The organism is Actinomycetota bacterium, assembly GCA_014360655.1.
Classification (GTDB): Bacteria; Actinomycetota; Geothermincolia; order Geothermincolales; family RBG-13-55-18; genus JACIXC01.
Genome location: JACIXC010000019.1, coordinates 1 through 48,539 on the forward strand (window position 1 = coordinate 1; position 48,539 = coordinate 48,539).

Below are 48,539 nucleotides of genomic sequence, written 5' to 3' on the forward strand. Positions count from 1 at the left end.
TGGATGAGGCACCCCGGGAAGGCCTTCCTCATCCAGCCCTCCGAGCGCAGGCGAGCCTTCCTCCTTTTGGCCGCCCGGCTCTTCTTTCTGGAGACCCTCTTATCGTAGAGGCCCTTCCTTTTGAGAACCCTTCCCACGCTGGAGGAAGAAAGGCGGATGCCGTAGTCCCTCTTGAGTATCACCGCTATCTTGTGCTTGGACCAGGCGGGGTGCTCTCTCCTTAAGTCGCAGATGAGCTGGATCGTCTGCCAGGGGATCTCGGAGACCCTTTTCCTTTTCGGGGTGCGGGGGAGGTCCTCCAGTCCCCTGAGCCCCCGTTTCAGGTACCTCTTCAGCCACTTGTAGAAGGTGGTGGGGGAGATGGCGAAGTGGCGGCAGGTCATCCTGGCATTTCCGCAGCTGCGAAAGTGCTCTATCCAGCGCAGCCTCCTTCTGGCCTCCCTGGAGAGACCCTCGCCCATCATTCTCTCCAACTCCCATTGATGGGGAAGCCTGGTGTGGTAGATACTAGTAGTGGTTCCAACTGAACCCTTCATTTGGACACCTCCTTGCTCTGCTTCTTTTACTACAAAGCAAGTATAGGGGGTGTCCACCATGTTTATGAACCTGGGCAGTCCCTGTCCCGGAAGACCGCCGCCCGGACACGTTATGGCCAGCGCAATGAACGATGCGCGCTTCCGGTATCCGTTGCCGGCAATCATGACGCGGCAAGAAGTTAATCTCCGGTAACCATTGATGAGGGAATCCGCTCTTTCTCGCGTTCCCACCGTTTACCGCCTCAGGTTTCCGCTGGCGGACCAGCCTGCAAGCTTTGGCGCAAACTGTCGATATAGATATTGTTATTAGATGGGATCGCGCGGCAGGTAACGCCGTAGGGAAACCAGAATATTCGGATAGAGCGCGGCACTGAACAGGATGGGTCCCGTATCCTGTTGAGAACCGTGCGACGAACAGAAAACGGATGCGCGCGAGAGGATCCGGCGGAAGGAAAAGAGGCGAGTGATCGGTTCAAAGGAAGCCCGTCCTGGTTGGCGATCTCGGCGCGTTGCCGGTGTTCCGGGGAGATCCTTGCGGTATCCCAATGGGCGAGGGAGTGACCAATTGAGAACGAGAAGCTGGTTCGGGGAACCCCGTGCGCGGAAGGCGAGGAACCGGCCTTTCCTCCACCTCGTCACCTGCCTCTCTTTTTCCGCGATGCTGCTGCTTGCGTCCCCGGCCCACGGCGAAGCGGTCATATCGGTGACCCCTACCCGTATCCCGCTCTCCCTCGTCGCCGGTGAGAGGACATCCACCTCGCTTACCCTCACCAACCTGGGAGAGGGCGCAATGCGCCTCCTGCCGCGGGTCCTGGCGGTCACGGAGGGCGAGGGCGGGAAGATAAACCTAGAGGAGGAAGAGGCCTGCGACTGGGTGATCCTTGAGCAAGGCGAGCTCCTGCTGGAGCCGTTGATGCAGCGGCAGGTGGAGGTCACCGTCGCGCCACCGGCGGACGCCGCTCCCGGCCTGCGCCGCCTCGCGCTCACCTTCATCCAGGCCCCGGAGGGAGGCGGCGATATAGGCGTGACCGGGGGGCTGGCGGTGTTGCTGGAGCTGGATGTCCTGGCCGCGGAAGGCGCCGCGGCGTCGTCCTTCCCCTTCTGGCTACCCGCGTTGTCGGTATCACTGCTGCTCCTGGCGATGGGAGCGCTACTGGCGCTGCAGAGGTTCAGGAAGCAGGGCGTGGCCGGCAAGGCCCTTCGGGATGACGGAGGAGGGGAGGGGAGATGAAGGCGAAGCGAACGGGCGGTGTCATGCCCCGTTTCCTCCTCGCGCTCCTCCTCCTCGCGGCCTGGTGGACCTGCCCCGCCGCGCAACAGGATTGCGTCGCGGATTCCGCCTACAAGGTCATCACCGCCAATCCCACGTTCACCGTGGGAACCTTGCAAAGCGGCAACTACACTAACACGCAGACCGCCGACAACACCTACATGCAGGTAAGAGAGGGCTGGACTTTTATAGGCATACAACTTGTCGCCTGCCTGGACATGCAGCTCAACAGGTGGCAGACCTTCAACGAGGCCCCGCGCAACAAGCTGCTGGACATCGCCATCGAGCTGGAAGGTTACCAGAACAACGCCGCCGACAGCTGGTACGTGCAGTTCTACAACTACGACGCGGGAGCCTGGGACACTTCCTGGTATTTCCTGGGAAGCCTTCCCACCACGCCGGACGGGACCCTGCGGGTGGCCGTGGGGAATGCCGTCCTGGCCCGCCGGTTCGTGAGCGCCGCGGGCGAGTTCCAGCTGCGCTTCGTCGACAACAACACCGTGAGCGGGGGCACGGACTCGACGCGCACCCGCCTCTATATCGACCTGTTGCGGGCCCGCTTCGTCTACGACATCACCCCGCCCGCCTCCACCATCTCAGCGCCCGCGGACATGGAGTACACCAACGCCCATTCCTACACGGTACGGGGCGTTTCCGGCGATCCCGGGCAGGATCCCAGCGGCGTTTCCCTGGTGGAGGTCTCCACCGATGGCGGCGGCAGCTGGAACGCGGCGACGCCCGCGGCGCCCGGCGATTACTCCTCCTGGTCCTACAACTGGACGATCCCGGGGGAGGGGACCTACACCGTGCGCAGCCGCGCCACGGACCGAGTGAACAACGTGGAGACGCCGGGGGCGGGGGTCAGGGTGGTGGTGGACTGGACCCCGCCGCAGGTCTACTCGGTCACCCCTCCCGGCGGGAGCATCAACGTGGGCGTCGGCACATTGGTCACCGCGAGGTTCAGCGAGGCCAACGGCATAAAAGCTGGGACCGTCAATGCCTCCACCTTCACCCTCACGGACGAGGAGGGGACCCCTATCGCGGGTTCCGTCACCTACGATCCCGGCACCATGACGGCCACCTTCGATCCCGCGAACGACCTCTTCTACGGTTATGTCTACACAGCCCGCCTCACCACGGGAATAACCGACGTGGCGGGAAACCCGCTGCCCGCCGATTATTCCTGGTCCTTCCGCACCGCGGACATCCTCACCATGAGCCTGGTGGACACCTACAACCGCGACGGCACCCCGGGCGGCGGGGCGGTGGATTTCGGCTCCATGAACCCGGAGGGCTCCCCTTACGTGGTGGGAGGGGGGACCCCACCCTACGCCGTGAAGCTGCGGGTACTCAGCTCCACCGGCTGGAACCTCTTCACCAACGCCATCTCCGACCTCACGGACGCCTCCCAGGCCCCCCCGGCCGTCATCCCCATCTCGCAGCTGCAGTGGATGCTCAGCGGGGGAGGTTCCTGGACCCCCTTCACGCTGCTCGCGTCCCAGGTTTATCCCGCCGCACGGAACAGGACACCGCAACCGGGAGGAAGCGAGCTCCCCTTCCACCTCAGGCTCGACCTTACCTGGGAAGACCTTCCAGGTAACTACTCCACCACCATCGTCTTCCTCGCCATGGTCCAACCCTGACGGGTATCAATCCGCGATTTTCCTTCCTCCTGTCATTGCGAGGAGGCGCGCAAGCGTTCTTTTCCTGTCATTGCGAGGAGGCGCGCAAGCGTTCTTTTCCTGTCATTGCGAGGAGGCGCGCAAGCGCCCTTTTCCTGTCATTGCGAGGAGGCGCGCAAGCGCCGACGAAGCAATCCCGCCGGGAGTACGGAAAGGGCGCGGGTGCCGGGAGGGGCGGCAACGACCGGAGGGGATCGCTTCGTCGCTCCGCTCCTCCCGATGACGTTTCCGGGGGTCCCTCGCGATGACGGAGAATCACGCTTCCGGAGGAGATCGCTTCGTCGCTCCGCTCCTCGCGATGACGTTTTCATGGGCTGCCTGCGATGGCGTTTCCGGGGGTTACTCGCGATGACGTTTCCGGGGGTTACTCGCGATGACGTTTCCGGGGGTTACTCGCGATGACGTTTCCGGGCCCCTGTCATTGCGAGGAGGCGCGTAAGCGTTCTTTTAATGTCATTGCGAGGAGGCGCGCAAGCGCCGACGAAGCAATCCCGCCGGGAGTATGGAAAGGGCGCGGGTGCCGGGAGGGGCGGCAACGACCGGAGGGGATCGCTTCGTCGCTCCGCTCCTCGCGATGACGTTTCCGGGGGACCCTCGCGATGACGGAGAATCACGCTTCCGGAGGAGATCGCTTCGTCGCTCCGCTCCTCGCGATGACGTTTTCATGGGCTGCCTGCGATGGCGTTTCCGGGGGTTCCTGTCATTGCGAGGAGGCGCGCAAGCGTTCTTTTCCTGTCATTGCGAGGAGGCGCGCAAGCGCCGACGAAGCAATCCCGCCGGGAGTACGGAGAGGGCGCGGGTGCCGGGAGGGGCGGCAACGACCGGAGGAGATCGCTTCGTCGCTCCGCTCCTCGCGATGACGTTTCCGGGGGTTCCTCGCGAAGACGTTTTGAGGGATCAGACGGGTATGGTGAAGCGGAAGGCGGAACCGCCCCCCTCGCGGGGCTCGTGCCATATCCTGCCGCCGTGACTGTCCACGATGCTCTTCCCGATGTACAACCCCAGGCCGAGGCCGGGGCCGGCGTGGTGCAGCACGTCCCCCACCTGGTAGAAACGCTCGAAGACACGCTCGCGCTCCTCCTCGGGGACGCCCACGCCGCGGTCCAGCACGGAAAAGACGACCGTCCCTTCGCCCCTCTCCGCCGTCACCTCGATGGGCGAGCCCGGCGGGGAATACCTCACCGCGTTGTCCAGGAGGATGATCAGCAGGCGCACCAGTTTCTCGGCATCCACGAAAGCCGTGCCCGGGTCGCCGGGGGGGCGGAAGGATATCTCCCTGTCCACCCCCTTCGCCCGCATCTCCTCCAGTGCCCTCTCGACCAAGGGAGCCAATGCCGCTTCCTTCTTCTCCAGCACCACGCGGCCGCGCTCAATGCGGGAGACCTCCAGGAGCTCCTCCACAATGCCCACCAGCCGGTCGGACCCCCTCTGGATGGCTCGCAGGGCCTCCTCCCGGTCCGCGGCGTCCATTTCCTCACCGTGCTTCTCCAGGGTCATGGCGTATCCCTTGAGCAGGGTGGCGGGATGCCTTAGCTCGTGGGCCGCGATGTCGAGGAAGTCGCGCATCTGCTCCGCCCGCCTCTCCAGCTCGTTCTCGTATGCCCTCTTGTCCGAGATGTCCAAGAGCGAGATGACGCTTTCGCCTATCCCGGGGAGCATGGACACGGTGATGATGGCGGGGATGGGACGGCCGGACCTGTGCCTGGCCACTATCTCGTACCGGATGGGGCCCTCTATCTCCCCGTGCAGCAGCTTGCGGGAATAGTCCTTGACCCTCTCCACCTCCTCGGGCACGAGCAGTTCCATGTAGCGCATCTTGCCCACCATCTCCTCGCGCGTGTATCCGAAGATCCTCTCCGCCTCAAGGTTCACGTCCGAGATGGTGGCGTCCCGCAACACGTGGAACATGGCGGTGCCGGTGGCCTCGAAGGTGACGCGGTAGCGCTCCGCGCTTTCCCGCAGGGCCTGCTCGACCAGCCTGCGCTCGGTCACGTCGCGGGCTATGTTGGATATCTCCACCAGGCGACCCTGCTCGTCCCGGATGGCGGCGCCGGTCATCTCGGTGACGATGACCGACCCGTCGCGACGCACCAGCCTGATCTCCTCGGTGTACAGATCCTCCCCCGCGAAGAGGGCGCCCATGCCCGCGATGACCTTGTCCAGGTCCTCGGGGTGGATGATACCCAGCTCCAGCACGCTTTTTCCCAGCAGCTCTTCCTTATCGTACCCGACGGCCTCGCAGGCCCTGCGGTTGATGCTCACCAGCCTGAACTCGCGGTCGTATCCGAAGATGGCCTCGCCGGCGAAATCGTGGAGCAGGCGGTACCTGCCCTCCGACTCCCGCAGGGCGTCGAGGAGACGGCGATGTCGGAGGGCCTGCTCGATCTGGGCGCAGGAGAGCTCGAGGAAATCCCTCATCCAGCGGGGGACCTCTTCCATGCGCCGGGAAGAGACGACGAGGCAGCCCGCAGTTTCGCCCCGGAAGCGAATGGGAACGAAGGCCGCGCTTCTGGCGTCCTCCGGCACCGGCAATTCCCCGCTTCGCTCCGTCCCGGGAAAAGCCGCTCCCTCGAAGAAGAGCGATCTACCCTCAAGCATAGACAGGAAAACGGGGTTCTCCGGCTTGAGGTAATCCGTCAGGAGGGCCATCTCCTCGCCGATGCCCCGGTGGAAGCGCATCCTCAGCCCGCCCGTTTCCTCTTCCACCAGATATATGGCAATACTTTCCATGCCGGTGGCGTGAAGTATCCCCTCCGCGGCCCTCTCCAGCACTTCCCGCAGGGAATAGTCACCGGCCACCATCCAGGCAAGGTCGCGCTGCACGCGCGTCATCCTCTCCGCCATCATGCGCTCGGTGAAATCGGTGATGAAACCCTCCAGGTAGGGCAGGTTTCCCTCCTCGTCCGGGATGCCCCTTCCCTGTTCCCATACCCACTTGAGCTCCCCGGAGGCATGGTGGATGCGGTAGATGAGCCGGAAGGGCTCCCCCCTTGCCAGTGCCTCCTGGACCTCCTCCCAGATCCTTTCCCGGTCGTCCGGGTGGACCAGGTCGGCGTAGGAAAGCACGGCGTTTCCCACCAGGTCGGAGGGGTCGTGCCCGGTGAGCTCGCGGCATCCTTCGCTGACGAAGAGCATGGTCCATTGTGGATCGTTGCGGCAGCGGTAGGCCATGCCGGGTAGGTTGCTCAACAGGACGGCCAGCTCGCGGCGGCTCTCCTCCAGCTCCTTTTCCATCCTTTTCCGCGCGGTGACGTCGCGGGCGATGCCCTCCAGGGCCACCAGCTCACCCTTTTCGTCGTAGACGGGGGTGTTCCTCTGCTCCGTCCAGATAACCGAGCCGTCCTTGCGGATCCAGCGCAGCACCACTTCCCTTCTGGGCTCGCCGCCCGCCCCGGCGGCTTCTTCCAGGATCTTCCTATCCTCGGGATGCACGATCTTGTAACCGAGCCAGGGATCCGCGTAATGCTCCTCCGGGGTATACCCGGTGATGGCGGTGGCCGAGGGGCTCACGTACTCGAACCTCTGTTCCGGCTTCAGCCTGATGCGGTAGACGAGATCCTCGGCGTGCTCGGCTAAAAGGCGGAATTTCTCCTCCGATTCTTTCAGGGCGGCGGTGATCTTCGCCTGCGCGATGGCCCTCGCCAGCTGCGAAGCCAGCACCTCCATGACCTCCCTGGCCGGGGCGGGCACGGCGGCATCGCGGTGAGAAGCCGCGTTGAGGCATCCCAGCAGACGGCCCTCGTGGAACAGGGGGATCACCGCCAGGGACTTGAGCCCCTCCGCCTCTTTCGCCTCCGTCTTGGGAACCGGGAAGTCCCTGTATTCCACGTAAACCGGTTTCCCCTCGCGCACGATGCGGTGGTTGGCGGAGCCTTCGGCATAACGGTCCACCTCGGCAAGAAAAGCTTCCGATAGCCCCCGGCTGCACCCCAGCACCAGGTCCCCGCTTTCCTCCTCCACCAGGTAGATCGCCCCCGCGTCAAGGTCGGCGGCATCGAGCACCGCCTCCAGGGCGAGGTCGAGGACTTCCTCGAGTTCCCGCGCCTCCCCCACCTTGAGCGCGAAATCCCTCTGTGCCCTGGTCATCCTCGCCGCCATCTCGCGCTCGGTGACATCCCGGGAATTCACCACCAGTCCCTTCACCACGGGGTGGTCGAGGAGGTTCAGGGCCGTGGCCTCGTGCCAGCGCCAGGTGCCGTCCCTGTGCCTTATCCTCTGCAGGGAATACCGGGCCACGCCGGGGCGCTCGATAGCGATGGCGAGATTGCGCCTGCTCTCCGCGAGGTCCTCGGGGTGGATGTACTCGAAGATGCTCCGCCTCTGAAATTCCTCGGGGGTGTACCCGAGGAGGCGCTGCACGGAGGGGCTCACGAAGGACACCCGGCCTTCTCCGTCAAGGACGACGATGAGGTCCAGCGCGTTCTCCACCAGGAGGCGGAAGTATTCCTCCCCGCCTCCGCTAACCTTCTTCCCCTTCCATCCCATGTCCATCCCCATGCGCGAGAGCGATCCCTCCGACGCCTCTCCTTCCCTTCTTTTAAAAGATTTTACTCCCCCATTTTCATGAAATCACGCTGCCTATCTCACTCATTGCAGAAAATGCCCGGAGGCGCGGGTGCCGGGAGGGGCGGCAACGACCGGAGGGGATCGCTTCGTCGCTCCGCTCCTCGCGATGACGTTTCCGGGAGTCCCTCGCGATGACGGAGAATCACGCTTCCGGAGGGGATCGCTTCGTCGCTACGCTCCTCGCGATGACGTTTCCGGGGGTTCCTCGCGATGACGTTTCCGGGCCCCTGTCATTGCGAGGAGGCGCGTAAGCGCCCTTTTCCTGTCATTGCGAGGAGGCGCGCAAGCGCCGACGAAGCAATCCCGCCGGGAGTACGGAGAGGGCGCGGGTGCCGGGAGGGGCGGCAACGACCGGAGGAGATCGCTTCGTCGCTACGCTCCTCGCGATGACGTTTCCGGGGGTTCCTCGCGATGACGTTAAAAAACTCTCGGGACATTAAAAGGGCCTTTCCCCCGCTTGTGTTTATAATGGGGATGGAGGCCGACGGAGGTGAAGGGAGGTGGCGGGTATGTTTCCATCTTATGCCAGGAAGGCACGGGAAGTGCTGGAGGGGGTCTCCGGACTCGCGGAGGAGGAGGATTTCCGCGAGCTGCTCTGCGGGGACTGCCCCTTCTACCATCACGGGGAGGAGGAAAACGAGGAATGCGGCAGTTACCGCATCCTCAAGACCCTGCTCCTGAAAGGGGCCCTCGACCTGGAGGCCACCCTCGATGCGCTCGACTGAGGCTTACCCCGTCCTCGCCCCCGGCGTCTTCCTCAAGCAACTGGAAACGGACTGCGTCTACAACGCGGGAAACGACGAGCTTTACGAGCTTTCCCCCGAAGCCTTCCATTTCCTCGCGCGCTGCGATGGGACCAGGGCCCTCGGGGATATGGATGTGGAGGTGGAAGAGGAGTTCCTCTCCTACTGCCTGGAGGAGGGCATCCTGGAGCTCGCCCACGAGCCCACCCCCCGCCCGGTGAGATGCGGCGTCAACGAGAGGCCCTCCCTGCGTTACCTCATGGTGGAGGTGACCGACCGCTGCAACCTGCGCTGCCGCCACTGCTACCTGGGGGACGCGGGACGCGACGACCTGGCTTGGGACACCCTGTACGGGCTCCTCGACGATTTCGACGACCTCGGGGGCCTGCGCCTGATGATCACCGGCGGTGAGCCCCTCCTCTATCCTCACTTCGCGGCCCTCAACGATGCGCTGGCCGGCCGCACCTACCGCGCCGTGCTCATAACCAACGGAACCCTGCTCAAGGACACCGACCTGCGTTACCTGCGCTTCCACGAGATCCAGTTCTCGCTGGACGGGCTGCAGGAAGGGCACGAGGTCCTGCGCGGCAAGGGGACCTTCCGCCCCGCCATGGCGGCGCTGGAGGAAGCCCTCGCGCAGGGCATCGACGTCTCGGTGGCCACGGTGATGCACCGGCGCAACCTCCATGAACTGGAAGACCTGGGCGAGTTGCTCTCCGGGCTGGGAGTGTCATCCTGGACCCTGGAGTTCCCCGTCCCCTCCGGGCGCATGGCGGAGCACCGCGACCTGATGCCCGGCGTGGAGGAATCCCTTGCCTACTTCGACCTGGAATGGGGATCCGGTCCCCACGAGGGCGCCGAGGGATACGCCTGCGGTGCGCACCTGGCTGCCGTGGACACCGGCGGCAGGCTCATCAAGTGCGGCTATTACCGGAACCCGAGCGGGGGCGCGGTGAGCGCCGGCCTGCGCCCGGCCTGGCGGAATCTCCCCAGGATGAGGCCGGAGGGCGCCTGCGCCGCCTGCCCCCTGCTAAGTGAATGCGGCGGGGGGTGCCGTTTCCGCGCCGAACTCCTTGAAGGGCCCGGGGGCCGCGACCCCCTCATGTGCGCCCGCATGGGCCTCCTCCCCGGCAAACGCCCCTGAAAGACGGCTGCACGCGACCCCGGGGGCGGCGACACGAAAAAGTTCCGGAACGCGTGCTTTCGTCATTGACACGGGGGTATAATAGAAATGTAACGACACACTACCAAGGAGGTGGTGAGATGAGGATCACGAAGATCCCGAGAAGGAAGGGCGGAACCTGCAAGTGCAATAAGAGCTGCGGCTAGCACGCCCTGCAGGGAGGGGGCCAACACGGCTCCCTCCCTTTACGTCGCCCGCCGACCGGCGTTGTTTTCCATTACTTGCCATACGCTCCCGCTGCTTTCCCGCGAACATCAACCACCCACCCCAGGGGCTGCCATAATATACCATCATTTACCATTCACTCCCGCTGCAGCGAGGACATGAACTCCTCCAGAGTGGGAACGCCGCTCCTCTTCTCCCGCCGCCGCAGGGAGATAGCCCCGCCGGTGCAGTTGGGGACGCACACCCCGCATCCCAGGCACTCCTCGCGGTCCACCCTGGCCAGCTCGTGTTCGTCCAGCCTCACCGCCCCTACCGGGCAGCGCTCCTCGCACTCGCCGCAGCCCACGCACAGCTCGCGGTCCACCCGGGCCACGTAACTCGAGGGGTTCACCGCGTTCTCGAACCCCAGCTCCCTGCGGCTGTGCAGGAAAACGCAACAGCAGGAGCAGCAGCAGCACAGGGTGGATATCTTTCCCTGGTGATTGTCGACGGTGAAGACCAGGCCGGCCTCGTGCGCCTCTTCCAGCTTGCGCACCGCTTCCTCCAGGGTCACGGGCTTCCCCATGCCCTGCTCGACGATGTACCTCCCCATGGACCCGAAGTGAAAGCAGTTCTCCCTCTCGTGCTCGCAGCCCTCCCCCACGTAGGCCTTCATCTGCCTGCAGGGGCAGTATGCGACTGCACGGAAGGAAGCCCCCTCCACAAGCTCCTTGGCCGTCTCGAAGGGGAGCACCTCCGACGTCTCGTTCACGTCCTCCTCCACCGGCACCACCCTGACCAGCGGCAGCTCGCGGTCGGCGATCTCCCTTCCCCAGGCGTTTGCCAGGTACCTGATCCACAGGGGGGCCAGCCTGCGCGCCCTCTCGTCGTCCCTGCCCGGCCAGAAAGGCGTTTCGGAGAAACCCACCAGGGTGGGCAGCAGGCGGTACCTGGCGACGCCGTCCTTGACGCTGCGGAACACCGTGCCCTTGGAGGCCATGGCATCGAGCATGCCGCGCAGCTCATCCTCCCGCATGCCGGTTGCCCTCGCGATCTCCGGAAGCGGGGTGTTGAAGAAGGGCAGCCTCACCGCCAGGCGCGCCTCCTCCGGCGTGAAGAGAACACGCAATATCTCGAGGAGCTCCTCGCTCATGGGCGCCCCGACCGGCATCCTGTCCAGGTGTTCGGCAAGGGCGCGATAGACCTCGTCCTTCATACCCGTCACCCCTGAGAGATGGATTCCCCTCAATTTTATCATTTCCGGGATAACGTCAAGCAGAGCGACACGGGCCCGTTTTTCTTACGCCCGCGCTCATGGCGCGCGACCCCGCCCTTAAGGGCGGACGGCCCGTGCCAAGAAAGGGAAGCGCCCGGCGACAAGCACGCTCGTCATGCCCACGCAACCGCGCCCGATGCCTTTCGCCCGCCTAGCTAAAGCTCTCCGCTGGCGCTGGTGAGGGCATCCTCCGGGGAAAGCAGTGACCCGGCTCGTTCTCCATCGCCGCCATGCGGCAAAGTGCCTCCCGGGACGACCCGCGGTCGGCGGGTCTCGCAGTCCTTGAACAGGGATATCTGGCCTCCGCGGCCGTCGCCTCCCTCCCCCGGATCGAAGCAGGCACGGATGTGTCGGCGGATGTCCTCCTCGCCGAAGCGGGGGCTATAGTACCGCCCGTTGCAGGTCACGAAATATCGGGCGCGCCTGCATGCCACGCCCAGCTTGGAGAGGGCTGCAAGATCGAGCGAATGCACGCGACGCGCGGCTACGATCCTGCGCGCCGACTTCGTGCCGATACCGGGCACCCGCAACAGTTCCTCGTAAGAGGCGCGGTTGACCTCCACTGGAAAATAATGGAGATTGCGCAGCGCCCACGCGGACTTGGGATCCAGGTCCCCATCCAGGTCGGGATGTTCCTCGTCCACCAGCTCCCGGGCCGTGAAGCCGTAGCGGCGCAGCAACCAGTCCGCCTGGTAGAGGCGGTGTTCCCGCAGGAGGGGAGGCTCCAGGAGCGGCGGGAGCCTGGGGTCCTCCGAAACGGGCACGAAGGCCGAATAATATATCCTGCGCAGCCCGTATTCACGGTAGAGCCCCTCGGCCAGGGTGATGATCTCCAGGTCGCTCTCCGGGGTGGCTCCCACTATGAGCTGCGTCGTCTGTCCCGCACGCACCAGGGGTGCCGCACGAGGCGAGGCCCTCCTCTCCTCCCGGTCTGCCTCCACGAGACGGCTTACCTCCCCCATGGGACGCAGGATGTCCTCGCGCTTCTTGTCGGGCGCAAGGAAGCGCAGGCTGCCCTCGGATGGGAGCTCTATGTTCACGCTGAGGCGGTCGGCCAGGAGTCCCGCTTCCCGTATCAGTTCCGGAGACGAGCCCGGGATGACCTTCAGGTGGATATAGCCGCGGAAGCCCTCCTCCCACCGCAGGATCTTCGCGGTGAGGACCAGCCTCTCCATGGTGTGATCGGGACTCACCCACACGCCGGAGCTCAGGAAAAGCCCCCGCACGAGGCGGCGCCGGTAATAGTGCATGGCGAGGGCGGCCACTTCCCGAGGCGTGAAGGAGGCGCGGCGACGGCGGGCGGAAGCGCGGTTCACGCAATACGCGCAGTCGTAGACGCAGCGGTTGCTGAAGAGCACCTTCAGGAGGGGAACGCATCGCCCGTCGTCCGACCTGCTGTAATAGATCCCCGGCAGGGAGGCGCTCGTGTCGTCCCGCTCCCAGCGCATCCTCGCCGAACCCGCGGAGGAACAGGTCACGTCGTAACGCGCCGCGGCTCCCAGTATGCGGAGTTTTTCCTCCAGGTCCACTTGCCACCGCCTTCTCCGGCCAGAACCGCCTCACCGTAAACATTATGAACGCCGGCGATGACATGGGGTCCGGGGAGGGGAAGGGCCTGACCAGTTTATAGATCCTCGTGTTTCCGGGTAACCTGATGAAATGACATGGGGTCCGGGGAGGGGGGAGGGCCCGACCGGGGCTCCCGCCGCTCTTTTACCGACCCCGATCTCAACCCCGGTTATCTCGAGACGGGACCATGCATGCCCGCGGGACGCCCGCCGGAATCCCCGGCGCGGCCGCACTCAGGTGACCACGGCGGAAGCCTCGGGATCCAGGGGGTTCATGCGCACCGCGAGGGAGAAGAGGTACGGGTAGTTCGCCTTGAGATGCTCCAAGTAGGCCAGCCACTCGCGCAGCAGCAGGCTATAGGCGCGCGCGATGTCGCTGCACAGGTGTTCGTGGTCGGATTCCGGCAACCCCTCCAGGAGGTACCGGTACTTCAGCTCCTCGGCAAGATGGAATACCGCCCACAGCAGGTCGGTGAAGGTCTCGTGCTCGAGCAGCGTGGGGTTCTCCAGCAAGGTGAGGAGGAAATCGCGCTTGGAAAGGAGGAATTCACGCATATCCTCGAGGAGCCGGTCGTCCCTGCCGATGGCGCACTCGTAATCCTCGAGCTTCCGCCTCGCCTCCCGGAAGTCGGCCTCGCCCCAGTCCGGCTCCGCGGAAAAACATTCCCTGATCTCCCTGCAGGCGGCGTCGAAGCGGGAGAAGGAGCGCAGGAGCTGCATGCCCATCTCGCTGAAGAAGGCGCCGATGACCATGTTCAGCTTCTCCATCCTGGTCTTCTTCTCGCGCGCGTCGAGCACGCGGTGCACGATGATGGCGACCAGCAGCACCTCTATGGGCATGAAGGCTATGTCGCCGAGCATGTAGATGAAGATATGGTGGGCATCCCGGAAAATGGCGTAGTGTACAAGATAGAGGACGGCCGAGAGGAACAGCAGGCCGGCGCCCAGCACCGCGTACCAGCTCAAGTACCATTTTCTTCCACGTGCGTCGTCGATAAGCCATTCACCTCCTCCGGTCGCTCGCCGCCGACCTCGCCGCTTTCCCGACCCGTGGCGGCTGCGGCTTCTTCCAACTGATTTTACAACACGCAACTCCGCGGCGGGCTAAGCGGCGTCATGATAAAACGAGGAAATGCGTGGGCGTGTCGGTGGGGGAAGGAAAGGCGCGGGCACATGGATCGGGTTGGGGATAGGGCTGCGCAAAGGAGCAGGAACGGCGGTTTGCGATAGAGGAACCGCCCTTCAGGCGAGGACCTTCTGCACGACCTCCATCACCTTGGAGGGTTGGAAGGGCTTGGTGATGAAGTCCTTTACCCCCACCTCGAGGGCCTCCAGCATGAGCTGCCTCTCCCCCAGGGCGCTGCAGATGACGATCCGGGCCTTCGGGTCGAGGGCCAGGATGTTGCGCACCGCGGTCATCCCGTCCATCTCCGGCATGTTGATGTCCATGATCACCAGGTCGGGCTTCCAGCGCTCGTAGGCCCAGATGGCGTCAGCGCCCGTTTCCGCCTCCACCACCGCGCCGTAGCCGTTCTCGTTCAAGATGTTGCGCAGCATCATGCGCGTGAAGAGCGCGTCGTCCACGATCAATATGGTCTTCGTCATGTCTCACCTCGACCTCCGCGGGCCGCGTTCCTTCGCCCGCGCCCACAGCGTTCGCCACAGCATCCTTCCTCCATACATCATTCCGCCATTCATGTATCGGTAAATGCGGTGAGCACTTTAAGGAGCCGGCCAGCGTGGTGACCTCAGGCTGATCGCGTCATGCGGCGGGGCGGCGTCACCCGCGGGGGCGCAGGGTGAATTCGAAACAGGCCCCTCCGTCGTTATAAGCCCGGATGTCGCCCCCGTAGGCCTCCACCAGCAGCTTCACCGTGGCCAGCCCCACGCCCGTCACGCCCTCTTCCCCGCGCGAGAAGGGCTCGAAGGCGTCTTCCAGGCGGCCGGGCTCGATACCGGGGCCGTTATCCCGCACCAGGTAACGCAGGGTTCCGTCCCTCTCCCGGGCCAGCTTCCGTATCTCCACCAAGCCGCTCCCGGTAAGGACGAACCTGATGGCGTTATCCAGCAGGTTGGAGAATATCCTGTACATGTCCACGCGGTGGGCGGGAAGGCGCCCGAGGTCCTCGTCCGTTTCAACCCTTACGCCCTTTTCCCGCAAGACCCCTTCCCTTTCCTTCACCACCTCGGCGACTAAGGCGTTAAGGTCCACTTCCCCCACGACAGGCGAGAGTGCCCGATCGCGGGAGATGCGCAAGGTCTCCTCGATGAGGTAAATGGCCTGCCGCGACGAGGAGATGATGGAGGAGATGACCTCGCCTACCTCCTCCCTGCCGGCCCCGGGGACGGCAAGCAACCTCCGCAGCGTCTCCGCCGCGGCCGTGATATTGGCGATGGGCGCCCTGAGGTCGTGCGACACCGCGTGCGCGTAGGCCTCGAGTTCCTCGTTTATCCTGCGCATCATCTCCTCGCTCCGCACCCTTGCGGTGATATCCACCCCCAGCCCGTAGAAGAAATCCAGCGCGCCGCCGTCGCGAAGGACCGGTTTCCCGTGCCACTCCACGACGATCTCGCGCCCGTCCTTCGCCCTGACACGGTTGATGTTGACCCTCGGAGTGCCGGATTTCACCAGGGCCTCGAATACCTTCGCCAGCCCCGCCCTGTCCCCGGGAGGCACGAACTCGCGCAGGTACTCCTTCCCCACCACCTCCTCCCTGGTGTAGCCCAATTCCCTGAGCATCATCTCGTTCATGTTCAAGGTCTTTCCCCGCGGGTCAATGGCCACGAAAAAGACGGGGAGGGAGTCGATGAGCTCGCTGCTGAAGTGCCTCTCCCACAGCAGGTCCTCCCGCAACCCGCGCTCAACCTCCAGGTTGTTCAGCCAGCGTTCCAGCTTCGCCTCCGCCACGTTCCCGCCCAGGTACTCCTCGGGAGGCAGGTAATAGAAGTTCTCGTACAGGCGGCCGCCCACCACCACCAGGGGGTGGGTGGTGACCACCTCGAGCAGAAGATCGGCGCCGAAAGCCCTGCGGTCGTACTGGCATATGGCGAGGCACATGCTGCCCGGGAAGAAGCGGTTCAGCTTGGCCTCGTATTCCATGAGCCTACGAGAGCCGGGCAATCCCCTGAGCGCCCAGCTCATCTCCCCGCTCACCCGCAGGGCGGCGTAGCCTTCCTCGAGGGCCCTTTCCGTCTCGGCGCGCAGGAGCTCGATCATGCGGTCGGGGTCGAAGGTCCCTCCCCTCGTGTACGCCTCGGAGGAGGTTTGCACGACCAGCTGCCCGCGCTCCAGGAAGGGGGCAGGGTCGACCCCCTCTTCACGCAGGTAAGCCAGGATGGTGGAGGCCGTGTTCTCATCCGTGATGCAGAGGACCTTGTGCCCCTGCTCAAGGCCCCGGCGCAGGAAGGGGGTCAGCAGTGAGCGGTGTTCCTCCTCGCTTTCATAGATGCAGCACAGGTGTTCTCCGGGCTCCAGGTGCTCCGGGCTTCGCAGCTCCCGACGCCGCGTGTCCGCTCTCTTTACGCCTTTCCCCGCCTTCCTGCCTCTCCTTGGCCCGTTCCGCCCGTTCTTGCTTCGCATCATCCGCTTCTCGCCTTGTCCGGTCCTGCCTCGTCCCGTCCCCGTTCCTTCTCTCCCGACTCTTCCTTCCTTTTCTCCCCAGCCCTTTCGCCCTTCCTTTCCTCTTCCCTCGCCTGCCCCGTCTCCAACCCCCTTTTTCTCTCGCCCATCCTTCCGCCCGCGCCTCCCTCGCCCCCTCACGACCTCAGGCTTCATCCTCCGAAGAGACGCCACCTCCCCCCTCGGCCGGCGTCAGGGGGAGGGTGAAGGAGAAGACGGTCCCGCCCCCCTCCCTGGGTTCATTCCATATCCTCCCACCGTGTCTTTCCACGATCTCGCGCGCTATGAAAAGCCCCATGCCCATTCCCGGGGTGGAGTGGTGCAGGGCGTCCTCGACCTGGTAGAAGCGCCGGAAGACCTTTTCCCTCTCCCCTTCCGGGATCCCCACACCGCGGTCGCGGACGGAGAGGAGAAAGGCCGTGCCGTCTTTCCCGGCCTCGATCTCCACCACGGAACGGGGCGGCGAGAAGGAAACCGCGTTCTCCAGGAGGATGAGCAGGACCTCCAGCAGCCTGTCCGTATCCGCCTCCAGTACCGTCTCTTCCCGGGGCAGGCGGAGCTCGAAATCGTTGTCGAAGCCTCGCCGGCGCATCTCCCGCACCGCTTCCGTCACGACGGCCCGCACATCCGTGGGGCGTTTCTTGATCGTGAAGCGGCCTCTCTCGATTCGCGCTATGTCCAGGAGCTCGGAGACCAGGCGCGTTAGGCGGTCCACGCCCCGCCCTATGGCCTGCATGAACTCCTCCCGTTGCTCGTCTCCCAGCTCCTTCCAGCGCTCGCTCAGGCTGGTCACGTAACCCTTGATGACGGTGATGGGGTGGCGCATCTCGTGGGAGGCAACGTCCACGAAATCCTTGAGCTCATCCTCGTGGCGCAGCCTCTCGAGCTCCACGGATATCACCCGGGCCAGCGTCCCCGCCGTCTCGACGTCCCCGGCGCTCCATTCGCGAGGCTCCCGGTCATAGGCGGCGAGGTGCCCCGCCGCCTCCCCTTCCGCCGGCACCGGCACAAGCAGGCAGGAGCGGAAAGCGAAGCGGGATACCAGGGGATCCCGGTGCGAGCCGGGAACCAGGGAGAGATCGGGGAAAGCCGCGTAACCTTTTTCCCGCAACTCGTTCCAGGTGCGAAGCACCCCCTCCGCCTCTCCGTCGGGCAGGGCGAGGAACCTCTCCTCTCCCGCCAGGGTGGTTATGAGCGTGTGCCGTCCTCTCGCGAAAAGGTACAGGGCCGCGAGTTCACAACCCAGTGTCTCCCGCGCTCCCTCGAGCAGGGAAAAGATGTTTTCCATGGCGTCCGTGCCCAGGCCGAGGATCACGCGGCTCACCTTGTCCCGGTGTTCGCGGGACCTCTTCGACTCCGTGATGTCGAGGGCGGTAAACACGGTCCCGGCGGAAAGGTCGCGGGGGTCCAGGAAGGTCGAGCTCAGGATGACGTCTATGATCCGCCCGTCCTTGCGCCTCCACCTGGTCTCCAAGGAACCCACGCCCCTCTCGGCGATATCCCGGTACTTCACCTCTCCCACGCGCCTGTATTCCTCCTCGTCGGGGTAGAGGATCCTGGCGCTCCTTCCCACCAGCTCCTCTTCGCGGTAGCCGAGCATCTCGCAGAACCTTCCGTTCACCTGGAGGATGGTCCTCTCCGGGTAAGAGACCATGCCGATGCCGACCGGGGCGGCTCGGAAGATGCCGGCCAGCTCCGATTCCCTCTCCTGCAACGCCCTCTCCGCCCGCCTGCGCTCGGTGATGTCGATGGCCAGCTCGAAGCGCGCGTCGCGCCCGTCCGGCCAGCGGATGAGGCGGTCAACGATGAGGTAATCCCGGTCCAGCACCGGGTTGTGGTATTCCCAGTGGTGAGCCCGACCTGGGTTTGCCAGGAGGATGGGGTTGGTGCAGAAGGAGCAGGGCTCATCGAAACCCTGGAACTCACGGTAGCAGATGCCTCCCGTGGGGTCCTTCCCGAACCTCTCCTTCAGCGCCCGGTTACAGAAGAGTATCTCGTGGCTCTCGGGATCGGACACGTAGATGATCTCGTCGATGCTGTCGAAGATGGAGAGGAGCTGTTCCCTCTCGAGGTCGGCATCCTCCACCGCCGCGCTCAACCTGGAAAAAGAGTGCTCCAGCTCCTCCACGCGTTTCCGCAGGGCAGCGATCTCGGCGAGGAGCTCCTCCCGGCTCTTTTCTGCCTCCCCGCCCGTCCCGTTCTCCAGCATCGCCATCCACCCCAGACTCTCCCCGAGGGTGAAACCGCCGTTCCCGTATCCCCCTTCTGTTTTCGTCTTCCCCTTGGATATATTTTACCCGCCGACCTGACCGAATGGCCAGGAAGCGGCCATTTCCTCCTTAGCCTCGTCGAGGTTTTCGCTTCCTCGACCGACCCGGGCATTGGGGAGGGTGGGTTGAGCGTCCTTGAACACTTGAGATATCCGCCCTTTCTTCCTCGCTCAGCTGTTCTTGTCGGGATGACATGATGGTCTCTCAACCTTTTCAACCAACAGCGCCTGCCGAAACGTTACAGGATCGCGTCCTTTCCGGCGGCAGGTTGACCGTGGGTCAACGGGACGGCCGCGCAAGGCGGCCGTGCATGCGGCCCTTGCGGGCGTTTACGGGTTTTTGCGCGGGCTTTCCTGCTTCTTACGGGCTCCGTTGCGCTACTTTACATGCTCTGCCGACTTTTGTGCGGGCTTTACGGGCTTTTGCCCGCATTATTCATATTGTCACCGTGATGCGCGATAATCAATGTAGCCGAGTTTGACGCAGCCGGGTTCGCAAGAGCGCGTCCCGGGAAGGAGCCCCCAGGGACATGCGGGGCGCGCGGCCATGGCGGGTCATGGTAGGTAAAGGACGCGCGGGAAAGGGGGTGCCGCTGCCGGGAAGATGGCGGAAGAAGGATCGAGGGTCGCTTCCGGGGACTATTTCCGACGCCTCATAGATTACGCCCTGGACGTCATAACCGTGCTCGACGGGGAGGGCAGGGTTATGTACAATAGTCCCTCCCTCAAGCGGATCCTGGGTTACGAGCAGGATGAGCTGAACGGCAGGTCGTGCTTCGATTTCGTGCACCCCGAGGATGCGCCTGAGGTGCTGAAAGCCTTCTATGAGAGCAGGGAGAAGCCCGGCGTTTCGGAGACGGTGGAATACCGCTTCCGGCACAAGGACGGGAGCTGGCGCTACCTGGAATCGGTGGCCAGCAACCTCATCCAGGACCAGGTGGTGCGGGGACTGGTGGTCAGCTCCCGCGACGTGACCGACCGCAAGCGGATGGAGATGGGGCTTCGCGAGTCCGAGTTGATGCACCGTGGCCTGATCAGCATATCCCCGGACGCCGTGACCGTCTCGGACCTCGAGGGCAACATAACCTACGTATCGCCCCAGACGCTGAAGCTGCACGGCTTCAAGCGCGAGGAGGAGATGCTGGGGATGAACGCCATACGCCTGGCGGCCCCCGAGGACCGCGAGAAGGCCCTGGCCATATACCAGATGACCCTGGAGGAAGGGGCGGTGAAGGGCGCCGAGCTCGCCGCCCTGCGCCGTGACGGCAGCCGCATCATGGTGGAGATGAACATCACCCTCGTCCGCGATGCCCATGGAGAGCCCCGGGCCCTGGTGGCCTTCACGCGCGACATCACCGATAGGAAAAGAATGGAAATGGAGCTCCAGAACCGCAACGAGGAGCTGGAGGCCTTCGCCCACACCATATCCCACGACCTCCTCACCCCGGTGGCCATCGTGGAGGGTTACGCCAAGGCGGCCCTGGAGGCGGACGCAGAAGGCCGCGCGGAAGCGGAGAGGGAGTGCCTGGAGGCCATCGCGCGGGGGGCGAAGCGCATGAGCGAGCTCATCACCTCCCTCCTGCAGTACGCGCAGGCCGGCCACGCGGACCTGGAATCGCTGAGTGTGGATTGCGAGGAAATTCTCCTGGAAGTGCTCATGGACCTCGAGGAGGAGATCAGGAAGGCCGGCGTTTCCATCTCCATCCAGGACCACCTGCCCGCGGTGAAGGCGGAGCCGGTGAAGCTGCGGCAGGTCTTCTCCAACCTCATAGGTAACGCCCTGAAGCACATGGGCGCGGTGAAAAACCCGCGCGTAGAGGTGGGAGCCGCGCGGCGGAAAGGGCTGGTGACCTTCCACGTGCGTGACAACGGCGTGGGTATCCCCCCCTCCATCCAGCGGCAGATCTTCGAGCCCTTCAAGCGTTTTTCCCTGGAGGGGACCCCCGGCCTGGGGATCGGCCTCTCCACCGTGAAACGCGCGGTGAGGACCTGGGGCGGGGACACCTGGGTGGAATCCACGCCCGGGGAGGGGACCACCTTCTACTTCACCGTCCCCGCCGCGGAGGATTGACCCACGGCGCACATCGCGCCGCGCGGGACCGCGGGCGTCTCTCCCGGCGGGTTGTTTCGAGAAAACGAAGAAAAGAGATGATGCGCCGTCGCCTGGAGGGCTCGCGGCGGCAGAGGACATCTTGCCAGGCGGGTGTGGCGTCCGCGTGTGAGCCGCTTACGGGTGTGCCGCCTGGCAGCCGGTCCCGCAAGGGACTCGAAGGGTAGGGTGACGATCCGGGACGGGGCGGTGCCGCAACGGAGCGAGGCCGCCGGGGGATCTTTCACTGCTTGCGTCGTATACTTTATGGGAACCCGGGATGGGAACCCGGAGAGGCGCGGCGAGACAAGGGAAGGTTGTCGCGGCCGTTCCCGCGCATGGCGCCACGCACACGAAAAAAAGGAGAGCGAGGAGAAGTGGAAACGGACCTCAAAAAGATACGCAGGATGGCAAGGGAACGCGAGGCGGAAGTCGACGCGTTCATCGAGGAGCTGAAAAGCAGGCGCGTATCCAAGCGCAGGCTGGACGCAGCACTGAAGCGCTTCATGAAGGAAGCCATGCCCGCCTTCGACTGCACCAGGTGCGCCGCCTGCTGCAAGGAGGCTTACGTGGTGGTGGAAACGCCGGACATCGCCCGCCTCGCCTCGGCCGCGGGCATGAAGAGGTCGGAGTTCCGCGCCGCTTACGTGGGCAGGAACGAGGACCGCGACACCTGCCTTAACCGCCGCCCCTGCCCCTTCCTGAAGCGCAACCTCTGCGTCCACTACGAGGCGCGCCCGGACTGCTGCCGCGAGTACCCGTTCTCCCTGGCCGTGGACAGCACCGATAAGCTCGACAACCTCTCGGCCAACTACCTAGTGTGCCCCGTGGTCTTTCATGCCGTGGAAAGGTTGCGCGCCGAGTTCTCCGCTTGACCGCGTTCGCGATCTAACCGTTCCGGGACCGCGGGAGGCCAAGTTCCGGGGGAATATACCGGGCATGAGGATCCAGTATGTGTGCCGTGCCGTTGCGCCTGACGTGCGGCAATGAGTTGTGCCGGAAAAGCGCGTGTTTCCACGAAAGGGAAGGCGGCACCCCAGGGGCATCGTGGCGCCCCGGTTGTTTCCTGCCGCGCTTGCATTTAGAATACCCTTAACGAGCATAAGCACACATCTACTGGATGGAGGTATATTTTGCCAAGACCGATCAAGCCCAAGCTGGTGAAGGAAGCGCCCAAGGCGGATTACTACAAGCCGCGCGGGATCCCCCTGGGGCAACTGGATGAAACCCTCATGCGGTTAGAGGAGCTGGAGGCGCTGCGCCTGGTGGACCTGGAGGGAATGTACCAGGAGGATGCCGCGCGGGAGATGGGCATCTCCCGCCAGACCCTGCAGCGCATGGTCACCGAGGCGCGCGCCAAGCTCATCGACGCCATCTACGCGGGCAAGGCGGTGCGCATCGAGGGGGGGACCTACATCATGCAGGAAGGGGCCGGCCGTTACCGCTGCGGAAGGTGCGGCGACATCATAGCGCCCGGGTACGGCAGGCGCAGGAAGGGATGGAAGTGCCCCTCGTGTGACGGTTAGATCCCGGCGGCAGGCCTTGTCGACAGTCCGAGTTCCACGTTCAGCAGGGGAGGGGATACCGATGACCGATTTTGCCGGCTTTTACCGGGATATCCTGGCTTCTTTCGCCGCCTACCCGGCCATCATCCACGGGGACCGCACCATCACCTACCGTGAGCTGGACGAGCGGACCAACCAGCTGGCCCGTGCCCTGCTGGGGCTGGGAGTGAAGCGCGACGAGAACATCGGCATAGCCGAGTACAACACGCCGGCCTTCCTGGAGACGGTGGCGGCGGCATGGAAGATAACCGCCCGCGCGGTCACCTTGAATTTCAAGTTCAAGGAATGGGAGTTGAAGCACGTGATCGAGGACGCGGAGATGCACACCGTGATCTTCAACGAGGACATCGCCGACCGCATGGCGAATCTGAGGCCCGAGCTTCCGGGCGTGAAGAATTACGTGATCATCGGTGACCGCCGCGTGGAAGGCATGCTCAACTACGAGGAGCTGGTGGAGAAGGAGCCCCGCAGCCGCCCTACCCCTCCCTGGGAGGGCTTCCGGGACGACGACATCGTGGTCATCATGTACACGGGAGGGACGACGGGTTATCCCAAGGGCGTCATCTACACGCACGACCAGGTCCTCAGTGCCCCCCTGGAGGCGATGATACGCAACCTCGCGGGGGGTTTGTCAGACCTTTCCAGGGCGCCGCGCCAGGTCTTCGAGGGCATCGAGAAGACCCTGCACATCCCGGGCACCGCCCGCGCCCTTCCCTGGCTGCTCTCCCGCAACGCCACCCGCAAGGCCCTTGTGGTGGCGGGGAAAAAGGCGGGGCCCTTCATCAAGTGGGCCCCCGACCCGGTGATGCGGGCCTCGCTATGGCTCATGGCCAGGCTGACGGGGGGAAAGGTAAGGATGGTCCTTGCCAGCCCCATGATGCACGCCTGGGCCTACAACCACGCCCTCATCGGGATGATCGGGGGGTTCACGAGCATCATGCTCCCCTCCAAGGGCTTCGACGTGCAGGAGATGCTGCAGGCCATCGAGAAGCACCGCGCCAACGTGCTGGTGGCGGTGGGCGACGGGCAGTGCCGCCCCTTCGCCGACGAGCTCGACCGGGCGGCCGCCGGGGGGCGCAGGTACGACCTCTCCTCCCTACTGGTAATCCTTTCCAGTGGCATGGCGCTATCCGTGGACGTGAAGCGACGCCTCCTCGACCACCTGCCACAGCTGATCATCCTGGACGTGCTCGCCTCCACGGAGGGTCACTACATCTCCGTCACCCCCTACACCGCGGCCGACCGCGAGCTGGAGAAGACGGTCTTCCGGGTGAGCGACATGGTCAAAGTGATAACCGAGGACGGGGCGGAAGCCCGCCCCGGGGAGATCGGCGAGGTGGCGGTGGCCCGGGAGCACCAGGGGTCCTCCGGGTATTACCGCGACGCGGAGAAGACGGCCCGCACCTACCGCCGGGTGGGTGGCAAGACCTACATCTTCACGGGCGACATGGCCATGGTGGACGAGAGGGGGCATATCCACCTCATCGGGAGGGGATCCGGGTGCATCAACACCGGCGGGGAGAAGGTGTTTCCCGAGGAGGTGGAGGAAGTGATCAACCGCCACCCGGCGGTGGAGCTCTCCGGGGTGACTTCCGTCCCCCACCCCCGCTGGGGGGAGGCGGTGACCGCGGTCATCCAGCCCAAGCCGGGGGCTTCGCTCACGGATGAGGAGATCATTTCCTGGTGCAAACAGCACCTGGCCGATTACAAGGCCCCCAAGTACGTGCTCTTCGTGGACGAGCTCCCACGCCTCATAACCGGCAAGGTCCATTACCGGGAGATAAAGAAGCTGGTGAGCGAGAAATACGAGCGGGGCGAGATGGCCGTCGATTAGGCGCGACCGGGTTTCAGAAGAGGCGGAGTTGCCCCCTGGGGATACCGTGAAGATGCCGGGGAACGGCGGCCTCTTCCCCATCCTCCCAGAGTGGAAGCTGCCCCGGCGTCACCCCGAATCTGAGGGCATCAAGCATGGTCTGGCCGCCCGGCAGGTGGGGCAAGGACCCCCCCGCGGCGACACCGTTTGCCCCCACGTCGGCATAGAGGATGTAACGGTTGGCCTCCAGGTCGGTGAGGAGACCGCCGCCCATGACGTGCTCCTCCGACGCGGGTATCTCGATCCAACTGAAGCAGGCCTGCGGCCGGTGGGGATCGGGAAGCGAGAAGGCCCCGACCATCTCGTGGGGAGCCAGGACGTAGAGGCCGGACCAATCCGCGCGGCAGCTGCACTCCTGCGAGTACGCCAACGCGGACACCAGCTTCCCCCTCATCTCCGCCCTGGTCGGCGGCGCATCCGGGGCCGGTTCCATGCCTTCCAGGCAATCGGACCACAGCTCGCACTCGTAGTCCACGAGCGGCGAGGGCTCGGGGTGGAGCTGGTGCAACCTTATCTCCAGGGTCAACACCCTCTGCACCAGGCGCGCGAGGGAGGGGACCTCCCGCGGTGAGACCCTCTGGGCGCATAGCAGGGAGGCCAGCTCGCGCCTGCTCCTCTCGTCGGCGGACCTCCCGCGCAAGAGCTTTTCCGCCTCCCCGGGCGAGAAGGAGGCCAGCTCCGGGAGGCCCGAACAGAGCCGGGAGGCATGCCAGGAGACAGGCACCGCCACGCGGTTGAAAAAGGAGAGCGTGACCCCCTCGTTGGCCAGGAGTTCGCGGTAGATCTTCTTCCTCAGGTACCCGTCGAAGTGGAGCGAGAGCTCCTCCTCGTCCCCTCGCCGGAAGGCGCGCAGGCCGAGGATGAGGGCTTCGAGGACCCTTTCCTGCGCGGGCTTGAGCGAGCATTCCGTGAGCGCTCTCTCCAGGCCGCGGCGCATGGCCTCGTGCAGCCCGCGGAGATCGGTGGTGCCCCCACCCCTCAACCCGAAACGCCTGTGGTGCTCGTCGCCCGCGATGGCCGCGCAGGCTCTTTCGGGGCGCGCCAGCCTCCTGCCCCCCAGGGGGCCGCGCCCGTAAAGGATCAGCGTCACCAGGAACCGGCAGGCCTCGAAGAGGAAGGCGGCCGTCCTCCGCGTAAGGGGGCTGTCCAGGCAGGAGACGTGCAGGCGGCTTCCCCTCACTATCTCCGGCCCGCCGCTCGCCACCGCCTCGGTCCCGTAAAGCCTGACCATGTCGTCGTTCAAGAAGGTGGTCCCGTCTTCGCAGATGGGACGGCGCACCATGAACCCCCGCGGAGAGCATGAGAAACCCCGCAGGGTGAGACCGCCGCAGCCCAGGAGGGGCATGAGGGCCGCCAGCACGGTGCAGAACTCGAGCCCCTGTTCCCGCGTGAGCTCCGCGGAGTAATTCAGGTGGAAGGCGAGGGCGAAACGGCGTTCCTCGCCCGGCTCGAAGCGGGGCAATTCCGCCGGGCCCTCCGTCATGATCGACCCCTCGGGCGCTTCCGAGCAAGCGCCCACCACGCGGGACAGCAATCCCCCGTATTCATCCAGGTAAGCAAGGCAGGCGAGCGCGTCGTAGGCCTCCGGCGTGGAGACCTCCAGCACGTTCAGGTCCTCGATGGCGAGGCACCCGCCGTCGTGAAGCACGTACTTGGCAAGGCCGCTTCTCGTGCTCACCAGGTACCGCACCCATCCTCCCCTGGCCGAGAGGACCCTTTCCAGGTCATAGGCCAGGCAGTCCATCAACCACCAGGCGAATTCCCCGTGTTCTTCAGCGGGCGGGGGATAGATGAGGGCGTACTCCCTCTCCATCCCGCCCAGCAGGAGGGGAAGCGCCGGCTTCGCTCTCACATGCATCTCCCGTCGCCGTCTCCCTCAGCCATGGAAGGCTCCCATCGAAAACTGTCCCCTTTCTTGAGAGCCTCCTCAGCGCGGCGCGGCCGGAAAGCGGGCCATGGAACGCCCGCCTTGAAAACCAGCCCCTTCGCTGCCGGTCTTCCTACGTTCACCCACGCGTTCACCCACGCGAGCCGTCGCTCACGGAGGCGCCGCTTCAATCCCCGTGGACATCCGGCAGGGTATAATCTATAGCATTACCCGTCGCCAGACGGATCCTCAACAGGTGGGGTTCTCCGAGGGGAATCCCATGAAGCGGCCTTTTCCGCTCTGTCTTCCCATCCTCCGGGGCAAGCGGAAGCGCTTTCTCGGTTACTTTTGCTTCCCTTGCTTCTCTTGCTACCTTTGCTTCCCATTTTTTCATTGTCTCCATTGTCTCCATTACCTCCATTGCTTCACTTACTTTTCTTATTTCCCATGCATCAACCGCATCAATTGCTTCCATTGATCTTCCTGTTTCCATCGCTTCCATCGCTTCCTTTACTTCTCCCGTTTCCTCCAGCGCCTCTTTTCTCATTCTCCGCTCCCTTCCTTGCCGATCATCTCCGCCGGTACCGCCGGGTGGTGCCACTCACGTAACCCACCTACATGCATGCCATACTCCCCAGCCGCGGGAACCCGGTCCCGTTCCCATGTCATAAACACAACCCGGCGTTGATAATATTAAGCGGAGGGAACGACAATTGCTTGATGACCGTTAGCAGGCCATGGCGGCCAGACACTCATCTCGCCCTCCCGCCTACCCGGATAGCGCGAATATCCGCGAGGCGCGGGTTTTTCCGGACACCTTTCCTGCCCTATACCCTCGGTGTCCCGGCGTGCCCTCTCCGGTCATCGAGGATACGCACCCGGGTAATCCCTAAGGCTCTAGTAATCGTAGATCGAAGATGTGACCCCATACCCCTCAGGGGACGGTGAAGCCGACCGAGTCGTGTGCCCAGGTCCTCGCCCGGTTGTACATGGCCCGCTCGCAGATGACCGGCCCTCCCGAGGTCACCCGCACCTTGGTGGAGATGCGCTCGCAGGTCAGCTGGTCGTGCAGGGGGAAGTTGGCGCGGGAGTTGCCGGGGATGACCGCGGCGTCCCAGGCGGGCACGTTCTTCTCCCCCTCCTCGGTCATGAAGGTGAGGTCCACCGTGACCGGGCCCGGGTTGGGGTTCTGCACGCAGATCCAGGTCTGGAAGTCGCCCTTGGTGCAGCCCTCGGCCAGGTACCAGATGTCGCTCGGGGAGGTCACCCCGACGGAGTCGTGGGCCCAGGTCCTCGCCCGGTTGTACATGGCCCGCTCGCAGATGACCGGCCCTCCCGAGGTCACCCGCACCTTGGTGGAGATGCGCTCGCATACGAGCTGGTCGTGCAGGGGGAAGTTGGCGCGGGAGTTGCCGGGGATGACCGCGGCGTCCCAGGCGGGGACGTTCTTCTCCCCCTCCTCGGTCATGAAGGTGAGGTCCACCGTGACCGGGCCCGGGTTGGGGTTCTGCACGCAGATCCAGGTCTGGAAGTCGCCCTTGGTGCAGCCCTCGGCCAGGTACCAGATGTCGCTCGGGGAGGTCACCCCGACGGAGTCGTGGGCCCAGGTCCTCGCCCGGTTGTACATGGCCCGCTCGCAGATGACCGGCCCTCCCGTGGAGACCACCTTGGTGGAGATGCGCTCGCATACGAGCTGGTCGTGCAGGGGGAAGTTGGCGCGGGAGTTGCCGGGGATGACCGCGGCGTCCCAGGCGGGGACGTTCTTCTCCCCCTCCTCGGTCATGAAGGTGAGGTCCACCGTGACCGGGCCCGGGTTGGGGTTCTGCACGCAGATCCAGGTCTGGAAGTCGCCTTGCGTGCAGCCCTCGGCCAGGTACCAGGTGTCGCTCGGGGAGGTCACCCCGACGGAGTCGTGGGCCCAGGTCCTCGCCCGGTTGTACATGGCCCGCTCGCAGATGACCGGCCCTCCCGTGGAGACCACCTTGGTGGAGATGCGCTCGCATACGAGCTGGTCGTGCAGGGGGAAGTTGGCGCGGGAGTTGCCGGGGATGACCGCGGCGTCCCAGGCGGGGACGTTCTTCTCCCCCTCCTCGGTCATGAAGGTGAGGTCCACCGTGACCGGGTCCGGGTTGGGGTTCTGCACGCAGATCCAGGTCTGGAAGTCGCCTTGCGTGCAGCCCTCGGCCAGGTACCAGGTGTACGGGAGGTCCGAGATCCGCTGGGCGTAGATGTCGGGATATGCTGCGGCGTTGCGCTTGTCTTGCCAGGTGATGACGGCGCCGCCGCTACCGTCCGGGGCTATCTGCGGTTCTTCGGCGTCGCCCGGCGATCTTGTGCGCACGGCCAGCCCGTTCGCGGCCCAGAGGGCACGCCCCGATGAGTCCAGCTTCTGGGCGTAGATGTCCCATTTGCCGCTGCGGCGGTCCTGCCAGGTGATCTTTGCCCCTCCGCCTATATCCGGCGTCATCTGCAGGTTTATGGCGTCACCGGCCGGGCCGCTGCGCACGGCCACCCCGTTGGCGGTCCAGAGGGCACGCCCCGAGGAGTCCAGCTTCTGGGCGTAGATGTCCTTTACAGCGTTGCGGGTATCCTGCCAGGCGATAACGCAACCGCCGCCCACTCCCGGCGTGATGCGGGGCTCTTCGGCGTAACCGGCCGGGCCGCTGCGCACGGCCACCCCGTTCGCGGTCCAGAGGGCACGCCCCGTGGAGTCGACTCTCTGGGCGTAGACGTCCGGCGTTTCCACCCAGGTGATGATGGCGCCGCCGCTACCGTCGGGCGTGATCCGGGGGTCCTCGGCTTGCGTCGTGCCGGTGCGCACGACTATCCCCGATGGACACCAGAGGATGTTCCCCGCGGAATTGATCCTCTGGGCTTTTATGTCTCTGTCGCTTTCACACCAGGTGATGATGGCGCCGCCGCTGCCGTCGGGGGTGATCTGGGGTTTCATGGCGCCGCCCCCGCTCAAGCACACCCCGTTCGCGGTCCAGAGGGCACGCCCCGCGTAGTCGATCATCTGGGCGTAGACCTTGAAAGTGGCATCGCGCCAGTCGTACCAGGTGATGATGGCGCCGCCGCTGCCATCGGGGGTGATCTGGGGCAGGTAAGCGTTGTCCGCCGGGCCGCTGCGCACGGCCACCCCGTTGGCGGTCCAGTAGACGCCCCCCGAGGGGTTGACCCTCTGGGCGTAGATGTCGCTTACGTCGTCGCGGTAATCCTGCCAGGTGATGACGGCGCCGCCGCTCCCGTCGGGCGTTATGCGGGGATTGCGGGCATCACCGTCCGGGCTGAGGCGTACGCCCACCCCGCTCGCATTCCAGAGGACGCGTCCTGCGTAGTCGACCCTCTGGGCGCATATCTGGGAATGGCCGCCCCTCATCTCCTGCCAGGCGATGATGGCTCCCCCGGCCTGGTCCGAGGCCGGTTGTGGATGGAAGGCGCCGCCGGAATCGGTGCGTACGCCCACCCCCTCATCCGTCCACCGCGGCTCGGCAGCGTCGGCCGGGGCCACGCCGAGGCAGAGCATGGCGAGCAGCAGGCAGGCTGGGAGGGCCCTCCACATCGCACGACTCCTCACGAGAACCTCCATGAGAACCTCCTTCCTTCCCTCTCGCGGGGCTCTCTTCCCCAAAGGCCTCGTCGGCGCTCTCCGTTTTCCGCGTATCGTCCTTCGTCCCTCTCTCTTCAACGTCCGGACTCATCCCTTCTTTCCACCCACGGCAACCCTTCCTCCCACCTCTTCACGCGTAGCCCCCCTTGCTCTCCTACGGGGTCTCCGGACGCTAAATGCGTGGAGGTCTCCCCTCGTTTCCGGGCGCGCCAGGCGGCGTGCTCCCGCCTCGAAAAAGAACGGCAAAGGCGCCGCCCGGACACCGGGTTCACGGCAGAGCCCCAACGATTTGGTCTTGTGGTGATACGCCGACCGCCGTGTCATGGTTCCCCTGTATCCATGTAATATTATACCATTTTGTATGCTCCACTCTACACCTCTTGTTACCATATATTACCATATTTTAAGAAGGTCGCCATGGTGCCCTTGAACCCTGCCCCTGAACCCTGTCCTTGATCCCTGCCCCTGAACCCTGTCCCCGAACCCTGTCCTTGAACCCTGCCCCTGAACCCTGTCCCAGAACCCTGTCCTTGATCCTTGCCCTTGATCCTTGCCCTTGATCCCTGCCCTTGATCCCTGCCCTTGAATCCTGTCCCCTCTTCCTCACGCAGCCTTTCCCTCCCTGGACGCCTCCGCGTGCGGCGGAAACTTTCGCGCCGCCTCGGGAGGAGAACGTCGCCGCCGGCAAGGCGGCGGGATCCCCGCCGCGGAAGGGGGCCCCTTTTTCCCCGCCGCGACCCGTCCCCGGGCGGCGCGGACAAACGGGCCGGGTCCCGGCACCCGGTACGATCCGGTCGCGGCTTTTCCTTTGCCGCTCCTCTCCCGGAAGCAAGAAAAAAACAGGCCAGGCCCAGGGACATGCCCTCTGACCTGGTCTTTTACTGGTGGCGAGAGGCGGAATCGAACCGCCGACGCCAGGATTTTCAGTCCGATAAGCGGGTTTTTCTCCTATTTTTACCATTTTCTTTTTTTCTCTTACAATCCTTATTCTTCGCATGGTTAAGCCATAAATGGAGGGGTAGTTTTCCTTTTACCTGTTTTTCCCTCTCTTCTCGTGCGTCCCGTTCTTCGGGAGCATTTCGGGAGCGCGGCTTCGAGGAGAAGGGAGGAATCGGAGTTTGGACGTTTCGGATTGCCCGATAGATGGTAAAATAACAGCGCCGTGAGGCGTATAAGGGAAAATATCGGTTTCCACATTGTTCTCAGTCAGCCTGTCGAGGCCTGAGCCCGAAACTAGGGTCCAGGCTTAAAGTGGTCGGGGAAGCGAAGGGGAGGAGACCATGAGCAGCGCGAATTATTTCGCTATCGGGGTGGCGTTGCTGGTTGCCTGCGCCGTGAGCCTGGGGGTGTTCATCTACATGTATGCGGCGGGGGAAGGCTCTTCGTATGGCAAGCCGCCGAAGCGGAAGACCAGCGCCCTTCCACTACAGCAGAAGGAATACGACGCCGAATACGAAGTAGCCCTCAAGAAGTACGAGGACGCAAAGGCCACAGCTTCTGCGGAGCGTAGCCTGTGGCTGATACTCATAATCGCCGTGGGAGCCCCGCTGTTCATCCTGGCCTCGCTTTTCTTCATACTTTCAGCGGTCGCTAAGCCGCGTGAGGGTTAGTCCGGTTGTGACGAGAGTGTAGGTGTAGTGACGCACCTGCTCCGGGTGAGCCGGGGCCCCACCTTCAGGTGCCCGACCCCTTGCGGAGCTCCTCCATCACCTTCAGCTGTGCTTCCTCCTCCGGGGAGAGCAGCCCGTGCTTGCGGAGGAAAGCGATCTCTGCGGCGGGATTGCAGTGCTTAGGGGGATCCCCATATTCTGGCGCCTCGAATTCCCACCATGCGGCGGGGCGGAGGCCGGGCGCGCACGCCGCCATGAGCTCCTCCCGGTGTTCCTTCCAGGCGGCACGCTTGAGGAAGGGCGTTTCAAAGGCGGACCTCCCGGCTTTCCCGATCCACAACTCGAAGAATTCAGCATCGGAAAGTTCGTTCCGTCTCTTGCGTCGCTTCGGCATACGATCACCTCCCCGGGGGCCGCCCCAGCGGGCCGGGCGGCTCCTCGTTGAAGCCTAACTGTTTCCAGGCCCGAAAGAAGGCGAGCCGGGCTTCTTTCTCCACCTGCAGGAGGGGGTTAGCCCGCTGGCGCCCGGAAGGGTCGGTGACGACGAGGCCTTCTTCTTGTATCGCCTCCCACGCCTCCCGGTATCGGTCGTAGGCCTCCAGGGCCACCTGCAACAAGACCAGGTCGGACGGCTCCAACATCCACGTGGCGTTTAGCGCCGCCCAGATCTCCTTCGATTCCTTACTCAATTTTCGTGGTGCTTTCATCGTTCAGCTCCCCAATTCCTCATATGCGGTTACGAGTTTCTCTCGCAGAAAGGTAAGCGTCGGTCTGCCGAGATGATTCGCCAGACTTTTTACCTACCCCTACCATGAATTCTCTCATGACACTCACGGCATAGTGCCGTAAGATTATCCAGGGCGTCCCTTCCTCCTTTTCTCTTTCTTGAGGCGCTTTGGGGCTTAAATCGTCCGCCTTTGAGCGCCTTTCCCAAAAAACAGCCGCAAACAAGCGCCGCTTTCATCGCCGCCGCCTATCCCCGCATCCCCGCCCCGCGCTCCCGGGGCGGGAGGAATAAACCCTCTTATGCGCATTGCAACGCCGGCCTTTTGTTGACCCTGGACGTCCTGGATGCGCGCGTGACTTCACCGCCTTATGCAACACGGCCTATCCCTTCCCTTGTTGGGCAAACCCCACCCCCGCATCCTCCGGGGGGCTATCCCCCCGCGCTCGACCGGATCCCCCACCCTTGAGGGCGCACAGGGCCCGCTTCCTCCAGGCCGCAAGGCCCGACACATACGCCTTAAGGGTCAGGGGGTCCTCCACCCACTCGGCCCCACGGTCCAGCTTGTCCTTGGTTTCATATATCAGGTCGAAGGCGGCCAGGTCCTCCGGCTTCCGGGGCTTTGGCAACCCTCTTTCGGCCTCGAGGGAAGCCTTGCGCGCGAGCTCCCTGCAACGCCTTCTCTCCTTTTTCGCCTCCTCCTCCCGGCGCAGGCAATCCCGCTCCTCCCGGGAAAGGGGACGGTCCAGGGGAACCCCGGCCAGGTCGGCGGTATACTCCAGCGCCCGCTTGAAGTCCCAGCCGTTGACGGCCTGGAGAAAATCGATCGCATCTCCATGCGCGCCGCAGCCGTAGCAGTTGAAGCGCTGCCCTTTGGGGTCCACCACGAAGGAGGGGGTCTTCTCGTCGTGGAAGGGACAGAGGCCCCGGTAGAGCCGCCCCGCCTTCTTCAGTTGCACGTAGCCCGAGACGACCTCGACGATGTCCAAGCGAGCCTTAACGGCTCCGATGACGCTATCCATCCTCCACCTCCCCGAAAACGGCTTTCGGAGAGGCCTCAGGAGGCGCGACCTCAACCCGGCAAGGGGTTTTATATGCGCCAGTTTCCTCCAGGAGCCCGTTCGTGACCAGGGGGAGCCAGTCGCGGAAGTCCATCACCACCAAAGCCCCGCGCCTCCCGGCTTCCTTGATCACCAAGACCACCGGCTTCCCGTCCGCGCTGTATTTTCTCTGCGTCTCCCGGAAAAGCGACCATATGGCGAACCGTTTGCGCACTTTGCAGTCTATGTGCATGGGCCCGAAGGTTATATCGTCAACGCTCCGGCCCAGGCCCACGCGGCGCTCGCACCCCAGGGCTTGAGCCACGCTCCGCTCAAACTTTTTCCACGCTTTGTCCATCGTCCGATCACCCCCACAACACACCGCATAAAACCCACATTATACCCCGCATAAAACAAGCCCTCATACGCCCTGACCTGCACTTTTAAAAAAGGGTGGGTTAACCCTGGGGTTAAGGGGAGGGTTAACCCCCCGCTTAACCCCGCCAGGTTCATGGCCCTCCATAACTTCCGCACTTTTCCAATATCCGGCCTCCAGGGTCAGGAAGGAGCCCCGCCTGTCCTGGCCGCGCCGGCCGTGCTTCCACAGGGTGGTAGGGTGGGTGTAGAAGGTTCCCCTTTCGGTCCGAACCAGAATATACGCAGGTTTATACTCCTCCAGCCAGGCCACGTATATGCGTAGCCTTCCCGATGAGGCGGCATGACCCTCAATGCTCCATCTATCCCCCAAGGGAAGCACCTCCAGGCGGTCGGTCGCGGTGTTCTCGATGACCCTCCCGGAGTAGAGCCGGGAAATACGGATAGCCCTCTCCGCATCCGAGAGACCGGGAAGGTCGGGATCCCGGTCGGGAGGAAGCTTGGCTGGAGGGACGGCGTGCTCGGAGATGACCCTCTCCAGCTCCTCCCACATCTCTTTTTCCACGACCACCCGCTTGGCCTTATCGAGGTAGTAGCCCATATGATCACCCCTTTACGTATTACGAAATAAACGAATTAAACGAATTAAGCCCCGTCATTCCCCCCTTATTTCGTTTTTTTCGTTTATTTCGTATGCCCGCATATCGGAAGAGCTCCGCAGGTCGACCGTCTGTCTCCACCCGTTCGTAAGTAATAAGCCCGACCGCCATGAGGCCAGCGAGCGCACGCCTGATCCTTTCGCTGGAAATGTTGCGAGACAGAAAGGCCGAAATCCCGGTCCGGGTCATCCCCTCGGGGTATGCCCCCCCGAGGGCGGCCAGAATGTCATCGGCTACAGGATCCCCGAAGCGGTCACCGAAGACGTATCTCGCCGACGCTTCGGCGTAATCCCATAACGAGAGGGCCGCGTGCAGGTGGATGCGGCGGATGACCGGCGAGCAGTCTAGGAGCGCGTACAGGGTGGCGAGGCGCATCACTTGCGCCTCCGACCGGGCGATCATGGCCCCCAGCAGGCCGGGTTTCCCCTCGGAAAGTTCGGGGTATACCTCAGCCCACACCTGACGAGCCTCATCGTCCCGGCGAACCTCGGCCGTGTCCCGCGCGAAGTCGACGGCATCCTTGAGGCGACGGAGGAGAGGCGCGAAGTCCACTTGGGACAGATTGCCACCCTCTGGGAGACACTTGGAGCGACGCACGCACAGCCAAATAAACCGGTTGCCGAAGCCATTGCCCGCTTCCGTCTCTGTTAGGTGGCGCAACACCTCGTCTCTCGTGACATGGCCGACGACAGAAACGTGGGCGTCGGTGGCTTTCAGTGGGTCACGCCGGGTCAGCACCCGCAGATCCCCACGATCCCAGGCGTTGCGAATTACCACGGAGAGGGTGTTCCCCTCGCGGCGCATAACCTTCAACGGGGAAGCGAATTCGCTCTCGATGACGAAGAGGCGCTTATCTCCAACGCCGAGGTCATCGTCGCCGTTGCCGTCTCGCACCGTGTGGATGAGCCCCTCCCCGGAGGAAAGGCCGTGGACCACCCGGTCCTTCCATGTGGGGTCTACTGTTTCCAGGAGACGGAGGACCTGGCCCCGTGCGCTGTCCTTCCGCCCCTTGGCGGTCTCTCCGACGAGGACGAAGAACAGGTTAGTATGGTGGCGGTCGGCTTCCGCCACGAAATGTGGCCCCCGGCCTGTTAGGTTCCCAAAACCTGCCAGCAAGTAGGCCAACAGCGCCACGGGGTCGGCCTCGGTGTGGGGCTCTATAACCCGCACGATGTCCCCGGCCAGGCCGTGATATGCATCCTCTGCCAGGGGCTCAGGCCAGGAGGGCACGGAGGGAAGATCAAATTCTTTCTCCTCGCTGCCAAAAACGATCTCAGAGATGGGATCACGCACCCTTATCGCCTCCCCTTCCATACCCAAGTCCTCGGTGAAGTGCCCCCTCGATGAGCTCGCGCATCTTCCATGGCGCGACCTCGAGGACGCCCCTCTCCCTGAGCCGATCGGAAACCCAGAGCGCCGCTCCGACCTCTTCGAGCGAGAGCGTGCCCGGGTCGAGGCCGCCGTAGCGCTGCCGCTCGGCCTTTCGCACCTCCGCCCGGGGGTCGGCGATAATAGCGTTGACGTCCCGGACCCAAAAATTAGGCTTTCTCATCGCCCCCTCCACCTCCTCCCTCGCGGATTAGCCTCCCTACGATGTCGGGCGGAATTCTCCAATAACGGCCAAGCCGGATGGCCGGAATTTCCCCGCGCTGGAGCAACCTGTAAACCTCCCCCACCGGCACGTTGAGGGCCTGGGCGGCCTGTTCAACCGTGAGCAACCCGCCACCCTTTACCGACGACCTTCTCTTCCCACTCATCTCGCTGTTCCTCCTTTCGCTTCTCGCCCCGTTCTCGGGGCTTTGACATCCCTTCTCGTCCAACATATCATGAGGGCCATCTATAAAACGCTTACAATACGCTTACATTCGCCTGCCCCCTTTCATACGCGCTTCACTTGACTTCTCCCCCTTAATGTAGTATTAAGGTTATAGATATAACGCTTACCAAGCGCTTACATTTAGGAGCCCGGATGAATGGTGAGGCGATAATCGAGGAATATGTGGCCTTTGCCAGGGGCGCCGGCTTTCCGGCCCTCGACCCGGCGAAGCATCACGATGCCATAGAGGCGGCCCTGGCCTCCCGGGAGGAGGATTTTTACAACACCGAAGAGGTGTGGGGAGAGCTCCTTCCCTTCACCAAGGAGCGGGGCAAGAAGTTTGTTGAAGCCCTCCGGGAATATGACCTTTCCCAGGCGCGCCCCCCGGACATACAATCTCCGGCCCTGGAGGGAAAATGGTATCGGGCGCGCTCATACACCCTCACTTGCCGGGAGGGCCGGTTCCCACGGATCTATCCGCCACCCCCCGGGGAAACCCCGGAGATGGTCACTGTAAAGGAATGGTGGATCGAGGCGGCCTCAAAGCAGGTGGTGGAATACGCCCTGGAGGAGGGGGTCTTGGAGGAAGCGGTGAAAGCCCTTCTCGCGTTGACCCCGGAGCCGGAACGCCGCAGCGCCCGGAAAAGCCCGCCTATGCCGGAGGAGACCAAGGGCGAGGCCCTCGCCTTCGTCCGAAAATATGGGCCCTTAGGTTTGCTCTTCCGGGACATCTACGCCTTTACGACCCGCTTCTTAGGATCGTCCCCGCCGCGGGTGGAATTCCGGGTGACCTTAGGGGCGCAGTTCCAGCGCACGGAACCCCCCTCTTTACCCTTAAAGGAGCACTTTGGTTATCACCTGCGGAACCCGGAGGCGATCTACAAAGAGATCTTGGTAAAACCCCGTCTCTCCCTCCATGACGTGCAGGGGTTGGTTATAAATAGGCGTGATCTTTTCCGGGAGTATCGGGAAGCGGTGCACGAGATATATTATGCGGCCCTGGATTTCAAGCGGGCCTGCTACACCCTCCAGGGCTTAATCGAAGACCCCTTCGGCTTGGAACTCCTGGAGCGGGCGCTCTCTCGATGCCCGCTACGGTTAAGCCGGGAGGGCGGGGTGCGCTTCGTATTGAAACCCCGCTGTCTTTTGGACGCCCTCTATTTGCACGTGGCCCAAGGGCACGCTTTAGGAGGCCTGGAGTGGCGCGAGTGTAGGGGCTGCGGCAGGAAGTTCATCCCCCAGGGTCGGGAAAAATACTGCACGCAACGGTGCCGCTCGAGGACCAACGTCCGCAAGTGGCGCGCAAGAAAAAACCCCCCGCCCGGGAGGGAGCCCGGTGAAGGGCGGAGGGCATGATGGGCCGTGTGGCGGTTTCCTCGCGGCCCATGGTCTCCTCAAAGAAGGCCAACAAGTGAAGTGTAACATCCGGGGGTGACACTGCCAGGCGAGCTGTCAGCCTGGGGGGTTAGAATAGGCCGGGAAAGGAGGGAGCCGTGGCCTATATCAAAAAACGCGCCTGGCCGTCGGGGAAGATCTCCTACATCATCGGCTTCCGGGACCAGCACGGCCGCTGGAGGGAGAGGACGGCCGGGCCCCGGAGAAAGGACGCGGAGGCCCTCCTCGCGCGGGTTCAGCGGGAGATCGCCGCGGGGACCTACGGCCGGGAGGGGGACATCACCTTCGCGGAGTTTCTGGACGGCTACCTCCGGACGCGCGACGACCTAAAGGAAAGCACCCTCGCCGACTATGAAAGGACGCTGCGCAAGCACGCCCTGGGAAGGATAGGCAAGCTCCCCTTGCGGGAAATAACCCCGCGGACGGTCCAGGCCCTCCTTTCCGACCTAGAGATGGACGGGGTGAGCCCGGCCTTGCGGGGGAAGGTGCTCCGTTACCTCAAGGCGGCCCTGCGCCATGCGGTCAGCCTGGAGCTCATCGACCGGGATCCCTGCCGCGCCATAAGGGCCCCAAGGGTGAAGACCAAAGAACAGCGCCACCTGGCTCCCGGGGAAGTGGAGGCCCTGATCCAGGCCGCGGAAGCCGAGGTCAAACCCATCATCGCCCTGGCGGCCTACGCCGGCCTCCGCCAAGGGGAGATCCTGGCCTTGACGGGGGCGGATATAGACTTCGCCCGGGAGCACATAACCGTGAGGAGGACCTACCATTACGCCCACGGCTTCTCCGACCCCAAGACCCCGGCCTCCAGGCGCGTGGTGCCCATGATCCCCACCCTTAAGGCCATTCTCCTCGAATATTACCGTTCCCGGGGGACGCCGCGCCCGGACGACCTGGTGTTCTCCAACCGGGCGGGGAAGCCCATCGACCGGCGCAACCTGGTCAACCGGGGCTTCGAGCGCGCCCTGGAGGCTTCCGGGGTCCCAAGGATACGCTTTCACGACCTTCGCCATACTTACGCCAGCATGAATATTGAGGGCGGGGTGGACCCCAAGACCCTTCAAGCCATTATGGGCCACTCGAGTATCCGGGTGACCATGGACATATATGGCCACCTTTACCGGGAAGCCTTCCAGCGGGCCGCCAGGGCCCTGGAGGCGGTGGTGTCCGGCGGCCCCAAGGTCATCACCCTGCCCAAGAGGGAGGGGAAGGGGGATGGCCGATAACCCGCGGAAACCCATCCCGCGTCCCAAACTTCGGGAGTATTTCGGGAACGAAAACCTCCACCTGCCCGACAAAGGAAAACCAGGCCCAGGGACATGCCCTCTGGCCTGGTCTTTTGCTGGTGGCGAGAGGCGGAATCGAACCGCCGACGCCAGGATTTTCAGTCCTGCGCTCTACCGACTGAGCTATCTCGCCGCGCTATATCGACTCCCAGCGGGAGCGAGTACTCTGGCGGAACCGACGGGATTTGAACCCGCGATCTCCGGCTTGACAGGCCGGCGTGTTAACCTGACTACACCACGGCTCCGCTTCATCAAGAGAGCTCCGCGAGCGCTTCCTCGCCCACGAAAGGCCTCACCGGCCTCCATCCAAACGGGCCTTCACCTAAATAGTATCCGAAGTCATCCCCTCGGACAACGATATATGCTGGTGCCCCCAGCGGAATTCGAATCCGCGTCACCGCCTTGAAAGGGCGATATCCTAGGCCTCTAGACGATGGGGGCATTAAACCTTCCCGTCCGTTCCCGCCCCTCCGGCCTTCCGACAACAGCACAGCATCATCCGCGGTACGGCGTCCGGGGCGGCCCATAATGCGGACCATAAAGATTTAAGCACCAAAACCGCCCGTTAGCAATCCCCGGCACGACCCGCCATGTGCCTGAAACGCGCACCTAAAGCATCCCGTCACGCCCCTCATGTACCGGCGATTCCCCACGGTGAAACCCCGGCGTACCCACCCCTGGTCTCAACGTCAAGGTTCCCCCTGCAAGTTCCACTTGAAGTTCCCCAAACGTCCCCCTCTACCGACGCAAGGCATGCGAAAGCGGTAACGCCCGCCGCAAAAAGTGCCGATAAGGATAACGGTGCGGCCGTCGTCCGAGGGCGACCTTCCCCGGCTCGCTTGTACGGAGCGGGGAAAAGGGAAACGGTCGTGGAGTTCCTGCCGGGAGCAAGCGGAGGCCGTTCCAGCTTGCACGGACGGGGAGCAGTTGGGGATGAACCCTGAAGTGAACCCGGAAAACCACGGGACCGACGAAACAACCTTGCAAACGGACGGAATACAGGGAAACAAAGAGGGCACGGTCGCGAAAGCGGCGCTGGACATCCTCGCGCGGCTGGCCGTCGCCTGCAAGTCGCGGCTCCTCTACCACGCGGATCACCCCGCGGTCAGGGACGCGATCGTCGTCCTCCATGCCGTCGCCGCCGACTGGCTGGCCCGTTTTCCCGAGATCAACCTGGGGGTGGAGCGCGACGGCTTCGTCTGCGGGGAAGAGAGGGTCGGCTGGGAAAGGGAGAGCCTGCGGCAACTCGCGTCCCGCGCCCGCGCGCATAACCTGCGGGCCGTATCCCTTTCCGCCGCTCTCGACCTCGCGGAGATGGAGGCGCTGGTGGAGATACTCGTCCTCCCCCCCGAGGAGTTGGAAGAGGCGGGGGGCGCCGAGGCCTTTCTCCTCGGCCGGGGCCTTCACGGCATAAGAGTTTTGGAGAGCGAGGCATGGCGCGCCGATGAGGAGGTCGCCGGCGGGGAGGAGGGCGCGACAAGGGAGGCGGTGAGCGCGGAGGAGCCTCCTCGGGAACCACAGGAGCTCCTCGCGGATGAGGAGCTCGAGGATTTCCTGGCCCTGGTCTTCGACCCCGAGAGGTTCGCCCAGGCTCTCGAGCGCCTGCGAGACGAGAGCGGGGAGACGCCGGACGGAGCCGCGTGGGCGGAAGCCGCGTTCTCCTCGTTCAAGCGCGCCGCAGACCTGGTGGCGGAGAGGCTCCCCGCAAAGAGGCCGGCACTGGGAAGGGCGCTGGCGGAAACCCTTCTCTTCCTGGAGAGAAACGACCGCAATCTCCTCCTTTCGCGCAAGATATTACCGGAACTGGCACGGGAGCCGGTGTGCGTCGAAACCCTCGGCGGCCTGAGCTCCGAGGAGATGGCGGGGGTGCTGGGATATTTCCTGCCCACCGCGGTGGAGTTCATCCCCGGCCTGAAAGAACTGCTCACAAACATCGGGTACAACCGGCGCGACGCGTTGACGACCATCGCCGCCCTGCGCGAGCGTCTCGTGGACCTGGGAGAGGTCCCCGCCGACCTCCTTTCCCCTCTCGACGAAACCCTCCGCGACGCCGGGTTCGCCGACGCCGCCATGTCCATGCCCACCCTGCAGGAGATCTCGCTGCTCGCCGAAACCTACCAACCCCAGGAGATAGAGGAGATCCGGCGCATCGCGGACTGGGACCTGGCTCAGGAGACCTACGTAAGCGTCACCCCCATGCTACTCGACCTCTTGCAGTTGGGCGGGAGGGTGGACAACCTGGGGAAAACGGTGGAGCTGCTGCTGGAGAGCTTCTGGGGCCTGCTCGCATCCTCGCGATTCGGCCTGGCCGCCGAGGTGCTGGAGAAGGCGGAGAGAGCGCTGCACAGCGGCGATCCCGCTTATGCTCCCTTCCGCGCGGAACTCGAGCGCCTGCTGGAGGAAGCCTCGGACAGGGACATACTCGACCGCCTCATCAAGGCGGCAAGCGCGGCGCGGCGCGATCCCGGGACGGTATGGGGGTTCACGCGCTTCATAGAACAACTCGGGGAACGCGGCATCCTGGCCATGATCGACACCCTGGGACGGGAAGAGAGCATGTCGGTGCGCAAGTTCATCATCGACGTGCTGGCCGTGGTCGCGAGGGACCGCCTCTCGCTCCTGGCCTCGTACCTCGACGACCCCAGGTGGTACCTGGTGCGCAACATCGTCACCGTCATGGCCCGCGTACGCTCGCCCCTCGTCATGGAATACCTGGACCGCGCCCTGCAATATCCCAACCCCAAGGTCAAGGCCGAGGCGGTGCGCGCCGCCGGCCTCACGGGCGGATACGAGGCGGAGCAACTGCTCATGAAGGGCCTGCAGGACGGCGAGGAGAACGTACGTATCCTCTGCATAAGGTGGCTGGGGAGGCTGCAGGTCGCCCGGGCGGCGAACAGGCTCGTCGCCATGCTGGAAGACAAGGAGCCGGGTGGGGAGAGCCCGAGGGTCAAGAGGGAGATCATCGAATGCCTGGGAAAGATAGGAGGGCCGGAGGCATTCGACGAGATATCCAGGTACGCGGGGAGGCAGAGGTTCTTCTTCAGGGCGGAGTGGCAGGAGCTGAGCAAGGCCGCGCAGGAGGCCATGCGGCTCATGCAGGAGAGGTACCCGCACCTGGAGAAGAGGAAGGCGCCCAGATAGGCGACGACAGGTGGTGTCCACCTGCTCCAGGAGCTCGAGGGTCTCGCTGGAGAAGAGGAAGGCGCCCGGGTAGGCGACGACAAGAACGCCATAAGGGCGAACCGTGGGAGCGAAGCGCGCGGAGGAGCGGGACATGGCAAACCGTGATCTGTACGGCGGCGAGGACAGGAAGAGGTTGGCCCTCGATTACTTCCGCTCCAAGGGCATCACGGAGAGGGCGAGGGAAGTCCTGAAGCACCTGTCCGCCGCCAAGAAGACCTTCCTCATCTATCCGCCGCACCACGAGATGTGCCTGCAGGCGGTCGCCAACTTCATGGAGGCCTTCAACACCTACCTGCGCTGGGGGCAGGATTTCTCCCTCCGCGTCATCGGCGAGGAGTTCTTCTTCGCGGAGAAGCTGCTGGCGAGAGAGAGCGTCCTCTACTACCCCCTGCTGAAAGAACTGCGCGAAAAGGAGGTGGGGGGCATCAACCTGCTCCCCGGCCTCACCGCCTCGGAATTCGGCGAATTCATCCGCTTGCTGAACCTGGGGGAGGATGAGCTCGTGCAGGAAGGCGGCCTCCCAGCCCTGCTGGAGCAACGGGGGATCACCCACGTGCTCCTGGACGAACCCGGCACGTGGGAGGAGAAGCCGCGCCAGCTGCGGGAGCTGGCCTCTGCGCGCGAGGAATATTTCGAGGCGGTCGAGGTCATCAGGGAGCTGGCCGGGCAGGTCGTGAGCAGGAGGAGGCTTTCCCTGAACAAGGCAAACCGCGTGGTGGGGATGATCCTCAGCCGCGTCGGCGAGAACCGCTCCGCCGTGCTGGGCCTGGCGACCATCAAGAGCTACGACGAATACACCTCCTTCCACTCCGTCAACGTGCTCATCCTCTCCCTGGCGCTGGGCTCCATGCTTCCCCTGGACCGCAACGCCCTCATGATCCTGGGAACGGGGGCGCTCCTGCATGACCTGGGAAAAGTCACCATCCCGCAGAGCATCCTCAACAAGCAGGGGCCGCTCACCCGGAAAGAATGGGAGGTGATGAGGCAACATCCCGTGAAGGGGGCGGACATCCTGCTGGCCCAGCCCGGGGTGCACCCCCTTTCCGTCATGGTGGCCTACGAGCATCACGCCCGCTACGACCTCTCCGGTTATCCGGCCATCTCCGGCAAGGACCGCATCGGGCTCTTCAGCCGCATAGTGGGGGTGGTGGACGTCTTCGACGCCATGACCTCCGCTCGCCCCTACCAGGATGCGCGTACCCCGGACCACGCCATCCGCGTCCTGGTAAGGGGGATGGGGAAAGCCTTCGACCCCCTGCTGGTGAAGATCTTCGTGGACATGATGGGGCTGTACCCGGTGGGGACCCTGGTGCGGTTGCGCGGAGGAGAGATCGGCGTGGTCTACGAACAGTCCGGGGAAGACGCGGCCTCGCCCCGCGTCAAGGTCATCCGCGACCGCGAAGGAAGGGACGTGGAACCCTACCTGGTGGACGTGGCCGCGTTGCGCGAGGAAGCCGGCGGGGACGGGCACGAGGTCATGGAATCGCTGCTGCCGGAAAAGGTCGGCATCGACCCGCTGGACTACCTTTGATCGCCCGGGCGCGGGGGCCAGGGCGGGGACCAGGGCGGGGGTCAAGTCTGGTTCTGCGCCCGGGCGCGGGGGCCTGGCGCCGGGGGCAAGGCGCGGCGGTCCGGTCCCGTTCTATGCCCGGGACCCAAGCCCGCGGCGGGCCCGTTTCGTCCCCTTCTCAACTTCACTCCTCCCGCGACGACATCCCTCCAAAGGCCCCCTGCAACGGCCTCTTTCCATTTATTACCAGGTCTGCCACGGGGTGAGCGGGCTCTATTTCCCGCGTTACCGCGAGGAGGCGCAGCTGAGGGCGTCGCCACGCGGCAACATGATGCGGACCCGCATGAAGAGCAGGGTGGACACGACGACGCAGGCCAGCGCAAGTATCCAGGCACCCGTGTAGCTTCCCGTATGGTCGAAGATGAAACCGGTGATCACGGGGCCGGCCGCTCCCCCCAGGGCGCCACCGGTGGTCACCGCCCCGAAAATAGCGCCCATGTTCGCCTTGCCGAAGACCTCCGCGCACACCGCGGGTATGACAGGGCCATAGGCCGCGAAGCCGAACCCGTAGATGACGGCGAAGACCATGAGCGTCCACACGCTGCGCACGAAGAGGAGTAGCAGCACGCTGACCACGAGGATGAGGCAGGCCGGGTAAAGGGCGTTCTTCTTCTCGCGCGTTCTATCGGAAAGGCGTCCGAACAGCAACCTCCCCGCGATGGAGGTCGCACCGGAGACGGCGACGGCCCACTCGGCCCAGCTCTTCGTGATGCCGTGGTCGGTCAGATAGGGGACCTGGTGGACCATGATCCCGTAGAGCGCCACCACGATGAGCACGAAACCGGAGAAAAGGAGCCAGAAGGAAGCCGTTCTCAGCGCCTCCCGCAGGGTGAGCCCGGCGGGAAGGTCCTCACGGCAGGCCTCGCCTTCTCCCGGGCCGTTCTCCTCTCCACGGTCTCCCTTTTCCGCTCCTCGCCTCCCGGCACCCCATCCTCCACTTCCTCCCTCACCCGCCCCACGGGAAGCCGTTCCCTCGCCTACCCTTCCCGTGACTCCGCCGTGGTCCGCCTTCCCGGCCATCCCGGATGCTCCCTCTCCGGGTCGGCTCTCCCATGCATCACCCGCCACGTCCTCCCCCGCGCCTGAACCCCCGCAGCCCCATTCATCCCCATCCTTCTCGCCGCGCGGACCGCCTCCGCGCACGGAGCGCCGCACGGGTTCCTCGTCCCCGATCACTACTTCCCCCTTCCCCCGCAACAGGAACAGGGTCGGGATGGTGAGGGCGAAGGCCAGGTATCCGAGGAACTGGAAGGAAACCCGCCAGCCCCAGCGCGACTGCACCATGCCGGTGAGGCGCGGAAGGATCATGGTCCCGAAGCCTATGCCCATGGTGGCCAGCCCCAGGGCCGTCCCCAGGCGCCGCCGGAACCACACGGCCACGGAGGTGTTGGAGGGGACCAGGCCTATGCCGTTCCCCCCTACGCCGAAGACGATGCCGAAGAAGAAGACCAGGGCCGCCAGGCTGTTGGCGCGCGAGCACATCCACAGTCCCACCCCGGAGAGGAAGGCCCCGCCGGCCATGACCCACCGCGGGCCGAAGCGGTCGATCAACCTGCCGGTGACCGGCGCCAGCAGCGCGTACGCCAGGATGCACACGGTGAAGGGAAGGGAGGCCGCGCCCCTGCCTATCCCCAGGTCCTCGGAGAAGCCCTTGATGAGGACGGTCTGGGTGCTGCGCACGCCGTAGTTGACGAACATGACCAGGAAGGCCACGGCTACCACGATCCAGCCGTAATAGACCGCCCTGCGGGTTCCGCTCATCCCTTCCCCCTGCGGCCTCTTTCCCCGGCAAGCGGCCTCGCCCTTCCCGGGGGGTAGTTCTCCCGGCGCGACGCTCCCGCCTTCCCGAGTTTTAGGGGTGGCGCCGCGGGCGGAGCCTCTCCCCATCGTCATTTCGAGTCATCTCCAGGGCAAGGGCGCGGCGCCTCAGGCGCACGTACGCCCGGCCCATCTGCGCATGCCGTAGTCCCTCAGGATGCCGGCGGCGTCCACCGCCTCCTCCGCGTCCTCGAATATGGGAAAATCCACCATGTAACGCGCCCTGGCGCGCACTTCACCCGTGGCCATGAGGCTGAAGATGATGGGCTTGTCATGCTTTTTCACCAGCTCGGCCAGGTCCGGGATGATGTTCCTGCGCAGGCCGTGGATGCCGCCGGTGATGACCTGCTCGGTGGAGAGGCGCGCGATGAGCAGCATGATGATGCCGTCTATGAAATCCTGTTCCAGCAACCGGTCCACGATGTACAAACGCGCCTCCGCGTCGTGCACGTCGCCGAGGTCCACCGGGTTGGAGATGTTGATGACTCCCGCGCGCAGGCGCTCCCTGATGTCCCCGACCAGCGAGGGCGGCAACGGCGGGAACACGAAACCGCGCCGGGCGCACCGGTCGCTGGCCAGGACCAGAATGCCACCGGTGGGCGAGACCAGGGCTATGCGGTTTCCGCGCAGGGGCGGCAGCGAGAACACCTTGGCATGCCCCGCCAGTTCGGAGAGGCGCCGCACGCGGATGATGCCCGCCTGCCGGAAGGCGCCGTCGAGCACCTCGTCGTCGTTGGCCAGGGCCGCGGTGTGCGACCGGGCGCTCTGCCGCGCCAGCGGCTCCACGTTGGCCTTGTAGACCAGGATGGGCTTGTCCACCTTTCGCGCCGTTTCCAGGAATTCCCTCCCCCGCTGCACGTCCTCCAGGTACATGCAGATGACCTTTGTCTCCGGATCCCGGCCCAGGTAGGAAAGGAAATCCACCTCGTCCAGGTCGGTCTTGTTGCCCATGGATGCGAACTTGGAGAACCCCGTGTTCTCGTCCTTGAGCCGCGCCAGGAAATCCAGCCCTATGCCCCCGCTCTGGGCGACGATGCTCACCCCGCCGCGGGGGAGGTCGGGGGGCACCGGCACGAAGGGGAGGCACAATCCGGTGTGCGCGTTGATCACGGTGAGGCAGTTGGGCCCCATGAAACGGATGCCGTGCCTCCGCGCGGCCTGGACGAGACGGTCGCGGTGGCTGACCCCGTCGCCCCCGAACTCCTCGAAACCGCCCGCCGGGATGGCCACCCTGGTGATGCCCTTGCGGCCGCACTCCTCCACCGCGTCCGGCACGGCATGGGCGGGGATGATGAGCACCGCCAGGTCCACCGCTTGCGGGATCTCGCTTATGGAGGGGTAGAGCCTGTGCCCCAGGGCTTCCCCTCCCCTGGGGTTCACGCAGTAGACCGGGCCCTCGAACTTCCAGTCTATGAGGTTCTGGAGGATGTACCTTCCGAGGTTGTTCGGCTTCTCCGATACTCCGACGACTGCGACGCTGCGTGCTCCGAATATCTTCTCCATGACCTGAAGATTACCTGCCTGCTTCGGATATCTTCTCCATGACCTGAATCTTCACCATGACCTGAAGATTATAACAGAACCGGCACGGGAACTATATCGGGGGTCGGCCCCGAAACCCACGACGACTATGTCGATACGTCATTCTGTCCCTCATATTGCCGTCATCGCGTCCCTCTTATTACAGTCATCGCGTCCCTCTTGTTACAGTCATCGCGAGCGTAAGCGAAGCGATCTCCTCCGCCCCGAAAACGTCATCGCGAGGAGCAGAGCGACGAAGTGATCTCCTCCGCCCCGAAAACGTCATCGCGAGGAGCAGAGCGACGAAGCGATCTCCTCCGCCCCGAAAACGTCATCGTGAGGAGCAGAGCGACGAAGCGATCTCAACCGGAGCCCAGGCGAGATTGCTTCGTCGGCGCTATCACGCCTCCTCGCAATGACGTAAACACCGAGTGCTTGCGCGCTTCCTCGCCATGACGTAAACACCGGGTGCTTTCACGCCTTTTCGCCATGACGGAAGACCGGTGCCTTCACGCCTCCTCGCCATGACGTAAACACCGGGTGCTTGCGCGCTTCCTCGCCATGACGTAAACACCGGTGCTTTCACGCTTCCTCGCCATGACGTAAACACCGGTGCTTTCACGCTTCCTCGCAATGACGTAAACACCGGGTGCTTGCGCGCTTCCTCGCCATGACGTAAACACCGGGTGCTTGCGCGCTTCCTCGCCATGACGTAAACACCGGGTTCTTTCACGCTTTTTCGCCATGACGGAAGACCGGTGCCTTCACGCCTCCTCGCAATGACGTAAACACCGAGTGCTTGCGCGCTTCCTCGCCATGACGTAAACACCGGGTTCTTTCACGCTTTTTCGCCATGACGGAAGACCGGTGCCTTCACGCCTCCTCGCAATGACGTAAACACCGGGTGCTTTCACGCCCTTTCGCCATGACGGAACACCGGTGCTTTCACGCTTCCTCGCCATGACGTAAACACCGGGTTCTTTCACGCCTCCTCGCCATGACGGCACACCGGGTTCTTTCACGCCTCCTCGCCATGACGGAAGACCGAGCGCCGACCGCCGTGCCGGGTACCTGCCCAGGTTCATAAACATGGTGGACACCCCCTATACTTGCTTTGTGATAAAAGAAGCAGAGCAAGGAGGTGTCCAAATGAAGGGTTCAGTTGGAACCACTACTAGTATCTACCACACCAGGCTTCCCCATCAATGGGAGTTGGAGAGAATGATGGGCGAGGTCCTCTCCAGGGAGGCCAGAAGGAGGCTGCGCTGGATAGAGCACTTTCGCCGCTGCGGAAATGCCAGGATGACCTGCCGCCACTTCGCCATCTCCCCCACCACCTTCTACAAGTGGCTGAAGAGGTACCTGAAACGGGGGCTCAGGGGACTGGAGGACCTCCCCCGCACCCCGAAAAGGAAAAGGGTCTCCGAGATCCCCTGGCAGACGATCCAGCTCATCTGCGACTTAAGGAGAGAGCACCCCGCCTGGTCCAAGCACAAGATAGCGGTGATCCTCAAGAGGGACTACGGCATCCGCCTTTCTTCCTCCAGCGTGGGAAGGGTCCTCAAAAGGAAGGGCCTCTACGATAAGAGGGTCTCCAGAAAGAAGAGCCGGGCGGCCAAAAGGAGGAAGGCTCGCCTGCGCTCGGAGGGCTGGATGAGGAAGGCCTTCCCGGGGTGCCTCATCCA

General features: G+C 64.2%; 37 protein-coding genes and 3 tRNA genes. 14 read left to right on the forward strand and 26 right to left on the reverse strand.

The genetic code is table 11. The features are described 5' to 3' along the window. A partial coding sequence (locus tag H5T73_11390) for a helix-turn-helix domain containing protein (GenBank protein ID MBC7248364.1) occupies positions 1-536 on the reverse strand: 536 nt, incomplete at its 3' end. A gap of 565 nt (positions 537-1,101) precedes the next feature. Between H5T73_11390 and H5T73_11395 the strand changes: the two genes are divergently transcribed. After that, positions 1,102-1,767: a hypothetical protein gene (locus tag H5T73_11395; GenBank protein MBC7248365.1), complete on the forward strand. Its 666-nt coding sequence runs from the start codon at positions 1,102-1,104 to the stop codon at positions 1,765-1,767. Continuing rightward, complete coding sequence (locus tag H5T73_11400; GenBank protein ID MBC7248366.1) at positions 1,764-3,449, forward strand: Ig-like domain-containing protein; 1,686 nt, start codon at positions 1,764-1,766, stop codon at positions 3,447-3,449. The genes H5T73_11395 and H5T73_11400 overlap by 4 nt, the downstream gene beginning before the upstream one ends. 936 nt (positions 3,450-4,385) lie before the next feature. Here the strand turns inward: H5T73_11400 and H5T73_11405 are convergent. Next, the gene (locus H5T73_11405) at positions 4,386-7,985 is read right to left on the reverse strand and encodes a PAS domain S-box protein (protein MBC7248367.1); all 3,600 of its coding nucleotides are present in this window, start codon (positions 7,983-7,985) and stop codon (positions 4,386-4,388) included. Between the two features lie 578 nt (positions 7,986-8,563). On the opposite strand from H5T73_11405, the gene H5T73_11410 reads away from it, so the two are divergent. Continuing rightward, entirely contained in the window at positions 8,564-8,779 is a 216-nt protein-coding gene (locus tag H5T73_11410; protein MBC7248368.1) for a hypothetical protein, read from the forward strand. Continuing rightward, positions 8,766-9,941 (forward strand): radical SAM protein, encoded by a 1,176-nt coding sequence (locus tag H5T73_11415; GenBank protein ID MBC7248369.1) that lies wholly within the window; start codon positions 8,766-8,768, stop codon positions 9,939-9,941. The genes H5T73_11410 and H5T73_11415 overlap by 14 nt, the downstream gene beginning before the upstream one ends. 340 nt (positions 9,942-10,281) lie before the next feature. Here H5T73_11415 and H5T73_11420 read toward each other — a convergent pair whose 3' ends face one another. The 7 genes from H5T73_11420 to H5T73_11450 form a co-directional block, all read right to left on the reverse strand. Next, positions 10,282-11,349 (reverse strand): 4Fe-4S binding protein, encoded by a 1,068-nt coding sequence (locus H5T73_11420; protein MBC7248370.1) that lies wholly within the window; start codon positions 11,347-11,349, stop codon positions 10,282-10,284. Positions 11,350-11,555: 206 nt separating this feature from the next. Continuing rightward, positions 11,556-12,929, reverse strand: coding sequence for a putative DNA modification/repair radical SAM protein (locus H5T73_11425; GenBank protein ID MBC7248371.1), 1,374 nt, complete (start codon positions 12,927-12,929; stop codon positions 11,556-11,558). A gap of 273 nt (positions 12,930-13,202) precedes the next feature. Beyond that, positions 13,203-13,934 carry a hypothetical protein gene (locus H5T73_11430; protein MBC7248372.1) on the reverse strand — a complete coding sequence of 244 codons (732 nt, stop codon included), beginning with the start codon at positions 13,932-13,934 and terminating at the stop codon, positions 13,203-13,205. A gap of 276 nt (positions 13,935-14,210) precedes the next feature. Next, positions 14,211-14,573, reverse strand: a complete 363-nt coding sequence (locus tag H5T73_11435; protein ID MBC7248373.1) for a response regulator — start codon at positions 14,571-14,573, stop codon at positions 14,211-14,213. Between the two features lie 175 nt (positions 14,574-14,748). After that, positions 14,749-16,551 carry an MEDS domain-containing protein gene (locus tag H5T73_11440; GenBank protein MBC7248374.1) on the reverse strand — a complete coding sequence of 601 codons (1,803 nt, stop codon included), beginning with the start codon at positions 16,549-16,551 and terminating at the stop codon, positions 14,749-14,751. Next, complete coding sequence (locus H5T73_11445) at positions 16,548-16,697, reverse strand: hypothetical protein (protein ID MBC7248375.1); 150 nt, start codon at positions 16,695-16,697, stop codon at positions 16,548-16,550. Before H5T73_11445 ends, H5T73_11440 begins: the two co-directional genes overlap by 4 nt. A gap of 35 nt (positions 16,698-16,732) precedes the next feature. Continuing rightward, a complete protein-coding gene (locus H5T73_11450; protein MBC7248376.1) occupies positions 16,733-18,802 on the reverse strand; it encodes a PAS domain S-box protein in 2,070 nt (689 codons plus the stop codon). A gap of 658 nt (positions 18,803-19,460) precedes the next feature. Between H5T73_11450 and H5T73_11455 the strand changes: the two genes are divergently transcribed. The 4 genes from H5T73_11455 to H5T73_11470 all read left to right on the forward strand — a co-directional run bounded on the left by H5T73_11455 (position 19,461) and on the right by H5T73_11470 (position 24,344). Beyond that, positions 19,461-20,927 carry a PAS domain S-box protein gene (locus H5T73_11455; GenBank protein ID MBC7248377.1) on the forward strand — a complete coding sequence of 489 codons (1,467 nt, stop codon included), beginning with the start codon at positions 19,461-19,463 and terminating at the stop codon, positions 20,925-20,927. 395 nt (positions 20,928-21,322) lie between these two features. After that, positions 21,323-21,820: a YkgJ family cysteine cluster protein gene (locus H5T73_11460; protein ID MBC7248378.1), complete on the forward strand. Its 498-nt coding sequence runs from the start codon at positions 21,323-21,325 to the stop codon at positions 21,818-21,820. Between the two features lie 258 nt (positions 21,821-22,078). Further along, a complete protein-coding gene (locus tag H5T73_11465) occupies positions 22,079-22,471 on the forward strand; it encodes a DUF134 domain-containing protein (GenBank protein MBC7248379.1) in 393 nt (130 codons plus the stop codon). 61 nt (positions 22,472-22,532) lie between these two features. Then, positions 22,533-24,344, forward strand: coding sequence for an AMP-binding protein (locus H5T73_11470; GenBank protein ID MBC7248380.1), 1,812 nt, complete (start codon positions 22,533-22,535; stop codon positions 24,342-24,344). 13 nt (positions 24,345-24,357) lie between these two features. On the opposite strand, the gene H5T73_11475 is transcribed toward H5T73_11470, so the two are convergent. From H5T73_11475 to H5T73_11485, 3 genes are all read right to left on the reverse strand, one after another. Then, on the reverse strand, positions 24,358-26,241 hold the full coding sequence (locus tag H5T73_11475; protein ID MBC7248381.1) for a hypothetical protein: 1,884 nt from the start codon (positions 26,239-26,241) through the stop codon (positions 24,358-24,360). A gap of 196 nt (positions 26,242-26,437) precedes the next feature. Next, positions 26,438-26,797, reverse strand: coding sequence for a hypothetical protein (locus H5T73_11480; GenBank protein ID MBC7248382.1), 360 nt, complete (start codon positions 26,795-26,797; stop codon positions 26,438-26,440). Positions 26,798-27,184: 387 nt separating this feature from the next. Beyond that, complete coding sequence (locus tag H5T73_11485) at positions 27,185-29,839, reverse strand: hypothetical protein (GenBank protein ID MBC7248383.1); 2,655 nt, start codon at positions 29,837-29,839, stop codon at positions 27,185-27,187. Between the two features lie 1,301 nt (positions 29,840-31,140). Here H5T73_11485 and H5T73_11490 point away from each other — a divergent pair. Then, entirely contained in the window at positions 31,141-31,470 is a 330-nt protein-coding gene (locus H5T73_11490) for a hypothetical protein (protein ID MBC7248384.1), read from the forward strand. A 64-nt stretch (positions 31,471-31,534) separates the two neighbouring features. Here the strand turns inward: H5T73_11490 and H5T73_11495 are convergent, their stop codons facing one another. From H5T73_11495 to H5T73_11535, 9 genes are all read right to left on the reverse strand, one after another. Then, on the reverse strand, positions 31,535-31,726 hold the full coding sequence (locus H5T73_11495) for a hypothetical protein (GenBank protein ID MBC7248385.1): 192 nt from the start codon (positions 31,724-31,726) through the stop codon (positions 31,535-31,537). A gap of 142 nt (positions 31,727-31,868) precedes the next feature. Next, entirely contained in the window at positions 31,869-32,159 is a 291-nt protein-coding gene (locus H5T73_11500; protein MBC7248386.1) for a phage terminase small subunit P27 family, read from the reverse strand. Positions 32,160-32,266: 107 nt separating this feature from the next. After that, the gene (locus tag H5T73_11505; GenBank protein MBC7248387.1) at positions 32,267-32,404 is read right to left on the reverse strand and encodes an HNH endonuclease; all 138 of its coding nucleotides are present in this window, start codon (positions 32,402-32,404) and stop codon (positions 32,267-32,269) included. A 173-nt stretch (positions 32,405-32,577) separates the two neighbouring features. Beyond that, positions 32,578-33,216 carry a hypothetical protein gene (locus H5T73_11510; GenBank protein MBC7248388.1) on the reverse strand — a complete coding sequence of 213 codons (639 nt, stop codon included), beginning with the start codon at positions 33,214-33,216 and terminating at the stop codon, positions 32,578-32,580. Next, a complete protein-coding gene (locus H5T73_11515) occupies positions 33,209-33,592 on the reverse strand; it encodes a hypothetical protein (protein MBC7248389.1) in 384 nt (127 codons plus the stop codon). Before H5T73_11515 ends, H5T73_11510 begins: the two co-directional genes overlap by 8 nt. Positions 33,593-33,655: 63 nt before the next feature. Then, positions 33,656-34,210 carry a hypothetical protein gene (locus tag H5T73_11520; GenBank protein MBC7248390.1) on the reverse strand — a complete coding sequence of 185 codons (555 nt, stop codon included), beginning with the start codon at positions 34,208-34,210 and terminating at the stop codon, positions 33,656-33,658. A gap of 19 nt (positions 34,211-34,229) precedes the next feature. Further along, entirely contained in the window at positions 34,230-35,438 is a 1,209-nt protein-coding gene (locus H5T73_11525; protein ID MBC7248391.1) for a DUF3987 domain-containing protein, read from the reverse strand. Positions 35,439-35,553: 115 nt separating this feature from the next. Next, entirely contained in the window at positions 35,554-35,832 is a 279-nt protein-coding gene (locus tag H5T73_11530) for a hypothetical protein (GenBank protein ID MBC7248392.1), read from the reverse strand. Further along, on the reverse strand, positions 35,807-36,025 hold the full coding sequence (locus H5T73_11535; protein MBC7248393.1) for a helix-turn-helix domain-containing protein: 219 nt from the start codon (positions 36,023-36,025) through the stop codon (positions 35,807-35,809). The genes H5T73_11530 and H5T73_11535 overlap by 26 nt, the downstream gene beginning before the upstream one ends. A 212-nt stretch (positions 36,026-36,237) precedes the next feature. Between H5T73_11535 and H5T73_11540 the strand changes: the two genes are divergently transcribed. Both H5T73_11540 and H5T73_11545 read left to right on the forward strand, forming a co-directional pair. Then, positions 36,238-37,440 (forward strand): hypothetical protein, encoded by a 1,203-nt coding sequence (locus H5T73_11540; protein MBC7248394.1) that lies wholly within the window; start codon positions 36,238-36,240, stop codon positions 37,438-37,440. A gap of 137 nt (positions 37,441-37,577) precedes the next feature. Further along, positions 37,578-38,702 carry a site-specific integrase gene (locus H5T73_11545; protein MBC7248395.1) on the forward strand — a complete coding sequence of 375 codons (1,125 nt, stop codon included), beginning with the start codon at positions 37,578-37,580 and terminating at the stop codon, positions 38,700-38,702. Between the two features lie 117 nt (positions 38,703-38,819). Here H5T73_11545 and H5T73_11550 read toward each other — a convergent pair. The 3 genes from H5T73_11550 to H5T73_11560 all read right to left on the reverse strand — a co-directional run bounded on the left by H5T73_11550 (position 38,820) and on the right by H5T73_11560 (position 39,203). Further along, a tRNA-Phe gene (locus tag H5T73_11550) sits at positions 38,820-38,895 on the reverse strand. A gap of 34 nt (positions 38,896-38,929) precedes the next feature. Further along, positions 38,930-39,007, reverse strand: a tRNA-Asp gene (locus H5T73_11555). A 120-nt stretch (positions 39,008-39,127) separates the two neighbouring features. After that, positions 39,128-39,203 (reverse strand) — tRNA-Glu (locus tag H5T73_11560). A gap of 540 nt (positions 39,204-39,743) precedes the next feature. Here H5T73_11560 and H5T73_11565 point away from each other — a divergent pair. Both H5T73_11565 and H5T73_11570 read left to right on the forward strand, forming a co-directional pair. Continuing rightward, complete coding sequence (locus H5T73_11565; protein MBC7248396.1) at positions 39,744-41,903, forward strand: HEAT repeat domain-containing protein; 2,160 nt, start codon at positions 39,744-39,746, stop codon at positions 41,901-41,903. Positions 41,904-42,036: 133 nt separating this feature from the next. Then, on the forward strand, positions 42,037-43,476 hold the full coding sequence (locus H5T73_11570; GenBank protein ID MBC7248397.1) for an HD-GYP domain-containing protein: 1,440 nt from the start codon (positions 42,037-42,039) through the stop codon (positions 43,474-43,476). A gap of 264 nt (positions 43,477-43,740) precedes the next feature. Here the strand turns inward: H5T73_11570 and H5T73_11575 are convergent, their stop codons facing one another. Beyond that, the gene (locus H5T73_11575) at positions 43,741-45,276 is read right to left on the reverse strand and encodes an MFS transporter (protein ID MBC7248398.1); all 1,536 of its coding nucleotides are present in this window, start codon (positions 45,274-45,276) and stop codon (positions 43,741-43,743) included. A gap of 165 nt (positions 45,277-45,441) precedes the next feature. Next, positions 45,442-46,836, reverse strand: a complete 1,395-nt coding sequence (locus tag H5T73_11580) for a CoA-binding protein (protein ID MBC7248399.1) — start codon at positions 46,834-46,836, stop codon at positions 45,442-45,444. Positions 46,837-48,003: 1,167 nt separating this feature from the next. Here H5T73_11580 and H5T73_11585 point away from each other — a divergent pair. Next, a partial coding sequence (locus H5T73_11585; protein MBC7248400.1) for a helix-turn-helix domain containing protein occupies positions 48,004-48,539 on the forward strand: 536 nt, incomplete at its 3' end.

Bases quoted from the DNA above. Each gene is read 5' to 3' on its own strand.
- H5T73_11455 (MBC7248377.1), top strand. From the start codon at position 19,461: ATGGCGGAAGAAGGATCGAGGGTCGCTTCCGGGGACTATTTCCGACGC.
- H5T73_11405 (MBC7248367.1), bottom strand. From the start codon at position 7,985: ATGGGGATGGACATGGGATGGAAGGGGAAGAAGGTTAGCGGAGGCGGG.
- H5T73_11570 (MBC7248397.1), top strand. From the start codon at position 42,037: ATGGCAAACCGTGATCTGTACGGCGGCGAGGACAGGAAGAGGTTGGCC.
- H5T73_11485 (MBC7248383.1), bottom strand. From the start codon at position 29,839: ATGGAGGTTCTCGTGAGGAGTCGTGCGATGTGGAGGGCCCTCCCAGCC.
- H5T73_11575 (MBC7248398.1), bottom strand. From the start codon at position 45,276: ATGAGCGGAACCCGCAGGGCGGTCTATTACGGCTGGATCGTGGTAGCC.
- H5T73_11540 (MBC7248394.1), top strand. From the start codon at position 36,238: ATGAATGGTGAGGCGATAATCGAGGAATATGTGGCCTTTGCCAGGGGC.
- H5T73_11535 (MBC7248393.1), bottom strand. From the start codon at position 36,025: ATGAGTGGGAAGAGAAGGTCGTCGGTAAAGGGTGGCGGGTTGCTCACG.
- H5T73_11520 (MBC7248390.1), bottom strand. From the start codon at position 34,210: ATGGGCTACTACCTCGATAAGGCCAAGCGGGTGGTCGTGGAAAAAGAG.
- H5T73_11400 (MBC7248366.1), top strand. From the start codon at position 1,764: ATGAAGGCGAAGCGAACGGGCGGTGTCATGCCCCGTTTCCTCCTCGCG.
- H5T73_11495 (MBC7248385.1), bottom strand. From the start codon at position 31,726: ATGGCGGCGTGCGCGCCCGGCCTCCGCCCCGCCGCATGGTGGGAATTC.
- H5T73_11475 (MBC7248381.1), bottom strand. From the start codon at position 26,241: ATGCATGTGAGAGCGAAGCCGGCGCTTCCCCTCCTGCTGGGCGGGATG.
- H5T73_11515 (MBC7248389.1), bottom strand. From the start codon at position 33,592: ATGGACAAAGCGTGGAAAAAGTTTGAGCGGAGCGTGGCTCAAGCCCTG.
- H5T73_11415 (MBC7248369.1), top strand. From the start codon at position 8,766: ATGCGCTCGACTGAGGCTTACCCCGTCCTCGCCCCCGGCGTCTTCCTC.
- H5T73_11445 (MBC7248375.1), bottom strand. From the start codon at position 16,697: ATGGGCGAGAGAAAAAGGGGGTTGGAGACGGGGCAGGCGAGGGAAGAG.
- H5T73_11410 (MBC7248368.1), top strand. From the start codon at position 8,564: ATGTTTCCATCTTATGCCAGGAAGGCACGGGAAGTGCTGGAGGGGGTC.
- H5T73_11510 (MBC7248388.1), bottom strand. From the start codon at position 33,216: ATGGATAGCGTCATCGGAGCCGTTAAGGCTCGCTTGGACATCGTCGAG.
- H5T73_11490 (MBC7248384.1), top strand. From the start codon at position 31,141: ATGAGCAGCGCGAATTATTTCGCTATCGGGGTGGCGTTGCTGGTTGCC.
- H5T73_11435 (MBC7248373.1), bottom strand. From the start codon at position 14,573: ATGACGAAGACCATATTGATCGTGGACGACGCGCTCTTCACGCGCATG.
- H5T73_11580 (MBC7248399.1), bottom strand. From the start codon at position 46,836: ATGGAGAAGATATTCGGAGCACGCAGCGTCGCAGTCGTCGGAGTATCG.
- H5T73_11480 (MBC7248382.1), bottom strand. From the start codon at position 26,797: ATGAGAAAAGAGGCGCTGGAGGAAACGGGAGAAGTAAAGGAAGCGATG.
- H5T73_11450 (MBC7248376.1), bottom strand. From the start codon at position 18,802: ATGGCGATGCTGGAGAACGGGACGGGCGGGGAGGCAGAAAAGAGCCGG.
- H5T73_11470 (MBC7248380.1), top strand. From the start codon at position 22,533: ATGACCGATTTTGCCGGCTTTTACCGGGATATCCTGGCTTCTTTCGCC.
- H5T73_11440 (MBC7248374.1), bottom strand. From the start codon at position 16,551: ATGATGCGAAGCAAGAACGGGCGGAACGGGCCAAGGAGAGGCAGGAAG.